The 56807-nt window shown below is 67.4% G+C and carries 49 protein-coding genes and 1 tRNA gene (1 of these 50 running past the window's edge); 26 read left to right on the top strand and 24 right to left on the bottom strand.

The window, feature by feature from the left end:
• The 3 genes in view from H3H37_RS13470 to H3H37_RS13460 are tightly spaced (at most 34 nt apart) and all read left to right on the top strand, a layout consistent with a single transcriptional unit that may run on beyond the window.
• Positions 1-377 carry the final stretch of a CbbQ/NirQ/NorQ/GpvN family protein gene (locus H3H37_RS13470; protein WP_182163269.1) on the top strand. The gene continues 493 nt to the left of window position 1, outside the view, so only the last 377 of its 870 coding nucleotides appear in the window; the start codon falls outside the window, past its left edge; the stop codon is at positions 375-377.
• Positions 378-381: 4 nt separating this feature from the next.
• Complete coding sequence (locus H3H37_RS13465; protein WP_182163267.1) at positions 382-2394, top strand: nitric oxide reductase activation protein NorD; 2013 nt, start codon at positions 382-384, stop codon at positions 2392-2394.
• A gap of 34 nt (positions 2395-2428) precedes the next feature.
• Positions 2429-3271 (top strand): N-acyl homoserine lactonase family protein, encoded by an 843-nt coding sequence (locus H3H37_RS13460; protein ID WP_182163265.1) that lies wholly within the window; start codon positions 2429-2431, stop codon positions 3269-3271.
• A gap of 34 nt (positions 3272-3305) precedes the next feature.
• On the opposite strand, the gene H3H37_RS13455 is transcribed toward H3H37_RS13460, so the two are convergent.
• Both H3H37_RS13455 and H3H37_RS13450 read right to left on the bottom strand, forming a co-directional pair.
• Entirely contained in the window at positions 3306-3773 is a 468-nt protein-coding gene (locus H3H37_RS13455; protein ID WP_182163263.1) for a cache domain-containing protein, read from the bottom strand.
• A gap of 188 nt (positions 3774-3961) precedes the next feature.
• Entirely contained in the window at positions 3962-4414 is a 453-nt protein-coding gene (locus H3H37_RS13450) for a hypothetical protein (RefSeq protein ID WP_229218827.1), read from the bottom strand.
• Between the two features lie 147 nt (positions 4415-4561).
• Here H3H37_RS13450 and H3H37_RS13445 point away from each other — a divergent pair, with 147 nt between their 5' ends.
• Entirely contained in the window at positions 4562-5638 is a 1077-nt protein-coding gene (locus tag H3H37_RS13445) for a M29 family metallopeptidase (protein ID WP_220456432.1), read from the top strand.
• Between the two features lie 42 nt (positions 5639-5680).
• Here H3H37_RS13445 and H3H37_RS13440 read toward each other — a convergent pair whose 3' ends face one another.
• Together H3H37_RS13440 and H3H37_RS13435 are read right to left on the bottom strand one after the other, a co-directional pair.
• A complete protein-coding gene (locus H3H37_RS13440) occupies positions 5681-7594 on the bottom strand; it encodes a CHASE domain-containing protein (RefSeq protein ID WP_182163261.1) in 1914 nt (637 codons plus the stop codon).
• Positions 7595-7647: 53 nt separating this feature from the next.
• On the bottom strand, positions 7648-8787 hold the full coding sequence (locus H3H37_RS13435) for an HD domain-containing phosphohydrolase (protein WP_182163259.1): 1140 nt from the start codon (positions 8785-8787) through the stop codon (positions 7648-7650).
• 121 nt (positions 8788-8908) lie between these two features.
• On the opposite strand from H3H37_RS13435, the gene H3H37_RS13430 reads away from it, so the two are divergent.
• The 5 genes from H3H37_RS13430 to H3H37_RS13410 all read left to right on the top strand — a co-directional run bounded on the left by H3H37_RS13430 (position 8909) and on the right by H3H37_RS13410 (position 13581).
• Positions 8909-9397 carry a MarR family winged helix-turn-helix transcriptional regulator gene (locus H3H37_RS13430; RefSeq protein WP_375539999.1) on the top strand — a complete coding sequence of 163 codons (489 nt, stop codon included), beginning with the start codon at positions 8909-8911 and terminating at the stop codon, positions 9395-9397.
• A 106-nt stretch (positions 9398-9503) separates the two neighbouring features.
• Positions 9504-10241 carry a 2OG-Fe dioxygenase family protein gene (locus tag H3H37_RS13425; protein ID WP_182163257.1) on the top strand — a complete coding sequence of 246 codons (738 nt, stop codon included), beginning with the start codon at positions 9504-9506 and terminating at the stop codon, positions 10239-10241.
• 201 nt (positions 10242-10442) lie between these two features.
• A complete protein-coding gene (locus H3H37_RS13420) occupies positions 10443-11795 on the top strand; it encodes a hybrid sensor histidine kinase/response regulator (protein WP_182163255.1) in 1353 nt (450 codons plus the stop codon).
• Positions 11796-11831: 36 nt separating this feature from the next.
• A complete protein-coding gene (locus H3H37_RS13415) occupies positions 11832-12680 on the top strand; it encodes a response regulator (protein WP_182163253.1) in 849 nt (282 codons plus the stop codon).
• Between the two features lie 151 nt (positions 12681-12831).
• Positions 12832-13581, top strand: coding sequence for an SDR family oxidoreductase (locus H3H37_RS13410; protein WP_182163251.1), 750 nt, complete (start codon positions 12832-12834; stop codon positions 13579-13581).
• Positions 13582-13818: 237 nt separating this feature from the next.
• On the opposite strand, the gene H3H37_RS13405 is transcribed toward H3H37_RS13410, so the two are convergent.
• Both H3H37_RS13405 and H3H37_RS13400 read right to left on the bottom strand, forming a co-directional pair.
• A complete protein-coding gene (locus tag H3H37_RS13405) occupies positions 13819-15060 on the bottom strand; it encodes a DUF1501 domain-containing protein (RefSeq protein ID WP_182163249.1) in 1242 nt (413 codons plus the stop codon).
• Positions 15061-15078: 18 nt separating this feature from the next.
• The gene (locus H3H37_RS13400) at positions 15079-16539 is read right to left on the bottom strand and encodes a DUF1800 domain-containing protein (RefSeq protein ID WP_182163247.1); all 1461 of its coding nucleotides are present in this window, start codon (positions 16537-16539) and stop codon (positions 15079-15081) included.
• 215 nt (positions 16540-16754) lie between these two features.
• On the opposite strand from H3H37_RS13400, the gene H3H37_RS13395 reads away from it, so the two are divergent.
• From H3H37_RS13395 to H3H37_RS13375, 5 genes are read left to right on the top strand one after another with little or no spacing between them, the layout of a single operon-like run.
• Positions 16755-17405: a CerR family C-terminal domain-containing protein gene (locus tag H3H37_RS13395; protein ID WP_229218826.1), complete on the top strand. Its 651-nt coding sequence runs from the start codon at positions 16755-16757 to the stop codon at positions 17403-17405.
• Positions 17402-18820: an efflux transporter outer membrane subunit gene (locus H3H37_RS13390; protein WP_182163243.1), complete on the top strand. Its 1419-nt coding sequence runs from the start codon at positions 17402-17404 to the stop codon at positions 18818-18820. Before H3H37_RS13395 ends, H3H37_RS13390 begins: the two co-directional genes overlap by 4 nt.
• Positions 18821-18857: 37 nt before the next feature.
• Positions 18858-20054, top strand: coding sequence for an efflux RND transporter periplasmic adaptor subunit (locus H3H37_RS13385; RefSeq protein WP_182163241.1), 1197 nt, complete (start codon positions 18858-18860; stop codon positions 20052-20054).
• A 9-nt stretch (positions 20055-20063) separates the two neighbouring features.
• Positions 20064-23186 carry an efflux RND transporter permease subunit gene (locus H3H37_RS13380; RefSeq protein WP_182163239.1) on the top strand — a complete coding sequence of 1041 codons (3123 nt, stop codon included), beginning with the start codon at positions 20064-20066 and terminating at the stop codon, positions 23184-23186.
• A gap of 25 nt (positions 23187-23211) precedes the next feature.
• Positions 23212-23676 (top strand): AraC family transcriptional regulator, encoded by a 465-nt coding sequence (locus H3H37_RS13375; RefSeq protein WP_182163237.1) that lies wholly within the window; start codon positions 23212-23214, stop codon positions 23674-23676.
• A gap of 39 nt (positions 23677-23715) precedes the next feature.
• Here the strand turns inward: H3H37_RS13375 and H3H37_RS13370 are convergent, their stop codons facing one another.
• The 3 genes from H3H37_RS13370 to H3H37_RS13360 are packed head-to-tail and all read right to left on the bottom strand — an operon-like array spanning position 23716 to position 28153.
• Entirely contained in the window at positions 23716-25263 is a 1548-nt protein-coding gene (locus tag H3H37_RS13370) for an efflux transporter outer membrane subunit (protein WP_311197491.1), read from the bottom strand.
• Positions 25260-26483, bottom strand: a complete 1224-nt coding sequence (locus tag H3H37_RS13365) for an HlyD family secretion protein (RefSeq protein ID WP_182163235.1) — start codon at positions 26481-26483, stop codon at positions 25260-25262. The genes H3H37_RS13370 and H3H37_RS13365 overlap by 4 nt, the downstream gene beginning before the upstream one ends.
• Positions 26480-28153, bottom strand: coding sequence for an MFS transporter (locus H3H37_RS13360; protein ID WP_182163233.1), 1674 nt, complete (start codon positions 28151-28153; stop codon positions 26480-26482). Before H3H37_RS13360 ends, H3H37_RS13365 begins: the two co-directional genes overlap by 4 nt.
• A gap of 253 nt (positions 28154-28406) precedes the next feature.
• Here H3H37_RS13360 and H3H37_RS13355 point away from each other — a divergent pair, with 253 nt between their 5' ends.
• From H3H37_RS13355 to H3H37_RS13340, 4 genes are all read left to right on the top strand, one after another.
• The gene (locus H3H37_RS13355) at positions 28407-29531 is read left to right on the top strand and encodes a branched-chain amino acid ABC transporter substrate-binding protein (RefSeq protein ID WP_182163231.1); all 1125 of its coding nucleotides are present in this window, start codon (positions 28407-28409) and stop codon (positions 29529-29531) included.
• A gap of 173 nt (positions 29532-29704) precedes the next feature.
• On the top strand, positions 29705-30097 hold the full coding sequence (locus H3H37_RS13350) for a hypothetical protein (protein WP_182163229.1): 393 nt from the start codon (positions 29705-29707) through the stop codon (positions 30095-30097).
• A gap of 12 nt (positions 30098-30109) precedes the next feature.
• Positions 30110-31915 carry a carboxypeptidase regulatory-like domain-containing protein gene (locus H3H37_RS13345; RefSeq protein WP_182163227.1) on the top strand — a complete coding sequence of 602 codons (1806 nt, stop codon included), beginning with the start codon at positions 30110-30112 and terminating at the stop codon, positions 31913-31915.
• On the top strand, positions 31912-33648 hold the full coding sequence (locus tag H3H37_RS13340) for an aldehyde dehydrogenase family protein (protein WP_182163225.1): 1737 nt from the start codon (positions 31912-31914) through the stop codon (positions 33646-33648). The genes H3H37_RS13345 and H3H37_RS13340 overlap by 4 nt, the downstream gene beginning before the upstream one ends.
• A gap of 130 nt (positions 33649-33778) precedes the next feature.
• Here the strand turns inward: H3H37_RS13340 and tssE are convergent, their stop codons facing one another.
• The 6 genes from tssE to H3H37_RS13310 all read right to left on the bottom strand — a co-directional run bounded on the left by tssE (position 33779) and on the right by H3H37_RS13310 (position 39081).
• Entirely contained in the window at positions 33779-34255 is a 477-nt protein-coding gene (gene tssE, locus H3H37_RS13335) for a type VI secretion system baseplate subunit TssE (protein WP_182163223.1), read from the bottom strand.
• Positions 34256-34448: 193 nt separating this feature from the next.
• The gene (locus H3H37_RS13330) at positions 34449-35543 is read right to left on the bottom strand and encodes a TIGR03118 family protein (protein ID WP_229218825.1); all 1095 of its coding nucleotides are present in this window, start codon (positions 35541-35543) and stop codon (positions 34449-34451) included.
• A gap of 142 nt (positions 35544-35685) precedes the next feature.
• Complete coding sequence (locus H3H37_RS13325) at positions 35686-36402, bottom strand: TorF family putative porin (RefSeq protein ID WP_182163221.1); 717 nt, start codon at positions 36400-36402, stop codon at positions 35686-35688.
• Positions 36363-37727 carry a S8 family peptidase gene (locus H3H37_RS13320; protein ID WP_311197490.1) on the bottom strand — a complete coding sequence of 455 codons (1365 nt, stop codon included), beginning with the start codon at positions 37725-37727 and terminating at the stop codon, positions 36363-36365. Before H3H37_RS13320 ends, H3H37_RS13325 begins: the two co-directional genes overlap by 40 nt.
• The gene (locus H3H37_RS13315; protein ID WP_182163219.1) at positions 37724-38503 is read right to left on the bottom strand and encodes a zf-HC2 domain-containing protein; all 780 of its coding nucleotides are present in this window, start codon (positions 38501-38503) and stop codon (positions 37724-37726) included. Before H3H37_RS13315 ends, H3H37_RS13320 begins: the two co-directional genes overlap by 4 nt.
• On the bottom strand, positions 38500-39081 hold the full coding sequence (locus H3H37_RS13310) for an RNA polymerase sigma factor (protein ID WP_182163217.1): 582 nt from the start codon (positions 39079-39081) through the stop codon (positions 38500-38502). The genes H3H37_RS13315 and H3H37_RS13310 overlap by 4 nt, the downstream gene beginning before the upstream one ends.
• 215 nt (positions 39082-39296) lie before the next feature.
• Between H3H37_RS13310 and H3H37_RS13305 the strand changes: the two genes are divergently transcribed.
• Positions 39297-41237, top strand: a complete 1941-nt coding sequence (locus H3H37_RS13305) for a diguanylate cyclase (protein WP_182163215.1) — start codon at positions 39297-39299, stop codon at positions 41235-41237.
• A 105-nt stretch (positions 41238-41342) separates the two neighbouring features.
• A complete protein-coding gene (locus H3H37_RS13300) occupies positions 41343-42098 on the top strand; it encodes a hypothetical protein (protein ID WP_182163213.1) in 756 nt (251 codons plus the stop codon).
• Between the two features lie 101 nt (positions 42099-42199).
• Here H3H37_RS13300 and H3H37_RS13295 read toward each other — a convergent pair whose 3' ends face one another.
• A complete protein-coding gene (locus H3H37_RS13295; RefSeq protein ID WP_182163211.1) occupies positions 42200-43210 on the bottom strand; it encodes a hypothetical protein in 1011 nt (336 codons plus the stop codon).
• 225 nt (positions 43211-43435) lie between these two features.
• On the opposite strand from H3H37_RS13295, the gene H3H37_RS13290 reads away from it, so the two are divergent.
• From H3H37_RS13290 to H3H37_RS13280, 3 genes are all read left to right on the top strand, one after another.
• On the top strand, positions 43436-43780 hold the full coding sequence (locus tag H3H37_RS13290; protein ID WP_182163209.1) for an ArsR/SmtB family transcription factor: 345 nt from the start codon (positions 43436-43438) through the stop codon (positions 43778-43780).
• On the top strand, positions 43770-44273 hold the full coding sequence (locus tag H3H37_RS13285; RefSeq protein WP_182163207.1) for an SRPBCC family protein: 504 nt from the start codon (positions 43770-43772) through the stop codon (positions 44271-44273). Before H3H37_RS13290 ends, H3H37_RS13285 begins: the two co-directional genes overlap by 11 nt.
• Before the next feature lie 224 nt (positions 44274-44497).
• Positions 44498-45952 (top strand): DUF5666 domain-containing protein, encoded by a 1455-nt coding sequence (locus tag H3H37_RS13280; RefSeq protein WP_182163205.1) that lies wholly within the window; start codon positions 44498-44500, stop codon positions 45950-45952.
• Positions 45953-46184: 232 nt separating this feature from the next.
• Here H3H37_RS13280 and H3H37_RS13275 read toward each other — a convergent pair.
• From H3H37_RS13275 to pepN, 3 genes are all read right to left on the bottom strand, one after another.
• Positions 46185-46260, bottom strand: a tRNA-Thr gene (locus tag H3H37_RS13275).
• 122 nt (positions 46261-46382) lie between these two features.
• Positions 46383-47384 (bottom strand): class 1 fructose-bisphosphatase, encoded by a 1002-nt coding sequence (locus H3H37_RS13270; RefSeq protein WP_182163203.1) that lies wholly within the window; start codon positions 47382-47384, stop codon positions 46383-46385.
• A gap of 34 nt (positions 47385-47418) precedes the next feature.
• A complete protein-coding gene (gene pepN / locus H3H37_RS13265) occupies positions 47419-50076 on the bottom strand; it encodes an aminopeptidase N (protein WP_182163201.1) in 2658 nt (885 codons plus the stop codon).
• A 147-nt stretch (positions 50077-50223) separates the two neighbouring features.
• Between pepN and H3H37_RS13260 the strand changes: the two genes are divergently transcribed.
• The 3 genes from H3H37_RS13260 (at position 50224) to H3H37_RS13250 (ending at position 53201) form a co-directional block, all read left to right on the top strand.
• A complete protein-coding gene (locus H3H37_RS13260; protein ID WP_229218824.1) occupies positions 50224-51168 on the top strand; it encodes a chromate resistance protein ChrB domain-containing protein in 945 nt (314 codons plus the stop codon).
• A complete protein-coding gene (locus H3H37_RS13255; RefSeq protein WP_182163197.1) occupies positions 51165-52337 on the top strand; it encodes a chromate transporter in 1173 nt (390 codons plus the stop codon). The genes H3H37_RS13260 and H3H37_RS13255 overlap by 4 nt, the downstream gene beginning before the upstream one ends.
• Before the next feature lie 150 nt (positions 52338-52487).
• Positions 52488-53201 carry a DUF4136 domain-containing protein gene (locus H3H37_RS13250; protein ID WP_182163195.1) on the top strand — a complete coding sequence of 238 codons (714 nt, stop codon included), beginning with the start codon at positions 52488-52490 and terminating at the stop codon, positions 53199-53201.
• 65 nt (positions 53202-53266) lie between these two features.
• On the opposite strand, the gene H3H37_RS13245 is transcribed toward H3H37_RS13250, so the two are convergent.
• From H3H37_RS13245 to H3H37_RS13225, 5 genes are all read right to left on the bottom strand, one after another.
• Positions 53267-53410, bottom strand: coding sequence for a hypothetical protein (locus H3H37_RS13245; RefSeq protein ID WP_182163193.1), 144 nt, complete (start codon positions 53408-53410; stop codon positions 53267-53269).
• Positions 53407-54381, bottom strand: a complete 975-nt coding sequence (locus H3H37_RS13240) for a quinone oxidoreductase family protein (RefSeq protein WP_182163191.1) — start codon at positions 54379-54381, stop codon at positions 53407-53409. Before H3H37_RS13240 ends, H3H37_RS13245 begins: the two co-directional genes overlap by 4 nt.
• Positions 54382-54406: 25 nt before the next feature.
• On the bottom strand, positions 54407-54790 hold the full coding sequence (locus H3H37_RS13235) for a methylglyoxal synthase (RefSeq protein WP_182163189.1): 384 nt from the start codon (positions 54788-54790) through the stop codon (positions 54407-54409).
• A 37-nt stretch (positions 54791-54827) separates the two neighbouring features.
• Positions 54828-55742, bottom strand: coding sequence for a DMT family transporter (locus H3H37_RS13230; RefSeq protein ID WP_182163187.1), 915 nt, complete (start codon positions 55740-55742; stop codon positions 54828-54830).
• A gap of 103 nt (positions 55743-55845) precedes the next feature.
• A partial coding sequence (locus H3H37_RS13225; protein WP_182163185.1) for an alkaline phosphatase D family protein occupies positions 55846-56807 on the bottom strand: 962 nt, incomplete at its 5' end.

Here is a 56807-nt window from a genome sequence, read left to right as displayed (position 1 = left end):
TCCAGCTCGTGATTTCCTACAACCCCGGCTACCAGCGCATGCTGAAAGACCTCAAGCCCAGCACACGCCAGCGCTTCGTCGGCTTCGACTTCGATTTCCCCCGGCCCGAACGTGAAATGGCGATCGTGGCCCATGAAGGGGGCGTGGCCCAGGCCTTGGCCCATGAGCTGGTGACGCTGGCGGGACGCCTGCGCCAGCTGCACGACCGGGGGCTGGCCGAAGTGCCCAGCACCCGGCTGCTGGTCGCCGCCGCGCGCCTGATCGCCAGCGGCATCCATCCGCACCAGGCCTGCTATGCGGCCATCGTGGCCCCGTTGTCGGACGATGGCGCGCTGACCGGCGCCATGGACGACCTGATCCGGGCCAGCTTCATCTAGCGCGATGCCGGAGGCAGAAGACGTCATCACGGATGCGGCGCGCTACGCATTCGACCACCTGCAACGGGCCCGCCAGCGCCGGCGGCAACAACAGGGCGGCGGCCCACCAATCGTGGCGCTGAAGAGCGTCGCCGGACGCCTCGACCTGCTGTGCAACGCCGCGTTCGGCCGCAGCTTCCGCTTCCATGCCGCGCAAGTGCCCCTGCCCCGCACCATGCTTGACCGCCTGTTCCGACGCGGCCAGGCCCCGGTGCACACCATTGCGCTGCCGGCCACCGATGGCCAGGCGATCTGGCTGCCCTCGTCATTGACGCTCGCGCCCGGCCCGGCCCTGGAACGCTACCGGGCACTGGCCCTGCTGCAGGCCACGCGCGCCGTGCGCGGCGCACCCGCGTTCGGCGCGCGCGCGGATCTCGCGGGCGCCCTGTTCCATGTCTGCGAGGCCTGGATTTGCGATGCCCTGTTGCAGCGCCGCTTACCCGGCCTGGGACCGGCGCTTGCGCAACTGCGCGCGGAGGCGCTGGCGGCGCGTCCCGATCCGGCGCGCCTGTCGGGCAGCGTGGCCTGGATCGAACAGGCGGTGCTGCGCGCGCTGCGCGGCCAGCCGCCGCTGGCGACCCTGCCGGCCGATGCGCTGGCACTGTCCTGCGCCGCGCTGTACCAACTGGCCGAGCAGGCGACACGCGAAGCACCGCCTGCGGGCCATGGTGCGCTGCTGCACAAGGATCTGTGGCTGGGCGATTTCAAACAGCCCGACGCCAGGCCGGCCGCACTGCCCGGCGCGCGCGACGATCCGCACGCATCGCGCCAGCCGCCACGCAGCGCCAGGCTGGCGCGGCGGCCCCAGGCAAGGCCGGTCCGGGACGGCGAGGACGAGCAGGCATCGCCGGGACCGTTCGTGCTCCAGACCGCACAGCCACACGAAAAAGCGGAAGACCCTGCGGGCCTGCAACGGCCCACCGACCGGGATGCCGACACGCAGGCGGACGACTTCGGCGACGCATTGTCCGAGTTGCCCGAAGCGCGGCTGGTCGCAACGCCCGGGACGCCGGCCGAGGTCCTGATGAGCGAGGAACCGGTTCCGGGCGCCAGCGCCGGGCAGCAAGCGGGCATTGGCGGCCGCGAGGGCACGCGCCACCACTACCGGGAATGGGACTACCGCCGCGGCGATTACGCGGCCTGCGGCAGCGTGGTCTGGACCACGCCGGCGGTGGCCGGCGATCCCGCCATCGTCGAACGCGCCATGCGCCGCCACGCCACGCTGCTGGGCGCGGTGCGGCGCGGCTTCCAGCTGCTGCGCGCGCGGCGCGTGCGCCATCGCTACCAGCTGGAGGGCGAAGCGCTGGACGTGGATGCCTGGGTGGACGGGGAAGCGGCGCGCCGCGCCGGCGGCGAACCCGATGGCCGCGTGTTCGAAACGCAGCGCCTGGAACGGCGCGACCTCGCCGTCCTGGTGCTGGTGGATGCGAGCGGATCGACCGATGGCTGGATCAGCGACCAGCGCCGCGTGATCGACGTGGAACGGGAAGCCTTGCTGCTGGTGAGCCACGCACTCGACGCGCTCGGCGAGCCGTTTGGCGTCATGGCCTTCAGCGGCGAAGGCCGGGAAGGCGTGGCGATCCGCGACATCAAGCACTTCCGCGAGCCGTACAGCCAGGCCGTGGCCTTGCGCATCGCCGGCATCGAACCGGAACACTACACGCGCACCGGCAGCGCGGTGCGCCATGCGGCCGCCAGCCTCGCCGCGCAACCGGCCAGGCACCGGCTGCTGCTGCTGCTCACGGACGGCAAGCCCAATGACGTCGATGTCTACGAAGGCCAGTACGGGCTGCACGATTTGCGGCAGGCCGTGGTGGAGGCCGGCAACAGCGGCATCGCCACATTCTGCCTGACGGTGGACCATCAGGCCGCGCATTACCTGGGCCAGGTATTCGGTCGCCACCAGTTCGCCATCCTGCCCCGCACCGAATTATTGGCCACGGTGTTACTGTCATGGTTACGCAAGCTGGTCGTCTGACCGGCGCTCATCGAATTATCAGGAGGAATCCATCATGCTGAAAGCTCCGTTCGCCGCCGCCCGGGTCGCGGCCGCGTCGCTCACCATCCTCATCGCCGGGTGCAGCGGCATGCCCGCGCAGCGCGCCGGCACGGCCGAGCGGCTCTACATCCTCAACTGCGGTGAAGGCGAGGCCGGGGATGTGTCGCGCTGGTCGCCGGGCGTCAATGTCGGTCAACCGATGCCGTTCGTGGATAACTGCTACCTGATCAAGCATGCCCAGGGCTGGCTGTTGTGGGACACCGGCGTCAGCGACGCCATCGCCGCCATGCCAGGCGGGCTGGCCCCGGCCGATCCCAAGGCGGTGCACTGGCGCCGGCCGAAAACGCTGGCCAGCCAGCTGGCGCAACTGGGCGTGGCGCCCTCGGACCTGCGCTATGTCGCGATCTCGCACGCCCACCCGGACCACATCGGCAATGTCGAGCTGTTCCCGCAAACGATGCTGCTGGTGCAGAAAGCCGAGTACACCTGGCCCGGCGCCAACAACGCGCCGCGCTTCAAGCCCGGCCATCCGGTCACCACGTTGGAAGGCGACAAGGATGTGTTCGGCGACGGCAGCGTCACCCTCATCGCCACACCCGGCCACACACCGGGCCACCAGTCGCTGCTGGTCAAGCTGCCCGGCAGCGGCGCCGTGTTGCTGTCGGGCGACGCGATCCACTTCAAGAGCAACTGGGATTATCGGCGCGTGCCATCGATGAACGTCGACAAGGACCAGACGCTGGCCTCGATGCAGCGCATCGCCGATCTGCTGGCGCAGTACCACGCGCAACTGTGGATCAACCACGACAAGGCGCAGCGCGACACGCTGAAACTGGCCCCGGCGTTCTACGACTGAGCGCGCCCAGTGTACCGGGGCCAGGGCAAACACCTTATTTGTAGATGCCCACCCCGATCACATACTCGCCCACTTTTTCCACGTAGGTGTTCTTCTCCTCCATGTTCTTGGAGATGGAGTTCGGCCACATGTACTTGACCCAGCCCTTGCCGGCCGGCCCGCTGGTGAGCTTGAGGAATTCCTTGAGCGGATACACGCCGCCGGCGTTCAGCTCCATCAGGTTCTTGTTGACCATCTTGGGGTTCTGGCCGTGGGCCAGCATCACCCCGCTGGTGTCGATCATGAACACGTACAGGTCACCGTTGATGAATTCGCCCTTGGGGTCGTTGAAGGCGGCAATGGCCTTGTCCTTGCCGTTCTTTTGCAGGTAGGCGCTGGCCTTCTTGACCATGGCCACCGCTTCATCGGCCGTGCCGCGGTGGGTCGCTTCCTGGGCCTGGGCGGCGCCGGCCACCAGCAACGCCAGCAGCGCCGTCATCAGGTATTGGTACAGTTGTCGCATGATGTTCTCTCCTTGTGGTGTAACAAGGCGGCGGCCGGACGGCCGCCGCAGATACGGCTGTGTCCGCCGCTACAGCAGACGATAGCACATGCTCACAAGAAAGTTTCAATACGCCCAAGAAAATTGGGGCGGAGTTGATCCGGCCGCAACAAGGGTGTGGCTTGGATGCGGCGCGGCCGGCTGCGCGCTTATTCGGCGACGATTTTCTTCGGCGGCGGGGGCGGCGTGAACGTGATCAGTTCGGCGGCGGGCGCGCTGTCGAGTGCCTCGGACTGCTCCAGCCAGCGCATCAGGCTGGCCATGCGCCGGATCGTGATGCCCTTGCCGTTGATGTAGCCCACCTGCTCGAAATGCTCCATCTTGGCCGTCATCTTGGACACGGTGGGCAGGTTGTCGACCAGCCGGTCGTACGCCTTGCGCGCCTTCTGCTCCCACTTGACCAGCAGCGGCTCGTTGAAGCGGTTGCTCTCGTAGTAGATGGTGAGCGTGCGGTCATGGTTGCCGAATCCGACCACGGCGGCGCCCTTGCGGATGGTCTGCAGCACGTCCTCCTTGATGGCGGCCGTGGGCACGAACAGGGCCGCGCGGCCTTCGGCGTCGGGCCGCTCCAGCGGCAAATCCTGTCCCATCGTTATGCTCATCGGGCATTCCTCATGACGTGAAACTTGTTTCCCAGGGGCTATATTTCTCTGAATTCTACAACGCACCCCGGTCCTGTACAAGAAGAAAGCACCCCCTGTTCCACCGTATAATGCACAACATTCCCAATTGCACTGATCCGCCACAACATGACGTCCGCCGCCCCCGCTTTCCCGTCTCCGGTCCCGCCCGCCACCGCGCCATATGGGGAGCTCGCCGCGACGACGGTGGACACGGCCGCGCGCAACGTGCGCGACCTGCTGGCACTGGCCATCGAATACGCGCCCAGCCACGGCGCCCTGATCGTCCACGACAACCGCTGCGACCTGAACCGCGCGTTGACGGAAGCCTACCGGCGCGCCATCCCCGGCGCCACCTTCATCGACTTCGACACCGTCACGCCCGAACACGTGCTGGACGCCTTCGCCCGCATGGCGCCCGGCGACCTGGTGGTGCTGATCCAGTCCACCAGCTTCCGGCTCGAAGCGTTCCGCATCCGCATCGAGCTGTTCAAGCGTGGGCTGAAAGTGATCGAACACGTGCACCTGTCGCGCATGCCCGGTGAGCAGGGCCGCCACTACATCGACGCGCTGGCCTACGACCCGGCCTACTACCGCGGCGTGGGCCACGCGCTCAAGGCGCGCATCGACCGCGCCGCCGGCGGCGTGATCGACAGCGGCGGCGAGCGCCTCGTGTTCGGCTCCCCGTTCGAGCCGGCCAAGCTCAATATCGGCGACTATAGCGCCATGAACAACGTGGGCGGCCAGTTCCCGCTCGGCGAAGTGTTCACCGAGGCGCTGGACCTGGAAGCCGTCCACGGACGGGTGCGCATCTTCGTGTTCGGCGACACCCAGTTCCTCGTCAACCGCCCCGAGCACCCGATCACCCTGATCGTCGAGCGCGGCCGGGTAACGGGCGTGGAGCACAGCACGCCCGCCTTCGACAACATGCTGGCCATCGTCCGCGCCCACGAGGGCGAGGTGTGGCTGCGCGAACTGGGCTTCGGCATGAACCGCGCATTCTCGCGCGAGCTGACGGTCAACGACATCGGCACCTACGAGCGCATGTGCGGCATCCACCTGTCGCTGGGCGCCAAGCACGGCGTCTATCCCAAGCCCCAGATCCGGCGCAAGGACGCGCGCTACCACGTGGACGTGTTCGCGGTGACGGAGGCGGTCTACCTGGACGACGAGCTGGTGTACCAGGACGGCGCCTGGCGGGTGTGAAGCCGGACGGCGGCCTGCGCGCGCCGCCATGCCATCACCACTTCAGCCGGCGGCCGGCTCCCACACAGGCGCCTCCAGCGGCAGCGTGAGCGTCACGCAGGTGCCCTTGCCCGGCGTGGACTGCACGTCGATGCGCCCGTGCAGCACGCCGGTGACGATGTTGTAGACGATGTGCATGCCCAGCCCCGATCCACCCTGTCCCAGCCGCGTGGTGAAGAACGGATCGAACACCTGGCGCAGCGTGCGCTCGGACATGCCTTTGCCGTTGTCGGCAAAACGCAGCACCGCTTCATGCGCGCCCTGGCCGCCCTGGCCGCCTTGGCGTCTGGCGCTGATGGTGACGGTGCCGCCGCCACCGTCAAAGCCGTGCAGCAGCGCGTTGTTGAGCAGGTTGCTCAGCACCTGTCCCACGCTGCCCGGATAGGACAGCAATTCCAGTCCCGGTTCCACGTCCACCTCCACCGTGCAGGAAGCGTGGCGCAGCTGCACGGCAAACGTGGCCAGCATGTCCCGCACCACCGCCTCCAGCAGGAAGCGGCGACGCTGGCCGCTGGACTGGTCCACGGCCACCTGCTTGAACGACGTGATCAGGTCCGCCGCCCGCGCCAGCGAGGCGGCGATGATGGCGCAGGCCTTGCCCGCGTCAGCCAGGTGGGCTACCAGCGCCGAGCGCTTGACGCCGCCCTCGCCGCTCAGCTTGCGCTCGAAGTCGGTCACCCGGTCGCCCAGCGCGGTGGCCGTCAGCAGGCTGTTGCCAATGGGCGTGTTCAGCTCGTGCGCCACGCCCGCCACCAGCGCCCCCAGCGACGCCATCTTCTCCGACGTGATCAAATTGGCCTGGGCCAGTTGCAGACTGGCCAGCGCGGCCGACAGGTCGGCATGGGCCGCGTCGGCGTTGTCCTTCTGGCGCGCCAGTTCGGCCAGGCTGCTTTCCAGTCCCTGCTTGGCCATCATCAGCGCCGCCACCAGCGCGCTGATGATCAGGCCCGCAGCGGCCGTCAGCAGCACCGGCGTGGGCACGCCGCTGTAGCGCGCGCCGTCATGGCCGTCGACCCGCAACAGCCAGCGGCGCTCGCCCACCACCAGGCTGTCGCTGGCGCTCAGGCCCGGCAAGGCCGGCAGGCGCGCGGCGCCGATCCGGCCGCCGCTGTCGAACAGCTGGTTGTCAGCGCTGGGCGGCTGGCTGGCGCCATCCTTCAGGTAGCCCGTGTCGTGCAGGCGCACATACACATCGTTGAGCAGCCCCGGCTCGATCACTTCGCGCATCAGCGTATTGACCTTGAAGACGATGGCCACAAAGCCCACCAGTGCGGCGCGCCGCTCCGCCACCGTGGTCAGCGGCGCGCCGTTGCGGTAGATGGGCGCGCGCGCCACGAAACCGGGTTCGCCAGTGGCATCCTGCACCAGCGTGATACGCTCGGTGGCGACGATGGCGCCGTCGTCGCGGCCCAGTTCCAGCGCCCGCAAGTGCGGCGGCAGCGCTGCCAGGTCCAGGCCGAACGCGTTCTCGTTGCCGGCCAGCGGTTCCGTGTATTCGATCACGAAGTGGGTGTCGCGCAGCGCGGCGGGATGCACGCGGAACTGGGGATAACCTTGCGGCGTCAGGCTGGTATCGCGCCGCACCGTGTCGGCAAACGTGGCCAACTGCGGCGCCGGCACGGCGCGCACGAACTGGATGGCCTGGAAACCGGGGTAGCGCCGCCCCAGGTCGAGCGCGGCGACGAAACGGTGGAACTCGGCCCGATCGATGTTGTCGTCGTGCGCATACATGGCCCGCAGCGCCAGCAACATGTCGAAATAGGTGCGCAGCCGCACCTCGGTGGCGTGGGTGATCTTGTCGGCGTCGCGCCGGAAAATGTCGCGCCGCTGCCGCTGCTGTTCGCCGGAGACGAACAGGCAAAGCGCGGCCGTCAGGCACAGCCCGACGATGAACGCGACGTATCCCTGCTTGCGCATGGCCTGCCTTGCCTCCAAGCTGCCCCGGGCCGGCTGCGGGCCGGCCGCTTATTTTATGACGCCACCGCCGGCGCCGTCGTTCCGTTGTCCACGACCACGTCGGCGTAGCGGGCCGCGATGTCGAGAAACTCCTCCTCCACCATCAGCAAGGCGTCCACCAGGTCGGGATCGAACTGTTCGCCGCTGCCCTGGCGAATCAGTTCCAGCGCCGTCTCGTGGGTAAAAGCCGGCTTGTAGACGCGGCGCGAGATCAGTGCATCATACACGGCGGCCACCGCCACCAGCCGCGCCGACAACGGGATGGCGTCGCCGGCCAGGCCCTGCGGATAACCGGTGCCGTCGTACTTCTCCTGGTGCGAATAGGCGATCTCGCGCGCGTAGCGCAGGAAGGTGGTGCTGCGGCCCAGGTGGCGCTCCACTTCCGCGATCGCGTCGCGTCCGTAGATCGTATGGCGCTGCATGACGGCGAACTCCTCCTCCGTGAGCCGGCCCGGCTTGAGCAGGATGGCGTCCGGGATGCCGACCTTGCCGATGTCGTGCAGCGGCGCGGCCTGGAACAGCAGCGCGATGTTGGCGTCGCTGAGCTCCGGCGCGAAGCGCGGTTGCGGCTGCAACTGGCGCGCCAGCGCGGCCACGTAATGCTGGACCCGCCGGATGTGGTTGACGGTCTTGTGATCGCGCGATTCGGCCAGCGCGGCCAGCGCCCAGATCACCGCTTCCACCATCTGGTCCTGTTCGGCCGTGCGTTCCTGCACCAGGTGCTCGACCAAGCCGGCCTGGTGGCGCAGCAGTTCGCGCGAGCGGCGCAGCTTGACGTGGGTGGCCACGCGCGCCTGCAACGCCTCGGCCAGCAACGGCCGCTGCACCACATCGGCCGCCCCGCCCTGCCAGGCGCGCCGCTCCGCCTGCGGCTCGCCGCCGTCGACCAGCATCAGCACGGGGATGGCGGCCGTATCGGGACAGGCGCGCAATTGTTCCAGCACGCCGTGGCCGTCGAGGCCATCGGCCCCGGGCAGGGTCGCCTCCAGCAGCAGCAGGTCCGGGCGCGGCAACTGGCGCGCGGCCGCCAGCGCGGCGGCGCCATCGCCGGCTTCGCGCAGCGTGTACTGATCGTGCAGCAGTGCGCCCAACTGCGCACGCTGCGCCGGCGCGCCATCGGCGACAAGTACGATGGCCCTGTGGTGGACGTCCATGCCTGGCAACCCCTTACTGAGTATTAGTTTCCACTTATCATCATACCTGAGCCCCCGCGCCACGCCGCATTTTTTGCGCGCTATGCTTGCAATTGAATAGCGCGCTATCTATACTGGTCCCATGATGACCACGACCGCCACACCCTCCACACCGGCCACCCCGCCGACATCGCCGCTGCACCAGGTGCCCAAGCTGGACGCCCAGCTGTGCTTCGCCCTGTATTCCACTTCCCTGGCCATGAGCAAGCTGTATCGCAAGCTGCTGCGCAAGCTGGGGCTGACCTATTCACAGTACCTGGTGATGATGGTGCTGTGGGAGCGCGACGGGCTGACCGTGACGGAAGTGGGCGAACGCCTGTTCCTCGATTCGGCCACGCTCACGCCGCTGCTCAAGCGCATGGAGCAGGCCGACCTGCTCACCCGCGCGCGCGCCGCCAGCGACGAGCGCCAGGTGATCATCACGCTCACCCCGGCCGGTGACGCGCTGCGCCACGTAGCGGCCACGCTGCCGCCCGAGATCATCGGCGCCACCCGTTGCAGCCTCGATCAGGTGGTGAGCCTGAAGAACGAATTGAACGCGCTGCGCGCCAGCCTGCTGCAAGCCGTTTGACGGCGCGCCGGTTCGCCCGCGCGCACAAGCGCGGCGCACGGCGTAAAATGCCTGCACCCCGCACTTCGACTCATCGTTCATCGCTCATCGTTCATCGCAGCCATCCATGACCACTCCCGCCCCTACCTTCACCGCTCCCGAATTCGTCCCGCAGGCGTTGCGCCAGCAAGGCTATGCGCTGCTGCGTCCCCAGGACGTGGCCAGCCTGGCCGGCTGCACGCTGGCCGACCTGGCTGCGCTGGAACCGTCCTGGGACGAGCTGGCGCTCGACAACTACCTGAAGGACGGCGGGCGTTACCGGCGCCGGCGCCACTCGTGCTTCGTGCAGGATGGCGACAGCCTGCGCCAGACGGCGCACCGGCCGCACTGGCAACCGCTGGAATACAACGCCCTGCACGGCGGCATGCAGCGCCTGTTCGAGCCGGTGCAGCCGGCCACGGTGGCGCGGCCGGCCTGGCAGGGACTGGTGCGCGGCATCGGCCAGTTGTGCACGGCCGCGCGCGGCGCCCATCCGTGGTACATCGAGGCGCACCAGTTCCGCATCGACACCACGGACGGCATCGGCCGTCCCACGCCCGAAGGGGCGCACCGCGACGGCGTCGATTTCGTGGCCGTGCTGCTGGTGGGGCGGCGCGACATCAAGGGTGGCGAGACCCGCATCTTCGAGGCCGATGGCCCCAACGGCAAGCGCTTCACGCTCACCGAGCCGTGGTCGCTGCTGCTGCTCGACGACGCGGCCGTGATCCACGAATCGACCCCGATCCAGCCGCTCGGCGCGCATGGCCACCGCGACACGCTGGTGCTGACCTACCGGGCCGGCGCGTTCCAGGGCTTGCCCGCGTAGCAGCGCGCACACGAGGGCGGCGAATTTGCACTGCGGCGCCGCTAAATCCGATATAGTCTCACCAGCCCGTATCACCAGCCCGTAATCAACAAGTAAGCAGCAACTAAGCAGCCCGTAACAACCGGCACGGGCGGCCCCGCCGGCCCGTCCACGCCGGCGCCGGCCGCCGGCCAGCGCGAACCTGACTCCAGGAGACAGCCTGTGGACTCCAGTTATGAAATTCAGCCCGACGAAACGGAAATCCTGATCGTCGAGGACAGCCCGACCCAGGCCGAGCGGCTGCGCCGCCTGATCCAGTCGATGCGCTACCGCGCGCGGGTGGCCGGCAATGGCCGGCTGGCGCTGGAGGCGATCCGCGCCAGCAAGCCGCAACTGGTGCTGTCCGATATCGTGATGCCGGAAATGGATGGCTACACGCTGTGCCGCGCCATCAAGACGGACGACGCGCTGCGCGACATCCCCGTCATCCTGGTCACCTCGCTGACGGACCCCAAGGACATCATCCGCGGCATCGAATGCGGCGCCGACAATTTCATCCGCAAGCCCTATTCGGAGGAGTACCTGCTCAACCGCATCGGCCACATGCTGATGAACCAGAAGCTGCGCCGCAGCCAGAACATGGAGATCGGCATCGCCCTCTACCTGGGCGACCAGAAGCACTTCATCAACGCCGAACGCCAGCAAATCCTCGACCTGCTGATCTCCACCTACGAACAGGCCGTGCAGGTCAATAGCGAACTGCAAGCGCGCGAGCGCCAGGTGATCGAACTGAACATGCGGCTGGCCCACCACGCGGGCGAACTGGAAACCATCAACCGCGAGATCGCACTGAAGAACCTGGAGCTGGCCGAAGCGAGCCGCATGAAGTCGGCCTTCATCGCCAACATGTCGCACGAACTGCGCACCCCGCTCAACGCCATCATCGGCTTCACGGGCGCGCTGCTGATGAAACTGCCCGGCCCCCTGACCACGGAGCAGGACAAGCAGCTCAACACGATCCGGGCCAGCGCGCGCCACCTGCTCTCGCTGATCAACGACATCCTGGACGTGGCCAAGATCGAAGCGGGCAAGGTGTCGCTGACGGTGGAGCCGGTGCAGTGCCAGCAACTGGTGACCGAAGCGATCGACAGCGTGCGCCCGCTGGCGCTGCAAAAGGGGCTGGCGCTGGAAGTGGTGCTGGCCGAGCAGCCGCTGACGGTGGACACGGATCGCCGCGCCCTGACCCAGATCCTGCTCAACCTGCTCAACAACGCCATCAAGTTCACGGAAAAAGGCACGGTGCGCGTGAGCCTGGCCGTGCGCGACAGCGAGGACGGCCCGCGCGTGGAATTCACCGTGGCCGACAGTGGCGCCGGCATCCGCGTGGAAGACCAGGCCAAGCTGTTCCAGGCGTTCTCGCAGCTCGACTCCACCTCGACCCGCCACGCCGAAGGGGCGGGGCTGGGCCTGTACCTGTGCCAGAACCTGGCCAACCTGATCGGCGGTTCGCTGTTCTTCACCAGCGATTTCGGCCACGGCAGCACGTTCACGCTGGCACTCAAACCCCGGCACTGAGCGCAGTGGCGGCCGCGCGCCGCAGCGGAGGGACACATGACGGCAGCTATCCTGGTGATCGAGGACAACCCGGCCAATATGAGCCTGATGGTCTACCTGCTGGAAGCCTGCGGCTACCGCGTGCTGTCGGCCTGGGACGGCGAACAGGGCGTGGCGGCCGCGCGCCGCGAGCGGCCCGACCTGGTGCTGTGCGACCTGCGCCTGCCCAAGCTGGACGGCCACGGCGTGCTGCGCCAGCTCAAGGCCGATCCCGCCACGCGCGCCATCCCGGTGCTGGCGGCCAGCGCCGAACCGGCCGACGATGGCGGCGCCGCCTTGCTGGCGGCCGGCTTCGACGGCTGGCTGGCCAAGGCGTTCGAACCGGAGCAACTGCTGCCAGCGCTGGCCGCGTGGCTGCCGCCGCCGCTGCGGCCCGGCCAGCCGGCGCCGCCCGCGCCCGACACGGACTGGCCGGCCATGGACACTGTCGCCCTGCGCGAGTCCGATACCGGCGCCACCGCCCGCGCACGCGTGCTGCTGCTCGACGCGGCGCCCGCCAACCATGGTCTGCTGGCCACCGTGCTCAGTCAGTTGGGCTACACGCTGACGGTGGCGGCCAACGCCGCCCAAGCCGCAGCCTGCGCCGGGCAGTCGTTCGACCTGCTGCTGTGCGACTGCGGCACCGACGACGAGGCGGCGCTGCAAGCGTTCCCCATCCCGGCGCTGCAGCATTTCTCGCGGCTGCCGCTGATCGTGCTGCGCCCCGCGCTGGACGCCAGCGTGGCGTGGGTGCCGTGCGGACGGCGCTATCCGGCGCGCCTGCTGGCCCACCCGATCGACCCGAAAAAACTGGTGGACGAGATCACGGCCTGCCTGGCGGCTGCGGCCCCGTCCCCTGCCCCGTAAGGCCGCTGCATCGCCGATATCAGTTCATATTTTATGAACGTTTCATGCTTGTTTTTCCGATTGATTAGTCTTGATGTGAATCATATAGTGGATTCCAGCGCGGCCCACAACGGACCGCCCCCGTATCCACACCATCCATCAGGAGCTCGACATGAAACGCTATGCAAACAAAACGGTACTGGTCACTGGCGGTAACAGCGGCATCGGCCTGGCCACCGCCCGGCAATTCGTCAACGAAGGCGCCCGCGTGGTGATCACCGGCCGCGACCAGGCCAGGCTGGACGCGGCCCGCGAACAACTGGGCAGCGCCGCCATCGCCATCCTGAGCGATGCCGCCGACAGCGACTCGGCCAAGGCGCTGGGCGCGGCGCTGGCGCAGCGCGGCATCACGCTGGACGCCGTGTTCATCAACGCCGGCGTGGCGCGCTTCTCGCCGTTCGAAGGCGTGGACGACGCGTTCTGGGATGCCACCTTCAACACCAACGTCAAGGGCGCCTACTTCACCATCCAGGCCATCACGCCGCTGCTGAACCGGGGCGCCGCCGTGATCCTGAACGGCTCCATCAACGCCCACATCGGCATGGAGAACTCCAGCGTGTACGCGGCCAGCAAGGCGGCCCTGATCTCGTTCGCCAAGACCTTGTCGGCGGAACTGATCGGGCGTGGCGTGCGGGTCAACGTGGTCAGCCCCGGCCCCGTCACCACGCCGCTGTACGGCAAGCTGGGAATCGCGCCCGAGCAGCTGGACGCGGTGGCGGCTGGCATCCAGTCGCAAGTGCCGCTCAAGCGCTTCGGCACGCCCGATGAAGTGGCCAGCGCCGTGCTCTATCTGGCCAGCCCGGAGGCCGCCTTCATCGTCGGCACGGAACTGATCATGGACGGCGGCATGAGCCAGTTGTGATCACGCGCGGCGTCACCGCGTTACTCTTTCGACATCATTAACAGATCGGCCTAGTATTTCTACTGTATTGCAGCGCACCATGAATCGGCCTATATTGGAACTGTCTCCTCCAACCGTTCGCTGAACATTGGAATTACGCCCGCACCGCAAGGTAGTGGGCGATTTTTTTTCTGCGCCCGGTTCAGTTCTGTTCCCATTCCAAAACCGGCGCCGCTGACGGCACCTTTCAGACGCGCGTCAGGCGGACCGCAACACGCTGAACCTGGTGCGCTGGGCTGGCATGTTGGGGAACACCTGCGCCAGCTCGCGTTCCGCCAGGCCCAGGTGGCGCTGCGCGATCTGGGCCAGCACGGTGCGGAAATCCGTCGTCACCGGCAGGTCGCGTCCCTCGTTCAGCTGATCCTCGGCCAGGCCGCGCCACTCGCCATACACACGGCCGCCGGCCACGCCGCCGCCGAGCACCCACATCGCGTTGCCATGTCCATGGTCGGTACCGCCGTTGCCATTCTCGCGCGCCATGCGGCCGAACTCGGACATGACGACGATGGTGGTCTGGTCCAGCAAGGGGCCGAGCCGGCGCGCCAGCACTTCCAGGCCCTGCCCCAGCGGCGCCAGCCGGTTCGCCAACTGCCCCTTGGCCGCGCCCTGGCTGGCGTGCGTGTCCCAGCCGCCCAGCGCCACGAAGGCCAGCTGGATATTGGGATCGTTGCGCATCAGCGTGGCCAGCCGCGCCGCGTCGTCCGGGAAACCGTTGGGCAGCGGCGCGCCGCCATCGGCCATCTGCATCTCCATGTCGGTGGCGGCCATCATCACTTCCTGGTGCGCATCGCGTCCCGCCTGGTAGGCGCGACCGAAGCGCGCATGGTTGGCGTACAACTGGTCGAAGGCGCGCCCCAGCGCGGGCCGGTCCAGCACATTGGCGCGGGTGCCGGCGGCGCCGCCGGCCAGGTTGACGGCCGGCACGCGGCCCGACAGGATGCGCGGCATGGTGGGGCCGATCGACAGCGCGCGCGTGGGCGTGGCCGTGCCGGGCAGCGCCCCGGCCAGCCGGTTCATCCAGCCGTCCGCAGTGGCCTTGGCGCCGGGCGTGCCCGACTCCATGTAATCCTGCGCGTCGAAGTGGGAACGGGTGGCGTCGGGCGAACCGCTGGCGTGCACGAAGGCCAGCTTCTTTTGCTCCCACAGCGGCAGCAGCGGCGCCAGCGCCGGATGCAGGCCGAAGTAGCCATCCAGTTCCAGCGCCCCGCCCTCGGCGCCAGGCCGGGCCAGCGCGATGGTGGGCCGCAGCCGCGCGTAATGCGGGTCGCCCACGGGCGCCACCACGCTCAGGCCATCGACGGCGCCGCGCAGCATGATGACAATCAGGCGGCGGCCATTGCCGCTGCCCTCGGCCGCCGTGGCGGCCCAGGCATGGCGGCCCAGCGGGATCACCAGTCCGGCCCCGGCGGCCAGCGCGTGCATGAAATCTCGGCGTTGCATGGTCACTCCTTCGCGCATTCAGCGCTGCATGAAATCGGGGCCGCCCAGCAGCATGGCGGCGCGCAGTGGTTCGGGACTGGCGGCCACCGCGTCGCGCGTGCGCGGCGAAACAGCACCGCCCAGCGTGGCCTGCAGCGCGCCCGCATCGAGCGTGCGACCCATCGCGGTGGCGATGCCGATGCGCCGGCTCAGCGCATCGGGATTGAGCCAGGCCACCTCCGTGTTCTTGTAGCCATCCGGCGTCTGGCAGCCATACAGCGGCATGCCGAGACGGTTCAACGCGCCCAGCACGGGCTTGACCTCGGCCAGCGGCGCGCTGCCGGCCCGCGCGGCCGAGACAACGAACTGGTACGGCGTCTTGAACTTGGCGCCCTGCGCCTCGGGCGCCATGAATTCGGGGCTGGCGAACAGCGTGGCCAGCACGGTACGGATGTCGCCCTTGCTATCGAGGTAGCTGCGCGCCAGCCGATCGACCAGGGCCGGCGGCGGCGCGTCCTGCACGAAGTATTGGGCCAGCTCGTAGCTGATGTGGTGGGCCGTGGCCGGGTGCATGGCCAGCACGTCGAGCGCGTATTCCCCTTCATCCTGACCGCCGCCGTGCACGGTGCGGCCCAGCCACTGCTTGTCGCCCCGGTCGTGGCGGCGCGCGTCGAACACGAAGCCCTCGTTGCGCAGCGCCAGCGCGCGCGGGTTGAAGGTCCAGCCGGTCAGCATGCGGGCCAGCTCGCGCACGTCGCGCTGGGTGTAGCCGCCGTCCACGCCCAGCGTGTGCAGCTCCATCAATTCGCGCGCGTAGTTCTCGTTCAGGCCAGCCGTCTTGACCTTGGCGTTGGCCCGGCGCGGCACGAAGCCGTCCGCCGTCGACAACCAGTTATCGAGGTAGAACAGCATGGCCGGATGGTGGGCCGTGGCGCCCAATAGATCGCGGAAGGAGCCGAGCGCATAAGGGCGGATCGCATCGCGCTCGTAGCTGGCCACCAGCGCCCGGTCCAGCCCCTTGCCTTCGAAGACGTTGAAGTGGTTGAACCAGAAATCGACCATCACTTCTTCCAGCTGGCGCGGGCTGTCCACGGCGCGCGCCAGGCGCGCTTCGGCCGTCTGCTCGGCGATGTTGACCACCAAGGCGCGCCGCCTGGCCTTGCCCTCCTCGCCTTCGTCCCTGGCCATCTCGCGCACGGCCAGGAATTGCGCCAGCGTGCGGCCGGCCGGCTGGCGCGCCGTCTCCAGCGCATCGAGCCGCGCCGCCAGGGCGGCTGGCATGGGGATGGATTCAGGATGGAGCTGGCTGTCGATGTAGCGCTGCACGCCCATCTGGGTCACGCGCTCGATGTCGCCAGGACGGGGGCCATAACCCAGCCGGTTCAGCACATGCAGCGCGGCCTGCTCCGGCGGCAGCGGTATGTCGGTGGCGCCGGCCGCGCCGTGCCACAGCAAGGCAGCAACGGCGGCGGCGGTGGCGATACTGCGCGTGGCATTCATGGCGGATATCCTCGGTGGCGTAGCGGTGCGGCCATTCTAGCGCCGGCGCCCGCGCAGAAGTGTGCGTACTCAAGTATCGTCAGTAAGCATTTGTTACGGACAACTTCCACATAAAAAGTTAAACGTCCGATTTAGTTATATCAATTGTTTGAAATCCGTGATGTAATGCCGGGATGAGTCAAACAAATCCCCCCCCACACCGCCCACCCGACGACATGCGCAAGCCCCGTTCGGACGGCGAACAGTCGCGCGAGCGCCTGCGCCTGGCCGCCATGCGCCTGTTCGCGGAACAGGGCTACGCGCGCACCTCCACGCGCGAGATCGCGCAGGCAGCGGGCGCCAACGTGGCCGCCATCAGCTACTACTTCGGCGACAAAGCAGGCCTGTACCGCGCCGTGTTCGAGGGCATGTGCCCGGCGCCCGAAGCCAACATCGCCCAATACGACCAAGCCCATTTCACGCTGCGCGAAGCATTGCTGGGCTTTTACCGCCAGATGCTGGCGCCGCTCCAGCAGGACGATGGCGCCCAATTGTTCCTGCGCCTGTGGCTGCGCGAGCGGCTGGAACCGACCGGCCTGTGGGCGGCCGAAATCGACAACAGCATCCGCCCCGAGCACATGGCCCTGGTGCGCGTGCTGTGCCGCCACCTGAACCTGGAACAGGGCGACGACGAGGTGCACCGGCTGGCCTACGCGCTGGCCGCGCTGGCCGTGCAGATCATGGTGGGGCGCGACATCGTCACCGCCATCACCCCGCAACTGCTGGCCACGCCGGCAGCGATCGAACAATGGCTGCACAAGCTGGCCCGCTACGGCGAGGCGCTGGTGGTGGCCGAACAGATCAACCGCAAGGAAGGAACAGCATGACGAGAGCACTACAACGGACAGCGCGGGTGCTGGCCGTGGCCGGCGCCTTGGGTACATTAAGCACGTTGACCGCATGCGCCGTGCAAGGCCCGGCGCAGCAGGTGGCCGCGCCGCTGCCCGCCCAGTGGCAAGCGCCGCTGCCGCACGACGGCAGCGTGACGGAACTGGCAAAGTGGTGGCAGCAGCAAGGTGACGCCTTGCTGGCGCAATTGGTCACGGCGGCCCAGGAAGCCAGTCCCACGGTGGCCAGCGCCGGCGCCCGCATCACCCAGGCCCGCTCCGAACGCGTGGCCAGCGGCGCCGCGCTGGCGCCGTCGCTGGATGCGGCGGCCAGCGTGAGCCGGGCCAGCCAGCAGTCCGCCCTGCCCATGGGCACCACGGCGCAGGCGGCTCTGCAAGCGTCATGGGAGATCGACCTGTTCGGCGCAGGCCGCGCCGCGCGCGACGCAGCCCAGGCCCGCCTCGACAGCGCGCAGGCGGGCTGGCACGACGCCCGCGTGTCGGTGGCTGCCGAAGTGGCCAACCAGTACTACGCGCTGCGCGCCTGCGAACAACAACTGGACGTGGCCCGTCAGGATGCCGCCTCGCGCGCTGACACGGCGCGCCTGACGGAACTGGCTGCCCGCGCAGGTTTCCAGCCGCCCGCCACGGCGGCCCTGGCCCGCGCCAGCGCCGCCGATGGCAACAACCGCGCCGTGGCCCAGCGCGCCGTGTGCGACGTCGGCGTGAAAGCCCTGGTGGCGCTGACGGCGCTGCCCGAACCCGAGCTGCGCGCGCGCCTCGCGCAGGTCGCTCCGGTGGCCCCGCCCGCCATCGCCATCGATGCGCTGCCAGCCCAGGTGCTGCGCCAGCGTCCCGACGTGTACAGCGCCGAGCGGGCCGTGGCGGCCGCCAGCGCCGACGTGGGCAACGCGCGCGCCCAGCGCTACCCGCGCCTGACGCTGACCGGCGCCGTGGGCGCGGCCAACTTCAGCACGGGCGGTCACAGCACGCAGCTCGACACCTGGAGCATCGGCCCGCTGGCGCTCACGCTGCCACTGGTCGACAACGGCCGCCGCGGCGCCAACGTGGACGCGGCCAGCGCCCGCTACGAATCGGCCGTGGTCAGCTACCGCGCCAGCGTGCGCCAGGCCGTGCGCGAAGTGGAGGAAGCGCTGGTCAACCTGCACAGCACGGGCGAGCGCGAAGGCGACGCCAACACCGCCCTGCAAGGCTACCGCGAGTCGTTCACAGCCATGGAAGACCGCTACAAGAACGGCATGGCCAGCCTGCTGGAACTGGAAGACGCGCGTCGCACCAAGCTGGCCGCCGAGAACACGGTCATCAGCCTGCGGCGCGAACGCAGCGCCGCCCTGGTCGCGCTGTACCGCGCCGCCGGCGGCGGCTGGACCGCGCCCCAACAACAACCGCAATGAGCACCGAGCAATCAGCAACGACATAAAGCGAATCGCCATGAACCCGATCAAACTCAAGCCCATCGCCGCCGTACTGGCCGTTATCCTGTTGTCCGGCGCTGGCTTCGCCCTGTACACGCCGGCCTCGCGCGCGGCCGACGGCAAAAAGGCCGAAGCGGCCAAGCCTGCGCTCACCGTCACCACCGCCCTGCCGGTGGCCTCGCGCCTGCCCATCAAGCTAGCCGCCAACGGCAACGTGGCCGCGTGGCAGGAAGCCAGCGTGGGCAGCGAGGCCAATGGCTTGCGCCTGACGGAAGTGCGTGTCAACGTAGGCGACAGCGTCAAGGCCGGCCAGGTACTGGCCGTGTTCTCGGCCGACAGCGTGAACGCCGACCTGGCCCAGGCCCGCGCCGCGCTGCAGGAAGCGGAAGCGAATGCCGCCGAGGCGGCCGCCAACGCCGCCCGCGCCCGCACGCTGCAATCGACGGGCGCGCTGAGCGCCCAGCAGATCAGCCAGTACCAGACGGCCGAACAGACGGCCAACGCCCGCATCGCCTCGGCCCGCGCGGCCGTGGCCAGCCAGCAGCTACGCCTGAAGCACACGCAAGTGCTGGCGCCCGACAGCGGCGTTATCTCGGCCCGCAGCGCCACCGTCGGCGCCGTGGTGGGCGCCGGCACGGAACTGTTCCGCATGATCCGCCAGGGCCGGCTCGAATGGCGCGCCGAAGTGACGGCGGCCGACCTGCGCCAGCTGCGCATCGGCACCAGCGCCGTCGTCAAGGCCGCCAACGGCACGGAGGCCACGGGCAAGGTGCGCATGGTGGCGCCCACGGTCGATCCGCAGACCCGGTATGCGCTGGTGTACGTGGACTTGCCGGCAAGCGCCACCAGCGCGGCCAATGCGCCGTTCAAGGCCGGCATGTTCGCCAGCGGCCAGTTCGAGCTGGGCGCGTCGGACGCCATCACCGTGCCGCAGCAGGCCATCGTGGTGCGCGACGGGTTCAGCTACGTGTTCCGTTTGAACGCTGACCAGCACGTGAGCCAGCTCAAAGTGAAGCCGGGCCGGCGCCTGGCCGACCGCATCGAAGTGCTGGACGGCATAGGCCCCGACACGCGCGTGGTGGTCAACGGCGCCGGCTTCCTCAACGACGGCGACCTGGTGCACCACGTGGCCGAGACCGCGCCCGCGCCTGCGCCCGTGCCGGCACAGGCAAAAGCGCAAGCGGCCGCACGCGGCGCGCCCGCCGCCCGCTAAGGAGCCGCCGTGAATTTCTCCGCCCTGTCGATCAAGAACCCGATCCCGGCCATCATGCTGTTCGCCCTGCTCACGCTGGCCGGGCTGATGGCCTACCGCGCCAATCCGGTGCAGGACTTCCCCGACATCGAACTGCCCATCGTCACCATCACGGCCGCGCTGGACGGCGCCGCGCCGGCCCAGCTGGAAACGGAAGTGGCGCGCAAGATCGAGGATTCCGTCGCCACCCTGCAAGGGGTGAAAAACATCTACACCAACGTGCTCGATGGCGTGGCCACCATCACCGTCGAATTCATCCTCGAAAAGCAGTTGTCGGACGCCGTCAACGACGTGCGTGATGCGGTGGCCCGCGTCAAGGCCGACCTGCCGGGGGAGATGCGCGACCCCGTCGTGACCAAGGCGTCCACCGCCGGCCGGGTGGTGCTTACCTTCACGGCCACGGCAGCCCCCGGCGAAGGCGCGCCGATGGACCAGCAGGAACTGAGCTGGTTCGTCGACAACACGGTGGCCAAGCGCCTGCTGGCCGTGCCCGGCCTGGGCGCCGTCAAGCGCGTGGGCGGCGCCTACCGCGAGGTCCGGGTCGAACTGGACGACGCGCGCATGGCGGCGCTCAAGGTGTCGGCGCTGGACGTATCGCGCCAGCTTCGCCAGGTGCAGAAGGAAGCGCCGGGCGGGCGCGGCGACATCAGCGGCGCCGAGCAATCGGTGCGCACCATCGGCACCGTCAAGAGCGCCGCCGAGCTGGCCGCCATGGACTTGCCGCTGCCGGACGGCCGCCGCATCCGCCTCGACCAGGTGGCCAGCGTGCGCGACACGGTGGCCGAACCGCACGCCGTGGCCCAGCAGGACGGGCGCGACGTGGTGGCGTTCGAAATCTTCCGCACCAAGGGCGCCAGCGAACTGGCCGTGGCCAACGGCGCGCGCGCGGCCATCGCGGAAATCCAGCAAGCCCACCCCAACGTGGCGCTCACCCAGTCCATCGACAACGCCTTCCCGGTCGAGGAGAACTTCCATGGCTCGATGGAGCTGCTGTACGAAGGCGCGCTGCTGGCCGTGCTGGTGGTGTGGTGGTTCCTGCGCGACTGGCGCGCCACGCTGGTGGCGGCAGCCGCGCTGCCGCTGTCGGTGATGCCGGCCTTCCTCGGCATCTACTGGTTCGGCTACACGCTCAACACCGTCACGCTGCTGTCGCTGGCACTGGTGGTGGGCGTGCTGGTGGACGACGCCATCGTCGAAATCGAAAACATCTCGCGCCACCTCGCCATGGGCAAGACGCCGATGCAGGCGGCCATGGAGGCCGCCGACGAAATCGGCATGGCGGTCATCGCCACCACCTTCGCGCTGGTGGCCGTGTTCCTGCCCACCGCCTTCATGAGCGGCATACCCGGCCTGTTCTTCAAGCAGTTCGGCTGGACCGCCGTGCTGGCCGTCCTCGCCTCGCTGGTGGTGGCGCGCCTGCTCACGCCGATGATGGCGGCCTACATCCTCAAACCGGCCAAGCACCACGAGCAGCAGGACGGCTGGCTGATGAGCCGCTACATCCGCGTGATGCGCTGGTGCCTGTCGCACCGGCTGGTGACGGGCATCGCCTCGGGCGCCTTCTTCGTCGGCTCCATCATGCTGGTGCCGCTGCTGCCCACCGGCTTCGTGCCGCCGGCCGACCGCTCGCAGACCCAGATCAACCTGGAACTGCCGCCCGGCTCCACGCTGGCTGAAACCAAGGTGGTGGCCGAACAGGCGCGCGTGGCGGCCATGCAGGTCAAAGGCATCAAGGGCGTGTACAGCTCGATCGGCGGCGGCTCCAGCGGCGACGCGTTCGCGCCCGGCGCGGCGGCCGAGGCGCGCCGCGCCGTGCTCACGCTGACCACCGTGCACCGCAACGAGCGCAAGGAGTCGATGGCCGACATCGAAACCCATCTCCGCCAGAAGCTGGCCGAGATCCCCGGCGCCCGCTTCAACGTGGGCCCGGCCGAGACGGGCGTCAAGATGCAACTGGTGCTGCGCAGTGAAGACCCGGTAGCCCTGATGAGCGCCGCCAAACAGGCCGAACGCGAACTGCGCACGCTCAAGGGTGTGGGCAACGTGCGCTCCAGCGCCTCGCTGGTGCGGCCCGAGATCATCGTGCGGCCCGACTTTGCCAAGGCGGCCGACCTGGGCGTGACAGCGGCGGCCATCGGCCAGACCGTGCGCGTGGCCACGGCCGGCGACTACGACACCGACCTGACCAAGATGAACCTGCCCGAACGCCAGGTGCCGATCCGCGTCAAGCTGCCCGACGCCGTGCGCGCCGACCTGGACGCCATCGGCCGCCTCACAGTGCCGGGCAAGAACGGCCCCGTGATGCTGGCCAACGTGGCCGCCATTTCGATGGAGAGCGGCCCGGCCCAGATCAACCGCCTGAACCGCAGCCGCAACGTGACACTGGAGGTGGAACTGGGCAAGCGCGCGCTGGGTGAAGTGAACACGGAAGCGCGCGCGCTGCCGGCGCTGAAGAACCTGCCCGCCTCCGTCAAGATCGCGGAACTGGGCGACACCCAGGAGATGGCGGCGCTGTTCGCCAGCTTCGGCCTGGCCATGCTGATCGGCGTGATCTGCATCTACTGCGTGCTGGTGCTACTGTTCAAGGACTTCATGCAGCCGGTGACGATCCTGGCCGCGCTGCCGCTGTCGATCGGCGGCGCCTTCGTGGCGCTGCTGATCACGGGCCGCGCGCTGTCGATGCCCTCCATGATCGGCCTGATCATGCTGATGGGGATCGTGACCAAGAACTCAATCTTGCTGGTCGATTATGCTATTCTGGCCCGTCAGGCCGGCATGGGTCGCTTCGAGGCGCTGGTGGACGCCTGCCACAAGCGCAGCCGCCCCATCCTGATGACGACCATCGCCATGGGGGCGGGCATGATGCCGCTGGCGCTGGGCTGGGGCGCCGATCCCAGCTTCCGCTCGCCGATGGCGATCACCGTGATCGGTGGCCTGATCACGTCGACGTTACTGAGCCTGCTGGTGGTGCCGGCCGTGTTCACCTACATCGACGACCTGGAACATTTGCTGCGGCGGCTGATGCGCAAGCTGCGCCGCCAGCCGCCGGAACCGGCCGCGCCGTTGCGCCAGGTGGCCGGCGGCCGCCACTAATTGATTCGATAGAATGGAGAACTGCATGGACGTACAAATCAAGGAACTGCCCGCCGTACGCGTGGCCTACCTGCGCTACAAGGGCCCGTTCGGCCCGGCGCTCGGTGAATTCTGGAGCGAAGTGTTCGCCCCATGGCAAAAGGCGTTTCGCCTGCAGGGCCGCGTCAGCTACGGCGTGGCGCAGGACGATCCGGCCACCACGCCGGCCAACGAGTGCCGCTACGACGCCTGCGTGGAAGTGGACGCCGACTACAACATCGTCGCCCCGGCCAAGGAAGCCATGCTGGCCGGCGGCCGCTACGCCGTGGCCCCGTTCCACGGCACGGCCGACAAGATCCCGGCCGCCTGGGATGCGCTGTACAGCCAGTGGCTGCCAGCCAGCGGCCTGAAGATGGATGCCCGCCCCTGCCTGGAACGCTACGCCGCCGACTTCTCGGTGGACCCGGCCACGGGCGAATTCAGTTGCGAACTGTGCGTCCCCGTCGCCTGATGTAAGCAAGGCCCGGCGCCGCTCCGCGCCCCCGCGCGCTCACGGCGCCCAGCCGCCGCCGAGCGCGCGATACAGGTCGACCGACGCCTGCAGCAGCCGCGTCTTGAGCTGCAGCCGTCCGACATCGGCGCCGTACAGCGTGCGCTGGGCGTCGAGTTCCTCCAGATACGAAGCGTAGCCGTTGCGATAACGGTTGTGCGCGATGCGCAGTGTTTCAGCCGCCGTGGCGCGGCGCGCATCATTCTCCACCGCCTGTTCCCGCAAGCGCTGCACGGCGCCCAACCCATTCTCCGTTTCCGCCAGCGCGCCGCGCACGGCGTTTTCGTAGGCATACGCAAGCTGGTCACGCTGGGCCGCCGCCGCATCCGTTTGCGCCTCCACCCTTCCGCCTTCGTACACGGGTGCGACGGCCAATGCCGTCAAGCGCCACAAGGCCGTGGGCGCATTGATGAAATCCGTCAGACGGAAACTCTGCGCCCCGCCCACGGCCGTCAGCTTGAACGACGGCAGCAATTGGTCGCGCGTGGCGGCCAAATTGGCGTTGGCAGCCACCAGGTTGAATTCGGCCCGCGCGATGTCGGGCCGGCGCCGCAGCAGTTCGGACGGCAGGCCGGCCGGTACTTCCGGCGGCGTCAACTCGGCCAGTGGCGCGCCGCGCGCGACGGAACCGGGCGTGTCGCCTGCCAGCAGCGACAGCGCATTTTCCTGCTCGAAGATGGCGCGCCGCAGCGGGGGAATCTGCTCAGCCGCCGCCTCGTATTCGGCCTGTGCCTGCAACCATTCCAGCCGTGAGCTGTAGCCGACCTCGAACTGGCGCTGCGCCAGCGCGCGCGATTGCTCGCGCAGCTTCAGGGTCGCCTGCGCCAGTTCCAGCTGGGCGTCCAGCCCGCGTAAATTCAGGTAGCCCGACGCCGCGAGCGCCGCCACGGACAGCGCGGCCGCGTCGGCGCTGGCGCGTTCCGCCTGATAGCTGGCCTGCGCCGCATCCGTCTGCGCGGCCAGCCTGCCCCACACGTCGATTTCGTAACTGGCCTGGAATTCGGCCTGGTACACATTGGTCACGTAGGGCACGCCGTTGTAGGCCAGCAGCCGGGTGCGGGTGGGCGAAGCGTCCACGCTGACGCTGGCCTTCTGCCCTGCGGCGACCACGCCCAGCCGCGCGCGGTACTCGCTCACGCGCGCCCGCACGATGCGCAAGTCGCCGTTGTTGGCCAACGCCGTCGTCACCAGCGCGCTCAGCGCGGGATCGCCGAAGCTTTGCCACCACTGCCGTTCTGGCGCCGGCGCACTCGCTACCGGGCCCACGGGCGCGCGCCACGCGGCCGATACTTGCAGCGTCGATGGCGGTGCTGGCGGCGCGCTGGCCGCGCAACCAGCCAGCAGTCCGGCCAGCAGACCTGCCAACATTGCGGGGGACGCGGCGGCGCTCAACATGGCAGGGAACGATACGCCAGACGCGGCGGCGCGCAAGCCGGCGGACAACGCACGCCACGGCGCGCGCGATGAATCGAGCCACGGCGCCTGCGACGGATAGCGCCGCGGCGCGCCCGACGGCGCAACACTGCGTGCCGTGCGCGCCGCGCTCACGGCCGCGCTCCCGCCGCGCGCGCGGGAGCGGAGTCCGGCACGCGGGCATCGTCATTCAGCTCCGCCGAGGTGTCGATGCTGACGATCACGGACATGCCCGGCCGCAGCCGGCGCGCCAGCGCCTGTCCCGGATCGATACGGATGCGCACCGGAATGCGCTGCGCGATCTTGACGTAATTGCCGGTCGCGTTATCGGCCGGCAGCACGCTGAATTCCGAGCCCGTGGCCGGCGAAATGCGCTCCACCTGCCCCGTCAGCGTGGCCCCATCTAGCGCATCGACCTTGAACGTGGCGCTCTGCCCCACCCGCACCGCGTTCATCTGGGTCTCCTTCAGATTGGCGATCACCCACAACTGGCGCGGCACCAATCCCATCAACTGCGCGCCCACGTTGACGTAAGCGCCTTGCCGCACCGTAACCTGTCCCAGCTGGCCATCGGCCGGCGCCGTGATGCGCGTGTTGTCCAGGTCCACGCGGGCCGCCTTGAGCGCGGCCGCCGCGTTGGCCACGGCCGCCTCCAACGCCGCCTTGTTGACCTGCACCGACTGCACCTGCTGGCGCGCGATGTCGAGCGAGGCGCGCGCCTGCGCCACCGCCGCCACCGTTTGCGCACGCGCCGCGCGCGACTGGTCCTGCTCGCGCACGGACAGCGAACCGTCGGCCGCCAGTTGCTCCACCCGTCCCAGGTCGGCGCTCGCCTTGGCCGCCTGCGCTTCCGCGTTCGCCACGGCCGCCTGGTTCAGCGCCACGCCCGCCTCCGCGCTGCGGCGCGCCTGCGCCCAGTTGGCCAGCGCCGCCTGCTGGGCCGCCAACTGGGCCTGCGCCTGCTCGTAACGCTGCTGGAACACACGGTCATCCAACTGCACCAGCAGCTCGCCCTGCCGCACCTGCTGGAAGTCCTGCACCTTCACCTGCGTCACGTAACCGGACAACTGGGTGCCCACCAGCGTCACCTGCCCCCGCACCAGCGCATTCTCGGTCGACACGATGGCGCTGCTGAACGGCGGCAGCCGCCACGCATACAGCACCACCAGCACGCCCACCAGCGCCACGGCCGCAAAGCCGATGGCCGACAGCCACTGGGCGCGCCGGTCCGGCGGGGCCGGTGGTGGAGACGCCGCCGCCACCGCAGCGGCGGCGGCAGCGGCGGCCACGGCCGCCATGTCGGGTGGCGCCGCGGAAGGCGCCGTTGTACTGGAGTCGGGGGGAGTAGTCGTCATCGCGATCCGGAATTGTTAAGTGAAACGTTGGCCATGCCCGTTTGCGCATTGGGTCCGGCGCTATCCTTGCAGACCACGCACTGGTCCCAGAAATAGCGCGCCGCCAGCCACGCCAGCGTGGCCAGCGCCACCGCGCAGATCAGCATGAAGACATCGTTGTAGGCGAGGATGTTGGCCTCGCGCGTGGCCGCCGCGCCCAGCGAGGCCACACCCTGCGCGCTGCGCACGGCGGGATCGGCCAGCGTGCCGCCCAGCGCCGCGCCGCCCGCCTGCACCCGCGCCGCCACTTGCGGGTCGAGCAGCGTCAAGTGCTCGACCAGCTGGCTGGAATGGTATTTTTCGCGCACCACCTGGAACGTGCCCACCAGCGCGGAGCCGAGCAGGCTGCCCATGTTCTGCGAGATGGTGAACATCAGCGAAAAGCTGATCAGGTTGCGCGGTGCGGCGATCACGGCGCCAAAGCCGGAAATGAAGGTGGGGCCGAGGAAGAACGCGCCGCCAAAGCCCAGCAGGAACTGGCTCACATACATATTGGCGGGCCGCGTGAGGTTGGTGGCGTGGGCGTCCATCCATGCGCCGGCCGCCATCAGCGCCAGCGACAGCATCAGCGACGGTTGCACGCGCGAGGGCGCGATGGTGAGCGCGCTGGCCATCATGCCGGCCACGGTGCCAGCCATCACCACCAGCCACAGATGCTGCATCTGGTCGTTGTTCAGGCCCAGCGCCTGCAAGAAACCGACCGTGCCACTGGCCTCGGACTGCACCACCCGGATCAGCAGCACGGACAAGGCCAGCCGCACCATATTGCCGGTGCTGAGCCAGCGCGTGTTGAGCAGCGGCGCGCGCCGGTTATGCTCGACCAGCAGCGCGGCCGCGATCAGCACGATGGAAGCGGCCAGGCTGTAGCCCAGCCAGCGCGACTCCAGCCACCACACGGTGCGCCCCAGCGCCAGCACGGCCGACAGCAGCGCCACGCCGGGCGCGAACAGGGCGAAGGTGAGGAAGTCCAGCTTCTCGAACGCCTTCACTCGGTCGCCCGGCGGCAGCTTGAGCATCAGCACGCAGCCCAGCGCCAGCAACGTCATCCCCAGTTCGAACCAGTACAGGCCGCGCCATTCGCCCAGTTCCAGCAATTCGGACGAAAACAGCCGCGCCAGCGGCAGCGCAAGCTGGGCGAAGCCGACGCCGAGTACCACGCCCTTGAGCCTGTGCTTGGCCGGGAATGCCTGCAACGTGTAGTACAGTCCCAGCACGGTGAGCGCCGCGCCGCACATGCCGCTGGCGGCCCGCACGGCGATGGCCGATGCCAGCCCGTGCACGAACAGGTGGGCCAGTGTGGCGGCCGCGTACAGGATGAGGAACAGTTCCGTGAACAGGCGCAGGCCGAACTGCTGGCGGAACTTCACCAGCAACAGGTTCATCGACACGTTGGCCATCACGTAGGCGGCCGGCAGCCACTGGATTTCGGAGGAGTAGACGCCCAGCGAGCCTTGCAGGTACGGCAGGTTGACCGAGACCAGCGCGTTCCCCAGGCCGCCCGTAAGCGCCACGATCAGGCCCACGACCAGGTAAGCGACCCGCCGCGCATCGGAATGCAACGGCGTGGACGGCGATCCCGGCAGCGATGGCCGTTCGTGGGGAAGCCAGACTTGTGGGGTGTAGACGTCCATGCCGGTAGACCCGTCAGGTTGCTCTTACGTTGCACGCTGGAACACGGTGAGCATACCACCGGCGGCAGAAATGGAACGCATGGCCGCCGGCCAAAACCAAATAAAATTCCGGCCAGCCCACCATGGCCGCCCGAATCGCGCCAAAATGGCGGCCATAGCGCACCAAGTCACACGATAATATGTGACGAATTTGGCGATAATTCTGCTCACTGCGCGGCGGCCGCCGGCCCGCGCGTCAACCTCGGGAGACTCAATGAATTTCAAGCATATCGCAGGCGCCGTGGCGCTGCTGGGCATCGCCAGTGCGGCCGGCGCGCAGGACATGGTGGTCAAGATCGGCCACAGCGGCCCGCTGTCGGGCGCGCAGGCGTTCTCCGGCAAGGACAATGAAAACGGCGCCCGCCTCGCCATCGAGGAATTGAACGCCAAACCGATCACCGTGGCCGGCCGCAAGATCAAGTTCGAGCTGCTGTCCGAGGACGACCAAGGCGATCCCAAGTCCGGCGTGGCCGTGGCGCAGAAGTTGTTGGACGCCGGCGTGCGCTACGTGGTCGGCCCCTACAACTCGGGCGTGGCCATCCCCGCCTCGCGCACCTACCACGACGCCGGCGCGCTGGTGGCCACCGTGGCCTCCAATCCCAAGCTCACGCAGCAGGGCTACCAGGGCCTGTTCCGCGTGAACGCCAGCGACACCCAGCTCGGCTCGAAGATGGCGCTGTATGCGGCCAACGCCCTGCACCTGAAGAACGTGGCCGTGATCGACGACCGCACCGCGTTCGGCCAGGGCCTGGCCGACGAATTCACGAAGCAGGCCAAGGCTTCCGGCATGACGGTGGCCGGCCATGAATTCACCAACGACAAGGCGTTCGACTTCACGGCCATCCTCACCAAGCTCAAGGCGAAAAAGGTGGAAGCCATCTTCTTCGGCGGCTACGCGCCGCAGGGCGCGCCCATGGTGCGCCAGATGAAGCAACTGGGCATCAACGCCAAACTGCTCGGCGGCGACACCATCTGCACGGCGGAGATGGGCAAGCTGGCAGGCGACGCTGCCGGCGACAACGTCCTGTGCTCGCAGGGCGGCGCCATCCTCGACAAGGCCGCCAGCGGCCCGGCGTTCAAGGCCAAGTACAAGCAGCGCTTCAAGCAGGATGCCGACGTCTACGCGGCCTCCTACTACGACGCCGTGCAGTTGTACGCCCAAGCCATGCAGAAGGTGAATTCGACCGACCCGCTCAAGGTGGGCGTGGCCGTGGCGGCCGGCAGCTACCAGGGCGTGGCCGGCACCTACGCGTTCGACACGCATGGCGACATGAAGCAGTCGCCGGTCACCATCTTCACCTTCAAGCACGGCCAGCTGACGCCCATCACCAGCTATTGAGCGGCCACTGAAGTTTGTCCCGGCGCGCCATGCCCGTGGCGCGCCGCCACCCTTGTCCTCCCCAGTCATGCCCGATGCGGGGAAATGACAAGCGATTGGCAAGAAATAACAAGTCCTATCCCCATCCACTGTCCCAGAATGCTCCCATCGACACTCTAGTTGAGGAGACTTCCATGACAACCCGGACTCGCCCAATGCAGGCGACCATTTTCAGTGCCCTGTTCCTGCTCTCGGCCATCATCATGCTGCTGCTGGGCGTGGATGCCCACGCCTACTACATCCCCGCCATCGCCCTGCTGGTGGAAGCGGTGCTGCTGTGGCGCGGCGCCAGCCTGCGCTGGTTCAAGCGCCTGCTGGAGCTGAACCAGCTGACCGCCATCATCCTGATCCTGGACCTGTGGCTGGGCGACATGCTGCACCTGCCCAAGCTGACCATCTCGGCCTCCATGCTGGCCGCCAACCTGCTGCTGGGCGGTCCGTTGATGGGCATCCTCGCCATCGGTGCGCTCGGCGCCATGCACTTCAGTAAAACCCTGCCCGGCTGGTTCCAGTCCGGCCGCGCTTAAGGAGCACCGCACATGACATCGACCACGCATCTGCGGAACGCCACGCTGATCGCCGCCCTCGGCCTGGGCCTGGGCCTGACCCACGCGGCCAGCGCCGTCAACCTCAGCGGCACCGTCGCGCTGGAGAACGGCAAGCCCGTGCTGGGCGCCATGGTGACCGTGTTTAACGAAACCAAGGACCGCAAGGAAACCGTGTACACGGCCGCCGACGGCAGCTACGCCATCCACACCGACTTCGGCGGCAAGCTGGCGGTGCGCGCCCGCCTCGCCAATTTCGAGGACAGCGGCACGGAAACCACACTGGCCCCGAGCGACAAGGCCACCATCAACTTCACCATCAAGCACTTCGCCTCGGCCCAGGCGGAGTCGGACGCGCTGTCCGCCTCGGCCCACAACGCCCGCCTGCCGTGGGCCAGCGGCGAAGACCGCAAGCCCTTCGTCAGCCAGTGCATGTACTGCCACCAGATCGGCAACGCGCTGACCCGCCCGCCGCGCCCGCAAAGCGCATGGAAGGCCACCATCGCCCGCATGGAAGGCTATTTCGCCTCGCTCAGCGGCAGCGAGATCGAAACCATCAGCGGCGTGCTCACGCGCGGCTTCGACGGCAAGCCGGTCGCCGCCAAGCACGATTACGCGCCCACGCCGGAACTGGCGCGCGCCAAAGTCGAACAGTGGCTGGTGGGCGATTCCATGTCCTTCATCCACGACACCGACGTCGGCGAGGACGACAAGCTGTATGGCACCGACGAGGGCCACGACATCATCTGGGTACTGGACCGCAAGACCCACAAGATCGAGAAGTACCCGCTGCCGGCCACCAACCTGCCGGTGGGCGGCAAGTTCTCCGGCATGCAGCTGCCGATCGGTATCTTCACCGGCAAGCACGGCCCGCACAGCACGGCCCAGGCCAAGGATGGCCGCATCTGGATCACCAACGCCCTGTCGGGCACGTTGATGTCGTTCGACCCGGTCAGCAAGGCCTTCAAGGTCTACCCGATCCCGGGCGACGTGCTGTATCCGCACACCATCCGCGTCGACCAGGAAGGCATCGTCTGGTGGACCAACGTAGCCTCCAACCAGATCGGCCGCTTCGATCCGAAGACGGAGCAGATGAAGGTGATGCGCCTGCCGTCGAATGGCTTCTTCCGCTGGGTCAGCGACATGCTGCTGCCATCCATCCTGGAGATGGCCAGCTGGTTCCCCGGCAAGAACATCCACCTCGACCTGTCGCACCAGAAGTGGCTGGGACATAACATCCTCGCTTTCCCGTACGGGATCGACATCAATCCCAAGGATGGCAGCGTGTGGTACGCCAAACTGTACGCTAGCAAGATCGGCCGCATCGATCCCAAGACGCTGGAAGTCACTGAGTACGACACGCCGATGAAAGGCCCGCGCCGTCCGCGCTTCGACAAGAATGGCGTGCTGTGGATTCCCGCCTTCGACGACAGCGGCCTGATGTCCTTCGACACGGCCACCAAACAGTTCAACAGCTACCAGTTGCCGGTGCTGGCCAAGGGCGAACATGAAGTGCCGTATGCGCTCAACATCCATCCGAAAACGGGCGACGTCTGGATTACGGCCAACAACTCGGACCGCGTGCTGCGCTTTACCCCGGCCACCAAGACCTTCCTCAGCTACCCCAGCCCGACGCGGGTGACGGTGCTGCGCGACCTGGTGTTCACGAAGGATAACCGCGTCTGTTCCAGCCTCTCGAACCTGCCCGCCTACGGCACCGAGGATGGACTCGACTCGTTCATGTGCATCAGCCCTGAAGGCGGCGACCAGGACCGCGCCATCGTGGGCAAGGTGCAATGATGGGCCGCGCCCTGGAAACCAGCGCCCGGCTGGACGCGCTGCTGGCACGCCTGGCCGCGCGCCGCCGCGACTGGGCCGCCCTGCCCGTGGGTGAACGCATCGCGCTGCTGCGCCAGGTGCGTGAACGCATCCCGGCCGCCGCCGAACGGTGGATAGACTTGTCCAACACCGCCAAGGGCATCACCGCCGACAGTCCGCTGCAAGGCGAGGAATGGACCTCGGGGCCGTGGGCGCTGCTGGCCACCTGCGACCACCTGCTGGTCACGCTCGAACAAATCGCCGTCGATGGCCGGCCCGCCGTCCACGCGCTCAAGCAGCGCTCCGTGGCCGGCCGCCAACTGGCGGTGGAAGTGTTCCCGCAGACGGTGTTTGACCGCCTGCTGCTATCGGGCGTGCAGGCGGAAGTGTGGATGCAGCCGGAAGTGAACGCCGCCAACCTGTCCAGCCACGTGGCCGCCGCCTACCGCGACACGCACCACGCGCAGGGCGAACTGGCGCTGATCCTCGGCGCCGGCAATATCGCCAGCATCGCTCCGCTGGATGCGCTGCACAAGCTGTACACGGAAAAGGCGGTCTGCATCGTCAAGCTCAATCCCGTCAACGAATACCTGCTGCCCGTGTTCGAGGAGATCTTCGCGCCGCTGGCCGAGCGCGACTTCCTGCACTTCGTCACCGGCGGCGGCGAAGTGGGCACCCTGCTCTGCCAGCACGCGCTGGTGGACACCATCCACATCACGGGCAGCCAGGTCACGCACGACGCCATCGTCTACGGCCACGGGCCGGAAGGGGAAGCCAACCGGCGCGCCAACACGCCGCTCAATCCCAAGCCCATCTCCAGCGAACTGGGTGCCGTGTGCCCCACCATCGTGGTACCAGGGCCGTGGACGGCGGCCGACATCGCCTTCCAGGCCAGCCACATCGCCACCCAGAAGCTGCACAACTCCGGCTTCAATTGCGTGGCCTCGCAAGTGCTGGTACTGCCGGCGCAGTGGCAGCACACACCGGCCCTGCGCGCGGCCGTGCGCGAGCAACTGGCCGCCGCGCCGGACCGCAAGCCCTACTATCCGGGCGCGGCCAGCCGCCAGGCCCACTTCGCGGCCTGCCAACCCGGTGCGATGCGCGTCAACCCGCTCGGTGCTGCGGCCAATCGCGAAGTGGTGGAACTGCCACCGGCCAGCGCCGAACAAGTATTCGCGCGCTGCACGGAAGTGTTCGCGCCCACCCTGTGCGAGCAATTGCTGGATGGCCTGGACCCGGAAAGCTATCTGCGCCAGGCCATCGCCTACGCCAACGACAAGCTGCGCGGCACGCTGGGCGCCAACATCCTGATCCACCCGGCCACCATCAAGGCGCTGGGGCCGCGCTTCGACGAACTGCTGCTGGAACTGCGCTATGGCACCATCGCCATCAACGCCTGGACGGGACTCGGTTACCTGCTCACGCAAACGCCGTGGGGCGCCTTCCCCGGCCACGTGCTCAACGACGTGCAGAGCGGCATCGGCAGCGTGCACAACACGCACATGTTCGACAAACCGCAACGCACCGTGGTGCGAGCGCCGTTCCGGCCGTTCCCGCGCAGTGTGCTGGGCGGGGCGCTGACGCTGCTGCCCAATCCGCCGTGGTTCGTCAACAACCGCCAGGCCCACAACGTGGCGCGCAAGCTGTTCGCGTTCCAGGTGCGGCCGTCGTGGTTCAAACTGCCGGGGATCTTCTTCGACGCGTTGCGCGGCTGAGGTGCGCCCACCCACGCGCGCACACGCGCACGCGAACGCACGAACGCACGAAAGCGCGCGAACGTACGAAAGCACGAAAGCGCGCGAGCGCACGAGGGCACGCAAACGCACGCAAGCGCGCGCGACACCATCAGGCGGCGCCGTCCCCGGACGGGCCGCCACGGGCGATCGCATATTGCTGGGTGGACGGCTTGAGCACGGCGTCGAAGCGCACCAGTTCCGCCGCCGGATCAGCCTTCAGGCGCGCGCTGATCACGATCTCAAGCCGGTTCACCTGCGCGTCCGACGCGCGCAGCGCCGCGTGCACCGCATACAGACGCGGTTCGTGGCGCTCGATGGCCTGGCGCACGGCGGCGCAGATCTTCTGGCGGTCCTCGTCGCTGGTCAGGCACATGCCGGCGAAATCGATCAAGCCGTAATTGAGGATGGAATTGCGCACTTCGGGATACGATTCCAGCGCGGCCCCGGCCAGCGCAGCGCGGGTGTTGAACAAAGCCTCCAGGTCGCAGGCGACGGCATCCTTGAGCTGTTCCAACGGCCAGCCACGCAGACGCGGCTGACCATCCATCAAGCGGTCGAACAGGCCGGGGGCGTAGCGCTGCTGCATGGCGGCTCTCCTGGAGTTTGGACAAACGGAGCGCCAGCCACATCACCGCCGCCCGGGTCCGCCCGCGACGCAGCACCGGGCCGGGCGCCAGCAAGGCACGCGGCCCGCGCGGCGCTGACGTGACTGACGAGCTTGCCATTATCCAAGTCCGCGCGGCGCGCTCCTTGCGCTGTCGCAAAGAGCACGTGCATCGCTACTTCAGGTCGATGCGGCCGTACTGGCCGTGGGCCTCGTCCTTGGGACCGGCCGCGAAGAACAGCGTGTTGGTGGGCTGGCTGTTAAGGCCATTACCGAACGCAATGCCCCACAGGCCATCGACCACCAGCGGCATGCCGTCCGCCCCGTTCAACGTGCCCTTGGCGCTGCCGTCAGCCGGGTCGTAGACGTTGATTTTCCCGTCACCGAAGTTCCCCACCAAGAGCATATTGCTGTTGCTGCCGAAGTCCGCAGGGGCCATCGCGATACCCCACGGCGCGTTCAGTGCACCACCGTTCACCAGCTGGCGGATCAGCGCACCGCCTGTGGTGTACACATCCAGCACGCCGAAGCCCGCGCCGGCCTGTTCATCGTCGCCGGTGGCGGCGCGCTTGGCGTAGGCCACGTAGACGCGGTCACCGATCACCTGGATGCCGAACGGCGCATAACCGGCTGGCAGGCCTGGGTCGGTGAATCCACCGGGCAGACTGACCCTGGTGAAGGTGGTATCGAACACGTCGACGCGCATGTTGTGGAAATCCGCCGCGTACAGGTAATTGACGCCGCTGAAGCTGCCGATCGCCAGCCCCTTGTAGACGGCGCCGGCGGTGCTGCCGTCGAACGTGGTCACGGCCGTGGTGGCGTTCACGGAGGGTGCCCAAGCCGCGATCATCCCGCTCTCGGTAGCGAACAGGAAGGGACTGGCGCCGACGCCACCGCCCTGGGTCAGCTTGAAGTCCGTGGTGCCGTTGTAGACAATTCCGGTAGGCGCATCGGGCGTGCTGACCACCAGCGACTGCGGCACGCCATTGCCGTCGTACAGTGTGGATTTGTTGGTGCCGTTATCGGCCACCCACACGTAGCCCTTGGGATTGAACGCCACGCCCCAGCCGTTGACGAGATTGACGTCCGTATGGGCCGCCGCGATCACGGCGTCCGACACCAGGCTGGTGACGGTATAGCTGCTGGTGACGACAGGTGGCGGCGCAGCGGGTGGCATATAGCTGCTGCCACCATAGCCGCCGCCGCAAGCGGTGAGGAACAGGGCCAGGCCAAGGCCGGCGAACATGTGCAGGCGATGCGAGGTATTCATGGTACGTCCTTTCAGCGAGATGGGCGATGTGTCCGTTCATACCCGCCCGCCCCCGCAAGGTTTCGCCCTCCGCACAAAAAACCGGGGTCAGGTCATGCAATTGCGCAAGATGCGCAATTGCATGACCTGACCCCGGTTTTAGCTAGAAGGAAAAGGCGACGCTGAGGACCAGCGCTTGCTTCGATGGCGCCGTGTAGTAAGGCGACGTGCCCACGCCGGGCCCAAGCGACGAGGCGGCCACCCACGCCAGCTGGATGCTCCAGTCGCCCATTGCCCCGGCCAACCCAAAGCGGGCGTCGTAGCGGGCCGGTACGTCCTCGCCACCATGCGGCAGGTAGCGCAGCACGCCGCCGTGGGCGACCAGCTTGAGCTTATCGTGCAGCGGGTAGAAGCTGTTCGCTTCCACGTAGGCCGTGCGCAGGTCGCGCCCGAAATAGTGGGGCGAGTAATAGATCCGCAACCCCAATCGCTCGGATGCCAGGCCCGCATACCATTCGCCATAGTCGCTGTCATGCGCGCGGCTGAATTGCGATGCGCTGGCGCCCGCCTCCCAGCTCCAGCCCGACGCGAGCCGGCGCGCCAAACCGCCGTAGGCCGTCAACTGCGCGAGGTCGCGCTCGCGCAGGTTGGCGCCGGCCACCTGCGCGCCCGCGTACCAGCCTTGCGGACTGTCGTAATTCAGGCCCAGTTGAGCCGATGGATCGCCGTCGCTGAGCGACAGGCCACGGAAACGGTAATCCGATTGCAGCGCCACGCTGCCGCTGGTCTGCGCGGCCGCGCCGCCCGCGCAAAGCAGCAACGACAGCGCCACGGCCGCCTTCACGGCCGGCGGCTGGACTGCAGGGTGACGGCGGCGCATGAGCAGGTACAGGCGCCCGTGGTGTTGGCGATGGTGGCACATGCGTCGATGGTAGCAGCATTTGGCCCCCGGCCCGGCACCAGCAGGTGTTCCAGTTGCGCGCCGTTGGCGCCGGGCCGCAATTCGGCCAGCAGCGCCAGCATGCCCGTCACGTGGGCCGCCGCATAGGAGTTGCCCGACACGAAGCGCCAGCCGCCGCCCGCCAGGCTGGCCGGCACATCCTGCCCCGGCGCCAGCACGGCGCCGCCCAAGGCCGGCATAGTCGCCGCCGCCGCGCCGCTGCGCGCCTGCTGGGCCACGGCGATCACGCCGGGATGCGAGACCGGGAACGCGCGCGACTGACTTTGCGGGTCGATTGCGCCCACTACGCTGATGCCGCGCGCCAGCGCCGCGTCCAGCAGGCGGTCCAGCAGCCGGTCCGGTGGTCCGGACAAACTGAGGTTAATGATGCGCGCGTCATGCACGATGGCGTAATTGAGCGCCTTGCCCAGCGTGAAGCTGCTGCAGCGTGCCCCCTGCCCGCCCTGCTGCCAGCAAGCGCGCAGGCCCATCAGCCGCACGCCCGGCGCCACACCGAGAATGCCCTGCCGGCCGCCGCGCGCGGCGATGATGCCAGCCACCGCCGTGCCGTGCGCCTCGGGCAGGTAGCTGCTGCCGTCGACAAAGTTCTCGGTGCTGGCCAGTTGGCCGTCCAGGTCGGGATGATGGCCATCGATGCCGCTGTCGACCACGGCCACCGATACGTCGCGTCCCGTGGCCGCGTGGTGCAGTTCGGCCACGTGCCAGTAGCGCGCACTCGGCTGGACCGGATACAAGGTGGGTGCCGCGCCGTCCATGCCCGTGTAAAGGGACACCGGCTGCGCCCACTCCACGCGCGGATCGCGCGACAGCAGTTCGGCGATGCGGGCCGGCTCGCCACCAGCCGGCGCCTCCAGCACGTAGCAATCGACACCTAGCGTGGGCATGGGCCAGTCGCTGACCAGCTTCAGGCCGTGCATCCGCGCCAGTTCCTCGGCCAGGCGATGACGCGCGCCGCGCCCGCCATCGTCCAGATAGCGGCCGCCGTAGCCGGCGTCCGGCCGGAAATGGGGCGGCGGCAGGCGCAGCATGACCAGCAACTGGCGCTCGGCGAGCGCGGCCTCGCCGGATGGGGTCGCACCGCCATCAGCTTGCGCCGCCACGGCGGCGACGCCGGCGACGGCTTGCGAGCCCGCGCCGGCTTGCGGGCCCGCGCCGGCCTGCGCGCTGGCCACTGGCCCGGCGAGCGCCAGCACCGCGGCCACTAAGGCCGGCATTACTGCTTTCGCCTGCGGCAAGGTGTTCACGGCAGCGCTCCTCCATCCAGCGTCTCGGCCAACGCCACGGCCGGCTCCGCCCGCAGGCGCGCGCGGGCCGCACGCGGGTCGGGCACGCTGAGCAGATAGGCATCCGTCACGGTGGGCCCGTCCACCACATGCGCACCGTTGGCTTGCAGGATGCGGCGCATGTCCCGTTCCGCAGTCTCAGGCTTGAACACGACCACCAGGTTGCCGGCGGCCGCGCCGGCACCCAGAACATGGTAGGTGCCTTGCTCGGCTGCGGGCCGCGCCAGCAGCAGCCCCAGCCCCGCGATGACCATGAACTGGGCGGCCACCGCCCAGCGCAGCCAGGATGAGTCGTTGGCGGCGGCGCGGCGCCACCAAGGCCGGGCGGGCGCAGGCGCAGGTGCAGGTGCGGCTGCGGGCGCATGTGCGGGAGCCAGCGCGGGTGCGGGTATGGGTGCCAACGCAGGTGCCGATTCGGATACGGGTGCCGACACGGGCACAGATACGACCGGGTCGAGACGTGGCATCAACGCGGCCAGCGCCCGTTCCACGTCCAAGCCGGCGGCCAACCCGACGTTGGCGTTGGCGCGGGCATCGGCGCCATCATCCGGCAGCGCGGCCGCCGCCTGCACGTGGCGTTCGAAGTCCAGCTCGGCGCGGCAGGCCGCGCAATTGGCCAGGTGACGGCGCACGGCCGCACTGTCGGTGGCATCGAGCCGGTCCGCCGCGTACCAGGGCAGCAATGCCCGTGCGGCCTCGTGCGCTGGATCGTCCAGCTGGATAGTGTGGCCGTTCATGAATAATCCTCCATCTGGCTCGCCAACAATTCCTTTAACTTGTGGCGCGCGTGAAACATACGGGTCTTGACCGTGTTGACGGGACAGCCAACCACTTCCGCGATCTCCGCGTAGCCCATCTCGTGATCATAGGTGAGCACCATCACCACCCGTTGCGCCAGTGGCAACTGGGCCAGCGCCTGCTCCAGCACCTGCCGCAACTGCCGCCCTTCCAGCACGTGGTCCGGCTCCAGTTCCGGGCCGGCCGGGTAGGACTCGGTATCGCATTCGAGCGGCTCGTCGCTGCCGCGCAAACCCTTCAGCGCCTTGCGGTAGGCGATCGCGAAGATCCACGTCGACACCTGGCAACTGCCGTTGTAACTGGCCGCCTTTTGCCACACCACCAGCATGGTGTCGTTGATGACCTCCTCGATCAGCGGCACACTGCGCAACATGCGGCCCAGGAAACGGCCCAGGCGGGGGAAATAGGCGCGGTACAGCTGTTCGAACGCGTGCCGGTCGCCGGCCACGATGCGCGCCAGCAGGCCCGCCTCGCCGCCGCCGGCCGCTTGTCCGTCCAGATTCCGCCCTTCCCGCATCGTCACTCTCCTTGGTCGCCTGTTAATGCATCCAGGCAGCAAAAAGGTTCTATGCCCGCGTCCAGACCATGCTATCACCACGGGCCGCCGCCGGCGCGCGCTGTCACGTACTGATAATTGTCTGTCGCGAAATAACAGTGACATGCCGTCACTAATCTCGTACAGTGGTCACCATGCGCAAGGCTTAGCAAAATAATCACAACGAGACACCCGCAATGAGCGATCAGCACACCGCGTCCATCCCCAGCAAACCCCTGTTTCAATACTATGCCGCCATGACCTGGCTGTTGGCTTTTCTTGCCTGCCTCTACATCGGCAGCAGCACCTTCCGGGTCTACCAGCACAAGCGCCAGCTGGAACAGCAGATAGCCCAGCAACTGCAAAACGTGGCGCTGGCGTCGCGCCGTTCGCTGGAATTGCAATTGTCGCAAGTGGTGACGACCGAGAACCTGGTTGCCGACGCGCTGGGAGATCACATGCCGCCCGACCTGGCCAGCGCGACCGGACAGCAAGTGGCCAGGCTGCAAGCACTGCTGACCCGGGAAGCGGCCGGCAATGACGATATCGAACTGCTGGGCGTGGCCGGCGGCGATGGCCGTGTGCTGTTCATGTCGAACAACGTGACCACTGTGCATGAGGGCGACCGGATCGACGTCTCCGCCGTGCGCGCCCCTGCCACCCAAGCCCCCGTGATCGATGTCTACCAGGGCGGCCCCCATTCGGCCTGGCCCAGCGGCTTTGTCGTGACGCGTCCCGTGCGGGGTGCGGACGGCTTGCCGCGCGCCTTCGTCTTCGCGCTGCAAAGCCATGACGCTTTCCAGCGCCGGCTGAAGGAACAGGAACAGGCCGGCTTTTCGCTGGGCCGCCACAGCGTGGTCGCGATCGTCCAGGTGGCCGGAAACCGGCTGGCGTTCCGCTACCCGATGGCCGACGCCGTCATCGGCGCCAAGGTCCCGGTCGTCGAGCGCCAGCCCTTCCGCGACCATCCGCATCTGAGCTACTGGATCTCGCCTTACGACCACATCAAGCACCTGGTGTATGAACTGCCATTCGCCAACGGGACATTCCTGCTGCGGGTGGAAGCGGCCGAGCTGGACTTCCTGGCGCCGTGGTACGCGGAACTGGTCTTCAGTGGCGTCAGCGCCCTGTTGCTGCTGACGGCGCTGGCGCTGCTGCAGCGGCTGGTGCGCCAGGGCGCGCGTCAGGCGGCCCAGCTGCAATTTGACAAGGAACAGCTCGACATCGGCGCCCGCGCCATGGGTCGCCTGATCGCCACCGCCCCCGTGGCGCTGGCCCACGTGCGGCTGGACGATGGCTTGCTGCTGCGCGCCAACCCCGCCTTCGGCAGCCTGTTCGGCGCCATGCCGGGCGAGCAGTTGAAAGTGGCTGAGGCGCTGTTCGCCGATACGGCCGTGTGGCGCGAACTGTGCGCCGGCGCCCGGCTGGCCGGTGCAGCCGAGGGCCGCAGCATGGAGGTGACGCTCAAGGTGGGCGATAGCACGCGCCACGCGCTGGTGTCGGTAGCGCCGCTGCCGTCCAAGCGCGACGAGCCGCGCGAACTGCTGCTGAGCTTTACGGACACGGAGGCCCAGCACGCGCGCGAACAAGCACTGGCCAGCATCGCCTACTCCGACCCGCTGACCCGGCTGGCCAACCGCCGCGCGTTCTTCCAGCAAGCCGACGCCGCGTTCGCCATCGCCAGCCGCTACGAGCGTCCGCTGGCGCTGCTGATGATCGACCTCGACCACTTCAAGCACGTCAACGATACCTATGGCCACGCGGCTGGCGACGCCGTGCTGGTGCGCACCGCCAATTGCCTGCGCCACAGCGTGCGCCATGCCGACCTGCCGGCGCGCCTGGGCGGCGAGGAATTCGTCGTGATGCTGCCGGAAACCACCCTGGCCGAGGCGCTGGAGACGGCCGAGCGCATCCGCCGCACCATCGAACAATCGCCACCGGCCGAATTCGAAGGACGCGCCATCCCCGTCACCGCCAGCGTGGGCGTGGCCATGATGCACAGCGACAGCAAGGGCATCGAATCCATCCTCAACGAAGCCGACATGGCGCTGTATGACGCCAAGGAAACGGGCCGCAACAAGGTGGCCACATCCACGGCGGCCCGCGCGCCGCAAATGGCGGATGCGGCCGCACGCTAGTGAGCCGCCGCCGCGCGCCATCGATGCGGCTAGCACACTGTCACCGATGTGGCAGAATGGCGGCGACGAACACGGAACCGGCAGCAGCCGCCATCCAGGAAGCACATGCAAAAGTTAAACTCAGAACTCAACCGGCTCTATCTGCAACCGGGAGCCAACCCGGCCGGCGCACCCGCGCTGGTCGCGGCCGACGGCAACACGCGCGCCATCACCATCTCCTTCAACCCGGCCTCCGGCGAGGACGATGGAGAACATTGGACGCGGCTGTGCGCCGTGGCCAACGCCTTGCAGACGGAGCTGGGCCTGCCGGCGCCAGCCGTCAGCATCACCGGCACCGGCTACCGGCTATGGCTGTCGCTGGAGACGCCCATGCCCGAGGCCAAAGTCGCGCACTTCCTGACGCTGCTGGGCGCGGCCCACCCGCAAGAGCTGGACGACCATGCGGGCGCGGGCGCACCGGCACAACTGCCGCCGTATGCGCTGGCTAGTGGCGAGCAATGGGCCGCGTTCATCCATCCGGAACTGGGTGCATCCTTCGCCAGCGAGCCGGCACTGGACATTGAACCACCACAGGCCGGTCAGGCAGCCTTGCTGGAAGGCTTGCACAGCATCAGCGCGCAGCAGTTCGCGCACGCCATGCTGGAGCTTGAGGCCAGACAGGCGCACACGATGCAGGAGCCTGAGGCGCGACAGGCGCCCGCGCCAAAAGCCGCCCCATCCCCTGCTCTCGAACCTGCCCCGGCACCAAGCGCGGCAGCGCCGCAGGACTTGCTGCTCAAGGACGCCACGCTGGAAGACATCGTGCGCTTCCTGCACGCGCGCAATATCGAACCGACATTCCGGCATCTGCTGCCGAAATAGCCGAACGCACGGACTGCCGCACGCGCCGTTCAGGCCGTTCAGGTCGCACGCGCCGTTCTGGCCGCGCTGCCCGAGCTGGCCAGGGCCCAGGCAGTCCCACATCAGGATGTCATGCGATCCCAGCCGGCCTTCACGGCCTCCTTGAATTTTTCCCAGCGCGACTCTGGATACGTGCGCTGCCACTCCTCGCGCAGGGCCGGCTCGACATCATCCCAGGCGCTGCCCTGGTAGGTGGTGCTGTTGGCCATCGATGCGCCATAGCGATAGGCCGGGTCATACTCCTGGTAAGTGCCGCCGGTGTAGGAGAACGTCTCCGTCCAATGGGAGCGGAAATACGTCTCTTCACTATCGCCGAAATCGTCTCCGCGCTGGATATTCAGGCTGTCCTGATTAGGATGCGGATAGATGCGCGTGGCACCGCCCACCTCGCCGCCCTCGCCCGGCAAGGGCGCATCGGACGAAGCGCGCTGCATCGAACCAGCCATGGCGCCGCCTTGTTGCGACGCATGTCCCGCCGGCGGCACGCCCGATGACGGCGGCTTGCCCGCCCAAGACGTATCGCCCGAAGCGGACGACGTGCCCGTCCAGGGCGCCTCCCCCGAAGCAGACTGCGTATCCGTCCAACGCGTCTCACCCGAAGCGGACGGCGCCGCGCCGCGCTGCGCCTGCTCGCCTTGCGGCGCCCCCATGCCGGACTGATGCAGGTCCGGGCTGGCGCCACTGCGTTGCCCCGCGTCCTCGCGGGCACGCTGCTGGCCCATGTCGGCCGGACCGAAGGCCTGGACGATACCAGCGGCGCGCTCGGCCTGCTCGCGGCTCGCGGCACTGACGGTCAGCACCACATGGCCGCGCCGGATCGCCTCGGCATACATGCGCTGATCGTCGTGTTCCGTGCCGAACAGGCGGCCGAAGAAATGGCGCACGCTGTCGAAAAAGTTATCGTCGGTGGCGCCGGGGCTGGCGGTGGTGTCGAATTGCCGCGAAGCGCCACCGGCGCTGGCGGCATCGCTCAACTGGATGTTGTGGCTGTCAAAGCCGGCGCTGATCAGCGCGTCGCGCGCGTAATTGGCGTCGGTACGGTGCTCGAATACAGCGGCCAAGGTATGTGTCATGGTGAACTCCCCCCGAAAAATAGCGGCGCCAGGTTGAGGCGCCGCGACCGTCTTTATGTGACGACCGAGTGTACGCCGCCCTTTGCGGCGGCAGCGCGTGATTGGTATTCGGGCAATGAAACGTTCTGTGAGTTGATGTACCGAGCGGGCATGCACCTGGCAGGGCTTATTTCCTTTTGCCGAAGCTTGTTGTGTTTCATTTTCTTTAAGTGTATAGTTAGCCATATGGATAACTATCGAGTTGCGCTGGACGCGATCTTCCACGCTTTATCGGACCCGACGCGCAGGGCCGTGGTGCAACAACTGGCCGCAGGCCCGGCGACCGTCAGTGCCTTGTCAGAGCCGTTCGACATGGCACTGCCGTCGTTCATGAAGCACATGCGGGTACTGGAAGAGTCTGGCCTGGTAAGCAGCAGCAAGAGCGGGCGGGTGCGCACCTGCACGCTCGAACGGGACAAGCTCGCCGCAACCGAGCGCTGGTTCGAGCAGCAGCGCGCGCTCTGGAGCAACCGATACGACAATCTGGACAACCTTTTGGAACAACTGCAAGGAGACGACAATGGCAGATAAGCTTCAGTTCGATTTTGTGCTCAACAAGGAAAAAAGCACCCTCACCGTGACGCGCGAATTTGCCGCCCCACGGCAATTGGTCTGGGATTGCCATACGCAGAGCGCTTTGCTCGACCGTTGGTTCGCGCCCAAACCCCTGAGCACCAAGACCAAACATATGGAGTTCGCGGAAGGCGGCTACTGGCACTACGCCATGATGACGCCCGATGGACAGGCATACTGGAGCCGCGTGGATTACCTGGCCATCCGCCCAATCGACAGCTATGCGACGCTGGATGGCTTCACCGATGAAACGGGTGTCGTCAATAAAGAGATGCCGCGTTCGCGCTGGGACGTCACGTTTTCGGACCTGAAAGAACACACGCTGGTCACCACGGTCGTGCATTACAACTCGCCGGAAGACGTGCAAAAGGTCATCGACATGGGCATGAAAGAAGGCATGACCTCCACCCTTGAGCGACTTGATGAGCTGTTGCTGACGCTGCGCGCGTGAAAAGCGGCCGGGCTGGGGATTGAATCAACCGGATCATTACTGCTTGGTAATGCGTCGTGCCGGATATGTTGATTACAATCAGTGTTACCGACTGAGATTCCATCAGTAAATTTTCGGAGTACAAGTCGTCGGAACGGCCTGCGGAGCAAAGGCGGTATGCCAGCGCCTGCCCCAGTGCGCAGGCTTACCAGTTCATTTCACTGAGCGCTCTTGTGGAGGTCGTCATGCATAGATTCAGCCCCCTTCTTACCTTCGTCGCCGCAACAACAATCACCGCTGTATTGGTCGCCTGTGGCGGCGGTTCCTCAACGTCAGCGACACCCGGCACGATCACTGCGGACACCAGTTTCTCGTCCATGTCGGGCACGGTTACTGGTTTCGGCAGTCTCATCGTTGATGGCGTCCGGATCGACAACCACGCCGTGCTCGCCGATAGCATGGATGCAGACGGCACCACCCAGCCCACCGAACTGAAGCTTGGCCAGCACGTCGAAGTGCAACATGACGCCAATCTTGTTGCCACTGCGGTACACGTGATGGCGGAAGCACAAGGTATCGTCGCCAAGGTCGATAGTACGGCCGGCACTATCGTTGTCGATGGCCAAACCGTCATGGTGAATACGGATCCGACGGCAGGACCGGTGACCGTATTCGGCGCCCCCTACACGGGCTTGGCCGACATCAAGCCAGGCGACCACGTCGAAGTCCATGGCCTCATCAAGGCCGTTGCTGGTGGTGATTCGGTGATCCAGGCCACCCGTATCGAACCAACCACACCCGGCGTGCATGACCGGGTGGCTGGCGTCGTGGCCGCGTTGTCCACCTCGGCCAAGACCTTCAAGCTGGGAGGGTTGCTGATTGATTATTCGGCAGCCAGCATTCTTCCCAACGGCGCGACACTGGCCAACGGTGTCGAAGTGCATGTCGCGATACCACTTGGAACGGTCACCTCCGGTGTTGCCGTCAAAGCCACGGTGGTGCGCATCAGCGACCATAGCAAAGACAGCCACACGCATCCATCTGAAGTCGGTGGTGCGATTGCCAGCGTCGATACCGCCGCCAAGACGTTCACGGTGGCCGGGGTGACGGTCGACGCCACGGCAGCGAACTACCCGCAGAATGGCCGCGGTTTCGCCGACCTGAAGGTGGGCACCTATATCGTGGCTACCGGCACCTATGACGCCGGCGGCGTACTCAAGGCAACATCGATCGTGGTGCGGGGAGCGGACGACGTCCAAACGAACGGCAACTCGGAACTGCATGGCACGATCCTGAACTATGTCTCACTCGCAAACTTCACGGTGCGCGATGTGACCGTCGATGCCAGCGCCAGCAAGCTGGGCGCCTCTTGCGGCGGCACCTTGGCCAATGGTGTACAAGTTGGCGTGGTCGGCACACTCAGCACCACGGGCGTCGTGAAAGCGACGAGTATCAGCTGTGAATCGGAAGTCGATGGCCAGTCCATCGTAGGCGGTAGTGGCGTTGCGAGCGCGGTGGACAGCACCGGCAAGACCTTCACATTGACGGCTGAAACGAAGACTTACACCGTCAAATGGACGTCGACGACGCTGTTTGTGCACGCTGATCCATCGACACTTGCGGGCAAACGCGTCGCCGTCGAGGGAACGGTGTCCGGCACGACGTTGACAGCCACAAAAATCGTCGGCACCGGCCACTAGGATCGGTCGGGCTGCGACAGCCTCCCGATCAGCAGCCCCGGCCGTAGGCCGGGATCAACTGATCGGGAGGTCAATCTCCCATGCATCACGGCGCATTCGTTGGTCCTTGTCGGTAAGGCAAGTCCTTCACAGTATGTGCACTCGCCAGTAATTCCATGGCGTATTGCCAGATCTAAAAAGCCAACAAAAAACCCGCGCCTCTTGCGAGTACGCGGGTTTTTTGCTGAATCTCTGGTGCCGCTTGCCGGAATCGAACTGGCGACCTTTTCATTACGAATGAACTGCTCTACCAACTGAGCTAAAGCGGCGAAGGCCCACATTCTAACAAACAATTCTCACAATCCGCTAGCCCCCGATGCAAAATAATTTCAGACTTTGAAAAATTGTCATTGCATCGGGCGCGGAATGGACTAGGTGGCCAAGCTGACGATCAACCTTGATGGTAGCCCGTCACCACCGCCACCTCGTCGCGCGAGCCCAGGAACACGGGAACGCGCTGGTGCAGCTTGTGCGGTTCGATGTCGAGGATGCGCTGCTTGCCGTCCGTGGCCGCGCCGCCCGCCTGCTCGACGATGAAGGCCATCGGGTTCGCTTCGTACATCAAACGCAGCTTGCCCGGCATCGACGTGTCGCGCAGGTCGGCCGGGTACATGAAGATGCCGCCGCGGTTCAGGATGCGGTGCACGTCGGCCACCATGGAGGCGATCCAGCGCATGTTGAAGTTGGTGCCGCGCGGGCCCGTGTCGCCGGCCAACAGTTCTTCCACGTAGCGCTTCACGGGCGGGTGCCAGTGGCGCATGTTGGACATGTTGATCGCAAATTCCTTGGTCTTGGCCGGGATCTGCATGTCGCGCTGGGTCAGCACCCACGAACCCATCTCGCGGTCCAGCGTGAAGCAGTTCACGCCGTGGCCGGTGGTCAGCACCAGCATGGTCTGCGGGCCGTACACGGCGTAACCGGCGGCCACCTGCTTGCTGCCGGCCTGCATGAAGTCGGCCTCGGTCGGCTCGCCCATGCCTTCCGGCGCCTTGAGCACTGAGAAGATGGTGCCGATCGAGACGTTCACGTCGATGTTGGAGGAGCCGTCCAGTGGATCGAACAGCAGCATGTATTCGCCCTTCGGATAGCGGTTCGGGATCGGGTGGATCGATTCCATCTCTTCCGACGCCATGGCCGCCAGGTGGCCGCCCCATTCGTTCGCTTCCAGCAGGATTTCGTTGGAGATGATGTCGAGCTTCTTCTGCACTTCACCCTGGACGTTTTCCGTCTCGGCCGTGCCGAGCACTTCGCCCAGCGCGCCCTTGCCCACCGAGTGGCTGATGGTCTTGCAGGCGCGCGCGACCACTTCGATCAGCAGGCGCAGTTCGGCCGGGATCGTGTTGTGCAGTCGCTGTTCTTCGACCAGGTATTGCGTGAGGCTGATGCGTTTCATGGATTCCCTTATGTTGTAGTCGTCATCAAAATAATTAGTTGGACAGCGCTTTGCTGATCACTTCCAGCACGTCGTTCGACAGCTTGGCGCGCGCGGCCACGCGTTCCAGCGCGTGGCGCATGTGCACCTGCAGCGCCGGCGCGTAACGGCGCCAGCGGTCCATGCTGCGCGCCAGGCGGGCCGCCACTTGCGGGTTGATCTTGTCGAGCGCGATCACCTGCTCGGCCCAGAAGTCGTAGCCGCTGCCGTCGGCCGCGTGGAATTGCGGCGGGTTGGCGTTGGCGAAGTTGAACAGCAGGCTGCGCGCGCGGTTCGGGTTTTTCAGCGTGAAGGCCGGATGCTGCATCAGCTTGCGCACGGCCGCCACGTCGGTGCCGGGGGCGGCAGCCTGCATGGCGAACCACTTGTCGACCACCAGCGCTTCGTGCTCGAAGTCGGCGTAGAAGCTGGCCAGGCTGGCGCTGGCGTCGGCGCCGCTGTGGATCAGGGCCGACAGCGCGGCGGCGCGGTCGGTCATGTTGGTCGCCTGTTCGAACTGCTGGCGTGCCAGCGCCAGGTCGTCGTCCTGCGGCGCGACCAGCAGGTAGGCCAGGGCCACATTCTTCAACGCGCGCTTGCCGGCCGAGACGGCGTCCGGGCTGTAGGCGCCGGGGGTCTGGTTGGCGTGGTACTGGGCCAGCAGTTCCGGGCGCAGCGCGGCGCCGAGGGTGCGGCGCATGAACTGGCGCGCGCCGTGGATGGCTTGCGGGTCGACCACGGCCACCTGTTCGGCGATGATGGTTTCGGACGGCAGGATCAGGGTCAGTTCGCGGAAGGCCGGGTCCAGCGTGTCGTCCGTCAGCACGTTGCGGAAGGCGGCGATGAAGGTGTCGTCCAGCGCCAGCGTGTCGCCGGCCGCCACGGCGCTGGTCAGCACCAGCAGGCGTTCCATGGCCAGCCGCTGGCCCGCTTCCCAGCGGTTCACGGGGTCGCTGTCGTGGCTGAACAGGTGCAGCAGTTCGGCGTCCGTGTAGTCGTATTCGAGCACCACGGGCGCGGAGAAGCCGCGCAGCAGCGATGGCGTGGGCTTGGCGTCGATGCCCTTGAAGCGGAAGGTTTGCGTGGCCTCCGTCAGTTCCAGCACCACGGTGGTGGGCGCGTGCTTGGGCGACGGCGCGCCGTCCAGCCGCAGCGGCAGGTCCTTGCCGTTCGCGTCCAGCAGGCCCACGGCCACGGGGATGTGGAACGGCAGCTTGTCGGGCTGGCCGGCGGTGGCCGGGCAGCGTTGGCTGAGCGTGACCTCGTAGCAGCGCGCGCCCACGTCGTAGCGCGTGCTGGCCGTCACCACGGGCGTGCCGGCCTGGCTGTACCAGCGCTCGAACTGGGTCAGGTCGCGGCCATTGGCGTCGGCCATGGCGGCGCGGAAGTCGTCGCATTCCACGGCCTGGCCGTCGTGCCGTTCAAAGTACAGGTCCATGCCTTTGCGGAAGCCGTCGCGGCCCAGCAAGGTCTGGTACATGCGCACCACTTCGGCGCCCTTCTCGTACACGGTCACCGTGTAGAAGTTGTTGATCTCGACGAAGGAGTCGGGCCGCACCGGGTGCGCCATGGGGCCGGCGTCCTCGGGGAACTGGGCCTGGCGCAGCGTGCGCACCTGGTCGATGCGGGTCACGGCGCGGCCGGTGTCGGTGCCGATCATGTCGGCCGAGAATTCCTGGTCGCGGAACACGGTCAGGCCTTCCTTGAGCGACAGCTGGAACCAGTCGCGGCAGGTGACGCGGTTGCCGGTCCAGTTGTGGAAGTACTCGTGGCCCACCACGGCTTCGATGCCGGCATAGTCGACGTCGGTCGCCACGCGCGGGTTGGCCAGCACGTACTTGGTGTTGAAGATGTTCAGGCCCTTGTTCTCCATGGCGCCCATGTTGAAGTCGCCCACGGCCACGATCATGAAGCGGTCCAGGTCCAGCTCCAGGCCGAAGCGCTCCTCGTCCCAGCGGATCGAGTTCTTCAGCGACTGCATGGCGTAGTCGGTCTTGTCGAGGTTGCCCTCCTCCACCCACACCTGCAGCAGCACTTCGCGGCCGGACTTGAGCGTGTAGCGCTCCTCCTGGCACACGAGGCGGGCCGCCACCAGCGCGAACAGGTAGGACGGCTTCTTGAACGGATCTTCCCACTTGGCGTAGTGGCGGCCGTCGCCCAGGTCGCCTTCCTCGATCAGGTTACCGTTCGACAGCAGCACCGGATAGCGGGCCTTGTCGGCGCGCAGCATCACCGTGTATTTGGCCATCACGTCCGGGCGGTCGGGGAAATAGGTGATGCGGCGGAAGCCTTCGGCCTCGCACTGGGTGAAGAAGTTGCCGTTCGAGACGTACAGGCCCGACAGCGTCGTGTTCTTCACGGGCGCGCACAGGGTTTCGATTTCCAGCACCACCTCGGCCGGGGCCTTGGGGATGGTCAGCGAGGTGGGCGTCAGGCGGTACTGGCTGGCGGCCAGCAGCTTGCCGTTCAGGCGCAGCTGCACCAGTTCGATTTCCTCGCCGTGCAGCACGATGTCGCGGCCCTTGCTGGCCGGATTGCGGTGCATGGTGATGCGGTTGGCGACGATGGTGCGGTCCGGATCGAGGTCGAAGCCCAGTTCGACGGTATCGACCAGGTAGGCCGGGACGGTGTAATCCTTGCGGAAGATGGTCTGGGGGCTGCTGTCTGTGCGCATGGGAGCTCGGGTGGGGGGCGGAATCAAGGACCTATTTTACCAATACCGGCCCCGGCGCGAGAGGTTTTGGGTGCGGCGTGCGTGCAGTGCCGGCAACAATTTTGTAGCGACATAAACAGAACTGTATTAATGTTTACCATTATGGATATGTTATTACTCGTTCTATCGCTGCCCACGGAAAACGCCGCCGCCCGCATGCGCGCCTGGCGCGCCCTCAAGGCGTGTGGTGCGGCCGTGCTGCGGGATGGGGTCTACCTCATGCCGGCGCGCGCGCACTGCCGCGCCACGCTCGATGCGATCGCCACCGACGTCAACGACAATGGCGGCCAGGCCTGCGTCATGGCCGCCGCCCCGCCGCCGACGCTGGACGTGCCGGCCCTGTTCGACCGCGGCGGCGACTATGCCGCGCTGCTGGCCGACATTGAACAGGCGCGCACCAGGCTGTCCAGGGACGGCTTGCCCGAAGTCCTCAAACAAGCGCGCAAGCTGCGCAAGGCCTACACCGGCATTGTCGAGATCGACTTTTTCGCGGGCGCTGCCCAGCGCCAGGCTGAAATCGCGCTGGGCGAACTGGAGCAGGCGTGCGCCAGGGCGGCCGCCCCCGACGAACCACAGCCAACGGCGCACGCGATCACGCCGCTGGCGATCGCCGATTTCCAGCGCCGCACGTGGGCCACGCGGCGGCGTCCGTGGGTGGACCGGCTCGCTTGCGGCTGGCTGATCCGCCGCTTCATCGATCCGGAGGCGACCATGCTCTGGCTGGCCGCGCCGGCCGACTGCCCGCCATATGCGCTGGGCTTCGATTTCGACGGCGCCGCCTTCAGCCACGCTGGCGACCGCGTCAGCTTCGAAGTCCTGCTGGCGAGCTTCGGGCTAGCCCAGCCCGCGCTGCGGCGCATGGGCCAGCTGGTCCACTACCTCGACGTGGGCGGCGTGCAGCCGCCGGAGGCGGCCGGCGTCGAGGGCATCCTGGCCGGATGGCGCGAATCGATCGAGGATGACGACCAATTGCTGCAAGCGGCGTGCGCGCTGTTCGATGGCCTGCTGCTGTCGTTTCAGGATGCCGCCGCCGTTCAGGAGAACACACCATGACTACCCCCACCCCAGCACGCCCCGCCTACACCATCGGGCAATTGATGCGCTACTTCCTGCGCCTGGGCGCGCTCGGCTTCGGTGGCCCGGTCGCGCTGGTCGGCTATATGCACCGCGATCTGGTCGAGCAGCGCGGCTGGATCTCGGAGGCCGACTACAAGGAAGGGCTGGCGCTGGCGCAGCTGGCGCCCGGTCCGCTGGCGGCCCAGCTGGCGATCTACCTCGGTTATGTGCACCACCGCATCGCCGGCGCCACGCTGACGGGCCTGGCCTTCGTGCTGCCCTCGTTCCTGATGGTGGTGGCGCTGGGCTGGGCCTACGTCAATTTCGGCGGCCTGCCCTGGATGCAGTCCGTGTTTTACGGCGTGGGTGCGGCCGTGATCGGCATCATCGCCATGAGCGCGAAAAAACTGACCGAGAAAAGCATAGGCCGCGACAAACTGTTGTGGGCGCTCTACCTGTTGCTGACGGCCGTCACCGTCGTCACGGAATCGGAAATCGCGTGGCTGTTCATCGCCGCCGGGGTACTGGTCTGGATCGTCCGCGCGCCGCCCAAGTGGTTGAGCAGGCCGGGCATGAATGGCCTCGCTGCCGCCCAATTGCCGCTCGCCGGCGCCTGGTCCGGTCTGGCCGACCCGTCGCTGCTGCTGCAGGTCGGGCTGTTCTTCGCCAAAGCCGGCGCCTTCGTGTTCGGCTCCGGACTGGCCATCGTGCCATTCCTGTACGGTGGGGTCGTGACCGAGCATCACTGGCTCAACGACCGGCAATTCGTCGACGCCGTCGCGGTGGCGATGATCACCCCCGGGCCCGTCGTCATCACCGTGGGATTCATCGGCTACCTCGTGGCCGGCCTGCCGGGGGCGTGCGTCGCGGCGCTCGGCACGTTCCTGCCGTGCTATCTGTTCACCATCATCCCGGCGCCGTACTTCAAGCGCTACGGCAAGCTGCCCTCCGTGGTCGCCTTCGTCGACGGCATCACGGCGGCGGCCATCGGCGCCATCACGGGCTCGGTGATCGTCATCGCCAAGCGTTCCATCGTCGACCTGCCGACCGCCGCGCTGGCACTGGCCACCGTCGCCTTGCTTTGGAAATTCAAGAAGCTGCAAGAGCCTGTGATCGTCGCGGCGGCCAGCCTGCTCGGCCTCGCCATTTATCCGCTGGTGCATTGAACCGGCAAGGCAGGCAGGCCGCGTCGCTTCGGCCAGGCGGGGACAAGTTGCAGGTTTCCCCACGGCCGTAACATTCTGTAATAATCATGCGCTAACGATAACTTCGTCATAGACTAAACGATGGAACATTCATTGTGGAGAGGTAACGTCATGAAATCATTCGCCATCGTGGCGGCCGGCGCCACCCTGCTGTTGAGCGGCTGCGCGACGACGATCCGTAGCGACGTGACCGCATTCAACGACTGGCCGGCGGACCTGAGCAACAAAGCCTACGTGTTCACTGCGCCACCGCCCAACGAGGACACGCTGGAATACCGCAGCTACCAAGTGCTGGTGCGCGATGAACTGGGCAAGCTGGGCTTCAGCCAGGCGGCCGACGGCACGCACGCCGGGCTGCTGGTCGGCATGCGCTTCAAGACCGTGGACCAGCCCATCCGCGTGCTGACGGCCACCGACCCGTTCTGGCCCGGCCCATATTGGGGACCGGGTTGGGGACCGGGCTGGGGCCGTTATCCGTACTACCGCTACGGCTACCGTCCGTTCTTCTATGATCCCATGTTCAATGGCACGCTGGAAGTGGAAGAAGGCGTGCGTCACCAGTACGAGCGCCAGCTCAACATCACCATCAACTCGGACACGGGGCGCAAGCTGTACGACGTCACCGTGCACAACGTGAGCCGGGTGCAGGCCACGCCGCACGTGATGCCGGCGCTGGTGCACAGCGCGTTCGCCGGCTTCCCCGGCCAGAGCGGCGTGCCGCACCAGGTGGACGTGAAGATCGACGCGAAAATGATGGAGGACGAAGCGCCGGCCGCGCCGGCGCCAGCGCCTGCCGCGAAAGAACCGGCGCCGGCCGCCAAATAAGCCGGCGTCAGCGCATCAGGGCCGGCCCCTTGGGTCTGGCCCTGGTTTCAAGCGGCTCCGCCCGCTCAGGAATAGTACGCCTCCGCCCCCAGCGTAATCGCCCCGATCAGCATCACCGCCAGCACCAGCACGATCAGCAGGCGGCCGAACTTGGGCGAGCCGTCGCCGCCGGACGCGGGCTGTCCGCCCGCTTCAGGCCCGCCGCTCATGGCAGCAGGATGGACGAACCCATCGTCTTGCGCGACTCCAGGTCGATATGGGCCTGCGCCACATCGGCCAGGTTATAGCGCTGGTGCACCGGCACCTTCACCTCGCCGCTGCCCACCACCCCGAACAGCGAAGCGGCCGCCGCTTCCAGGTCTTCGCGCCTGGCCGTATAGTTCATCAGCGAAGGCCGCGTGATGAACAGCGAGCCGCGCGAGGCCAGCTCATTGAGGCTGAACGGCGGCACCGGGCCGGACGCGTTGCCGAAGCTGACCATCATGCCCAGCGGCGCCAGGCAATCGAGCGAGCCCGTGAAGGTATCCTTGCCGATCGAGTCGTACACCACGGAGACGCCCTTGCCGCCCGTGATCTCGCGCACCCGCTCGACGAAGTTCTCCTTGTTGTAGTTGATGACGTGGGCCGCGCCGTTGGCCAGCGCCAGCGCTGCCTTCTGGTCCGAACCGACGGTGCCGATCAGGTTCACGCCCAGCACGCGCGCCCACTGGCACGCGATCAGGCCCACGCCGCCGGCGGCCGCGTGGAACAGGATGGTGTCGCCAGCCTTGAGTGCCACCGTGCGGTGGAACAGGTACTGCACCGTCAGGCCCTGCAGCATCATGGCGGCCGCCGTCTCGAACGGGATCTGCTCGGGCAGCACCAGCAGCGCGGCGGCCGGCATGTTGCGCGCCTGCGCGTAGGCGCCGTTGGGCCGGCCCGCGTAAGCCACGCGGTCGCCCACCTTGACGTGGGTGACGCCAGGACCGACAGCCTCCACCACGCCAGCCCCTTCCATGCCCAGCCCGGCCGGCAGCGGCTGCGGATACAGCCCGGTGCGGAAATACACATCGATGAAATTAACGCCGATCGCCTCGTGGCGCACCTGCGCCTCGCCGGGGCCCGGCGGCGCCAGCGTTACATCGATCAGCTCCATCACTTCGGGCCCGCCGGTGCGGGTCATCTGTATCACTTTCGTCATGCCGGCCTCCGTGGTTGGCTCAGGGTCAGGGCTGCGCGCGCAGCTGCAACTGGGACAGTACCAGATGCGCCGACGCCATGTTGGTGGCGCAAGGCGTATTGTGCACGTCGCAGGCGCGCACCAGCGCGTTGATGTCCGGTTCGTGCGGCTGCGGCGTCATCGGGTCGCGCAGGAAGATCACGCAATCGATCATGCCTTCCACCAGCAGCGAGCCGATCTGCAGATCGCCGCCGAACGGGCCCGAATGCTTGCGGTCCACCTGCAAACCCACCTCATTGACCAGGCGGCCGCCCGTGGTGCCGGTGGCCACCAGCGTGCAACCGCTGAGGAATTCGCGGTATTCCGTGGCCAGCGCGATCATGTCGTCTTTTTTCTTGTCGTGGGCAATCAGGGCAATGCGGGTTTTCATAGCGTGATCCGTAGTTGGGGTGAAAGACAAGGTGGTGCTACTTCTTCGACAGCAGATAAATCCCCGCCAGCACCAGCGTGGTGCCGGCCAGCTGCCAGGGGGTGATCGGCTCGCCCAGGATCAGCGCGCCGAGGAACAAGGTGGAAACGGGGCCTATCATACCCGCTTGCGAGGCCGTACTGGCGCCGATGCGGGCCACGGCGAACATCGTCATGAACACCGGCATCACCGTGCACAGCAAGCCGTTGACCAGCGACAGCCAGTACACGGGCGCCGGCTGCACCAGCAGCGCGGCCGGGCGCAGCAGGAAGAACTGGCCGATGCAGGCCGCGCTGGACACGCACATGGCGTACGACACCAGCCGCAGCGAGCCGAGGCGCTTGACCATCTCGCCCGAAAACAGCAGGTAGATGGCGTAGGCGATGGCCGAGCCCATCACCAGCGCCGCGCCCAGCGCCACGTTGCCGCCGCCGCGCAAGTCGTGCAGGAACACCAGCACGATGCCCGCATACGAGGTAGCCAGCGCCAGCCACTGGGCGCGCCGGATGTGCTGGCGCAGGAACACGGTGGTCATCAGCAACACGAAGGTGGGCGTGAGGAACAGGATCAGCCGCTCCAGGCCGACAGAAATGTATTGCAGGCCGAGGAAATCGAGGAAGCTCGACAGGTAGTAGCCGAGCAGGCCCAGCGCCGCCAGGCGCCAGCGGTCGGCGTTCGACAGCGGCGGCCCCTTGCGCATCTGCCATATGGCGATGGCGGCGAACACGGGCAGCGAGAACAGCATGCGGAACGCGATCAGGGTGACGGCGTCCAGGTGGTGGCGGTACAGCAGCTTGGCGACGACCGCCTTGGTGGAAAACAGCACGGCGCCGCCGATGGCCAGTCCCAGCCCGCCCAGAAAGGCGGCGCGCGCGTGCGGCGCGGGGTGGGAGACCGTCAACTTGTTATCCATGCGGGAATTGTAAGGGCAAACCAGCAACATCGCTCGCCCCCCAATAAAAACGGGCCCGGCTGCATGGCAACCGGGCCCGTTTTACGTGCGCTGACGCGATCGCTTAGCTGATCGCGACGGCGGCGCTACCGGCCGTGACGGTGGCCGTGGTCACGCGCGCCACCACGTTGGTAGGGGCGTTGCTGCCCACCAGCTTGTTGGCTTGCTTGAACTGGGCCGTCATCTTGCCCGGGGTCAGGGTGACCACGGTGTAGCCTTGGGCATCCGTGTTCACGTGCTTGAGCCATGGGTTGTTGCCCAGGGCGGCCAGTTGCTGGGCCAGCGCCAGCAGGCTGACGCTGAAGTCGCTGCTGGCCTTCAGGCCGGCCATCACGGCGCTGACGGTCGGGTCCAGCTGCGCTTCCGGCAGGCCCTTGGCGGCCAGCGCGCCGCGCAGTTGCACGCGCAGTTGCTCCAGCAGGCTGTCCACGGTCGGCGCGGCCTTGCCCATGGTGTAGTCGAGCAGGTCGAAGCTCAGGGCCAGCGTGCCCACGCCCGGCACGGGCACGTTCACCGGGTAGGTCACCAGCGTGCTGATGTCGCCCAGCGCGGCGGCGGCGGACTTCAGGTAGCTGAAGAACGAATCGGAGCTGATGCCGGCCGTGACCAGGTCCACCATCACCGGCGTGCCGCCGTTGGCCGCGTCGTAGTCGTCGTTGACGGTGCCGGCGAAGAAGGCGTGGATGTCGCCCGTGATCGCCACCACGTTGCTGACGTTGTTGGTCTTCAGGTGGCTCATCAGCGCCTTGCGCTCGCTGTTGTAGCCGTCCCACTGGTCGCAGTTGATCAGGAAACGGGTGAAGAACGGCGCCAGCGCGGCCTTCTTGGCGGCCGGCAGGTAGACCGAATTGGCCTTGTTGGCCTGGATGTCGGGCTTGATCCAGCCGAACGCGATGGTCTGCGCGGCCGATGCGGCCTGGGCGGTGGCGCCGGCTGGCGCGGCGGCCACGGCGGCGCCGTAGGCGGCCACGGTGATGCCGGCCTGGGCCGTCGTCAAGCCCGCGCCCACGGCGGCGGCGCCTTGCG

This window comes from Rugamonas brunnea, assembly GCF_014042345.1.
Lineage (GTDB): Bacteria > Pseudomonadota > Gammaproteobacteria > Burkholderiales > Burkholderiaceae_D > Rugamonas > Rugamonas brunnea.
Note: the sequence above shows the minus strand (reverse complement) of the source record. Positions and strands in the feature narration are given on the sequence as shown.

Bases quoted from the DNA above. Each gene is read 5' to 3' on its own strand.
- H3H37_RS13465 (WP_182163267.1), top strand. From the start codon at position 382: ATGCCGGAGGCAGAAGACGTCATCACGGATGCGGCGCGCTACGCATTC.
- H3H37_RS13460 (WP_182163265.1), top strand. From the start codon at position 2,429: ATGCTGAAAGCTCCGTTCGCCGCCGCCCGGGTCGCGGCCGCGTCGCTC.
- H3H37_RS13455 (WP_182163263.1), bottom strand. From the start codon at position 3,773: ATGCGACAACTGTACCAATACCTGATGACGGCGCTGCTGGCGTTGCTG.
- H3H37_RS13450 (WP_229218827.1), bottom strand. From the start codon at position 4,414: ATGAGCATAACGATGGGACAGGATTTGCCGCTGGAGCGGCCCGACGCC.
- H3H37_RS13445 (WP_220456432.1), top strand. From the start codon at position 4,562: ATGACGTCCGCCGCCCCCGCTTTCCCGTCTCCGGTCCCGCCCGCCACC.
- H3H37_RS13440 (WP_182163261.1), bottom strand. From the start codon at position 7,594: ATGCGCAAGCAGGGATACGTCGCGTTCATCGTCGGGCTGTGCCTGACG.
- H3H37_RS13435 (WP_182163259.1), bottom strand. From the start codon at position 8,787: ATGGACGTCCACCACAGGGCCATCGTACTTGTCGCCGATGGCGCGCCG.
- H3H37_RS13430 (WP_375539999.1), top strand. From the start codon at position 8,909: ATGATGACCACGACCGCCACACCCTCCACACCGGCCACCCCGCCGACA.
- H3H37_RS13425 (WP_182163257.1), top strand. From the start codon at position 9,504: ATGACCACTCCCGCCCCTACCTTCACCGCTCCCGAATTCGTCCCGCAG.
- H3H37_RS13415 (WP_182163253.1), top strand. From the start codon at position 11,832: ATGACGGCAGCTATCCTGGTGATCGAGGACAACCCGGCCAATATGAGC.
- H3H37_RS13410 (WP_182163251.1), top strand. From the start codon at position 12,832: ATGAAACGCTATGCAAACAAAACGGTACTGGTCACTGGCGGTAACAGC.
- H3H37_RS13405 (WP_182163249.1), bottom strand. From the start codon at position 15,060: ATGCAACGCCGAGATTTCATGCACGCGCTGGCCGCCGGGGCCGGACTG.
- H3H37_RS13400 (WP_182163247.1), bottom strand. From the start codon at position 16,539: ATGAATGCCACGCGCAGTATCGCCACCGCCGCCGCCGTTGCTGCCTTG.
- H3H37_RS13395 (WP_229218826.1), top strand. From the start codon at position 16,755: ATGCGCAAGCCCCGTTCGGACGGCGAACAGTCGCGCGAGCGCCTGCGC.
- H3H37_RS13390 (WP_182163243.1), top strand. From the start codon at position 17,402: ATGACGAGAGCACTACAACGGACAGCGCGGGTGCTGGCCGTGGCCGGC.
- H3H37_RS13385 (WP_182163241.1), top strand. From the start codon at position 18,858: ATGAACCCGATCAAACTCAAGCCCATCGCCGCCGTACTGGCCGTTATC.
- H3H37_RS13375 (WP_182163237.1), top strand. From the start codon at position 23,212: ATGGACGTACAAATCAAGGAACTGCCCGCCGTACGCGTGGCCTACCTG.
- H3H37_RS13365 (WP_182163235.1), bottom strand. From the start codon at position 26,483: ATGACGACTACTCCCCCCGACTCCAGTACAACGGCGCCTTCCGCGGCG.
- H3H37_RS13360 (WP_182163233.1), bottom strand. From the start codon at position 28,153: ATGGACGTCTACACCCCACAAGTCTGGCTTCCCCACGAACGGCCATCG.
- H3H37_RS13355 (WP_182163231.1), top strand. From the start codon at position 28,407: ATGAATTTCAAGCATATCGCAGGCGCCGTGGCGCTGCTGGGCATCGCC.
- H3H37_RS13350 (WP_182163229.1), top strand. From the start codon at position 29,705: ATGACAACCCGGACTCGCCCAATGCAGGCGACCATTTTCAGTGCCCTG.
- H3H37_RS13345 (WP_182163227.1), top strand. From the start codon at position 30,110: ATGACATCGACCACGCATCTGCGGAACGCCACGCTGATCGCCGCCCTC.
- H3H37_RS13340 (WP_182163225.1), top strand. From the start codon at position 31,912: ATGATGGGCCGCGCCCTGGAAACCAGCGCCCGGCTGGACGCGCTGCTG.
- tssE (WP_182163223.1), bottom strand. From the start codon at position 34,255: ATGCAGCAGCGCTACGCCCCCGGCCTGTTCGACCGCTTGATGGATGGT.
- H3H37_RS13330 (WP_229218825.1), bottom strand. From the start codon at position 35,543: ATGAATACCTCGCATCGCCTGCACATGTTCGCCGGCCTTGGCCTGGCC.
- H3H37_RS13325 (WP_182163221.1), bottom strand. From the start codon at position 36,402: ATGCGCCGCCGTCACCCTGCAGTCCAGCCGCCGGCCGTGAAGGCGGCC.
- H3H37_RS13315 (WP_182163219.1), bottom strand. From the start codon at position 38,503: ATGAACGGCCACACTATCCAGCTGGACGATCCAGCGCACGAGGCCGCA.
- H3H37_RS13310 (WP_182163217.1), bottom strand. From the start codon at position 39,081: ATGCGGGAAGGGCGGAATCTGGACGGACAAGCGGCCGGCGGCGGCGAG.
- H3H37_RS13305 (WP_182163215.1), top strand. From the start codon at position 39,297: ATGAGCGATCAGCACACCGCGTCCATCCCCAGCAAACCCCTGTTTCAA.
- H3H37_RS13300 (WP_182163213.1), top strand. From the start codon at position 41,343: ATGCAAAAGTTAAACTCAGAACTCAACCGGCTCTATCTGCAACCGGGA.
- H3H37_RS13295 (WP_182163211.1), bottom strand. From the start codon at position 43,210: ATGACACATACCTTGGCCGCTGTATTCGAGCACCGTACCGACGCCAAT.
- H3H37_RS13290 (WP_182163209.1), top strand. From the start codon at position 43,436: ATGGATAACTATCGAGTTGCGCTGGACGCGATCTTCCACGCTTTATCG.
- H3H37_RS13285 (WP_182163207.1), top strand. From the start codon at position 43,770: ATGGCAGATAAGCTTCAGTTCGATTTTGTGCTCAACAAGGAAAAAAGC.
- H3H37_RS13280 (WP_182163205.1), top strand. From the start codon at position 44,498: ATGCATAGATTCAGCCCCCTTCTTACCTTCGTCGCCGCAACAACAATC.
- H3H37_RS13270 (WP_182163203.1), bottom strand. From the start codon at position 47,384: ATGAAACGCATCAGCCTCACGCAATACCTGGTCGAAGAACAGCGACTG.
- pepN (WP_182163201.1), bottom strand. From the start codon at position 50,076: ATGCGCACAGACAGCAGCCCCCAGACCATCTTCCGCAAGGATTACACC.
- H3H37_RS13260 (WP_229218824.1), top strand. From the start codon at position 50,224: ATGTTATTACTCGTTCTATCGCTGCCCACGGAAAACGCCGCCGCCCGC.
- H3H37_RS13255 (WP_182163197.1), top strand. From the start codon at position 51,165: ATGACTACCCCCACCCCAGCACGCCCCGCCTACACCATCGGGCAATTG.
- H3H37_RS13250 (WP_182163195.1), top strand. From the start codon at position 52,488: ATGAAATCATTCGCCATCGTGGCGGCCGGCGCCACCCTGCTGTTGAGC.
- H3H37_RS13245 (WP_182163193.1), bottom strand. From the start codon at position 53,410: ATGAGCGGCGGGCCTGAAGCGGGCGGACAGCCCGCGTCCGGCGGCGAC.
- H3H37_RS13240 (WP_182163191.1), bottom strand. From the start codon at position 54,381: ATGACGAAAGTGATACAGATGACCCGCACCGGCGGGCCCGAAGTGATG.
- H3H37_RS13235 (WP_182163189.1), bottom strand. From the start codon at position 54,790: ATGAAAACCCGCATTGCCCTGATTGCCCACGACAAGAAAAAAGACGAC.
- H3H37_RS13230 (WP_182163187.1), bottom strand. From the start codon at position 55,742: ATGGATAACAAGTTGACGGTCTCCCACCCCGCGCCGCACGCGCGCGCC.